Genomic DNA, 56,298 nt, shown 5'->3' with positions numbered 1-56,298 from the left:
GCCGCCGGGCCGGTCAAGCCAGCAGGCGCTTAGTAGTAGAACCGGCGGCCGTAATACGGGCGGCGCCAGTAGGGACGCGGGCCATAGAACCGGCGGCCGTAGTACGGACGGCGCCAGTAGGGGCGCGGGCCGTAGAAGCGACGGCGGTAGTAGTACTGGGCCTTCTCGGTGACAGCGGGTGCGGCGCCGGCCGGCAGGGCAAGCCCAGGACCGATGGGGGCGGCGGACGCTCCCTGCGGTGCCGCGGCCGCGAAGCCCAGCACCAGCAGGGCCGCGAGCAGGAATTTCCTCAGCACGGTCTCGACTCCCTTCGTGTGACTGCGTCTCGGACGACGAACCGCACGGGACGCGAGGACCTCCGCGCGGTTCGAACCGCTGCAACGCACGGGCGAGCTGAAGCGTTGCAGCTTAACTGCTGCGACGTTTCGGACAGGGTTGATCGTGGGTTGAGGCTTGGCTCGTATTGAGACTCGGCCGATCCCCGCAGATCAGGCGATCTTGGTCGTCATGTCCTCAATGCGGGCCTCTGCGCTCTGGCGCACGAGCGCGATGCCGTGCTCGCAATCCTCGCGGCGGACATAGCCCTCGCCCGATTCCGCGATCACCTCGCCGTTGCGGGCCCGCAGGCGCCAGCGCCATTCGCCCTTCGCGTCCCGGTAGAGTTCGAACCGCATGGTGCAGGCTCCCTGTGAAATCCGGGAGGAGATGGGTCGACCGGCCTGCCGTGAAAAGAGAGCGGGCAGCTTCCGGCCGGAACACGGGATGCCCTTCGAGGCGGGTTGCCTCATGGGAGCTCTCGAGCGACCCACAAAGAGAAAGCCGCCCGGGACGGCCTCGTCCCGGGCGGCTTCGTGATCGCGTGCGGTGTCGTCAGCCCTCAGGAGCGGGGCGCCCGCTCCAGCCAGCCGATGCTGCGGCCCTCGCTGCCGCCGCTGCGTGGACGGGCATCCGCGCGCTGGGGCCGGCCGTCCCGGTTCGGACGGCCCTGGTTCGGGCGCTCACCCTGCGGCCGGGCGGGCCGGTCCGCGCGGGTCTCACGTCCCTGCGGGGCGTGCTGCGGAGCGTGGCCGCGGCCATCGGCCCGACCCTCCTGGGGGCGGCCCTGACGGGGCGCGCCCTGGCCGCCGAATCCGCGGCCGCCACCGGGCTGGCCCTGCTGGGGACGGCCCTGCTGCTGACGGGGCCGCTGGCCCTGGCGACCGCCGCCGGGGCGCTGCTGCCGCTCGGGGCGGCGCTCCTCCTCGCGGGCGATCTCGGCGGCTTCCTGGCGCGACGGCGGGTTGAAGCCCTCGGGGAAGCCCGCGACCGGCACCTTCTGCCGGGTCACGCGCTCGATGTCGCGCAGGTAGGCCTTTTCCTCGTCGTTGCAGAACGAGATGGCGAGGCCGTCCGCGCCGGCGCGGGCGGTGCGGCCGATCCGGTGGACGTAGCTCTCGGGAATGTTCGGCAGGTCGAAATTGACCACGTGGCTCACGCCCTCGACGTCGATGCCGCGGGCGGCGATGTCGGTGGCGACCAGAACCCGGCAGGTGCCGTCCTTGAAGGCGGCGAGCGCCCGCTCGCGCTGCGGCTGGCTCTTGTTGCCGTGGATCGCCGCCGCCGCGATGCCGACCTTGTCGAGGCCGCGCACGACCCGGTCCGCCCCGTGCTTGGTGCGGGTGAAGACGAGGACGCGCTCGATCGCCGGATCGCGCAGGATATGGCCCAGCAGCGCCTGCTTGGCGCCGGTATGGACGAAGATCACCTGCTGCTCGACCCGCTCGGCCGTCGTGGCGACGGGCGTCACGGCGACCTGGACGGGGTCCTTGAGGTACTGCGCGGCGAGCCCCGCGATGTTCTTCGGCATCGTGGCCGAGAAGAACAGGCTCTGGCGCTTCTCCGGCAGCATCTTCACGATGCGCTTGAGCGCGTGGATGAAGCCGAGATCGAGCATCTGGTCGGCCTCGTCGAGGACCAAGATCTCGACGCCGTCGAGCGTCAGGGACCGACGCTCGATCAGGTCGATCAGGCGGCCCGGCGTGGCGACCAGGATGTCGACGCCCGGTGCGAGCGCCCGCTCCTGGCGGCTGATGGTGACGCCGCCGAACACCACCGTGGTGGTGTAAGACAGGTGACGGCCGTAATCCGAGAAGGATTCGGCGATCTGGTTGGCGAGCTCGCGGGTCGGCGAGAGCACCAGCACCCGGCAGCCGCGGCGCGGGGCGCGGCGGTCCGAGAGCGACAGGCGGTGCAGGATCGGCAGCGCGAAGGCCGCAGTCTTGCCGGTGCCGGTCTGGGCGATGCCGCAGAGGTCGCGGCCCGTCATGGCCGGCGGGATCGCCTGGGCCTGGATCGGCGTCGGTGCGACGTAGCCGGCTTCGCTGAGCGCCCGCAGCACGGGCTGGGCGAGGCCGAAATCGGTGAATTGGGTCAAGGATGTATCCGATGCAGCAGGGCCGGCCGGGCGCGTCGCGAGACTGCGAGCGATACCGCTTGGGGAGCCGGTCCGTTGGCAGGGGGCAGCCCGCGTGATGGGGCGGCCCGGGTGCATGCACGTTATGAAGAGGGGGGCCGGATCACGCCGGAAGGCGCCCGATCCGTCACGCAGCCCCCTCAAGCGGGCCATGACGGCCGCTGACGCTGCACCGCCGATATGACCGTGTGCGCCTGCGAAGTCAATGCAGAGCCGGGTTGCGGCGCCGTCAGGCCGAACGCCGCGCGTAGTGATACAGGGCCGCGCCTGACCCCGCGAACAGCAGCAGGCCGGCCGCGACCGCCGGGGCCGGATTCGCGCCGGCGGTCACCGCCAGGGGCGCCTCGTCGCCCGACAGGTAGACGATCAGCGCGAATGCGACGCCCCAGAGGCTCTCGCCGACGATGACCCCTCGCCGTGAGCGCGCCCATGCGCAGGGCCCGCCCGGGATCGGGCCGGCACCGGGCCCAGCGGTCGTAGACTGTGCCGATCACGGCGCCCGCCACCAGCGGCAGCACCAGCTTCATCGGCAGGTAGATCCCGAGCGCGACCGCGAGCGGCGGCAGGCGCAGGGCCTTCAGGCGGCCGAGTCCCGCATCCAGCGCGACGAGGCCCAGCCCCGCGGCCGCGCCCCAACCCAGCATGCGCCAGTTGGCGTCGCCGGTCAGCACGCCCCGCGCCAGGGCGGAGATCAGCCCGGCCTGCGGCGCCGCGAGCGCGTTCGGACCCGCCCCGGGCGCCCCCGCGAAGCCGAAGCTCGCCCCGAGGAGGTTCAGGACCGGCGGGATGATCACCGAGCCGAAGGCCACGCCGACGATCAGGGCAACCTGCTGCTTCCAGGGTGTCGCGCCGACGAGCTGGCCGGTCTTGAGATCCTGGAGGTTGTCGTTCGCGATGGTGGCGACGCCGAACACGATGCCGGTGACCGCCAGGGCGTAGGCGACCAGCGCCCGGGTGCTCTGCGGATCCGCCGTGCGGCCGAACAGACCCAGCAGCAGCGCCGCGCTCGCCAGGACGGCCAGGATTCCGACGCCCGACAGGGGGGAGTTCGACGCGCCGATCAGGCCGGCCATGTAGCCGGTCACCGACGCCACGCCGAGCCCGACCACGAGGATGAACAGCAGCGCGCCGGCGATCAGCGGCAGGGCCTGCCCCTCCAGCGGCGTTCCGGCCAGCACGCTCCACAGCAGCCAGCCGATCGGCGCGAGCAGGGCGAGGGCAACCGCGATGACCGCGGAGACCGGCAGGTCGCGCTCCTCGAGGGCGAGCACCTCACCCGCCCTTCGGGCGCGCCTGGCGGCGAGCGCCGAGCGGATGCCACCCAGGACCGGGCCGGCGATCCGGACCAGCGTCCAGATCGCCGCAACGCCCATCACGCCGGCACCGAAGAAGCGCACATCCTGGCGGAAGACCGTGCCGACCCACTCTTCCAGGCCCACGTCCGGCAGCGGCTGCTCGGCCGTGAGGAGCGGGATCAGCCCGCCCCAGGCGATCGCCAGCCCCAGGGCCATCGCGGCCCCGACCGAGGGCCCGACGAGGTGGCCGACGCCGATCAGCGCGAAGGATAGGTTGCCGGCGATCCCTGTGGCGCCGGCTCCGACCCGGAACCACGTGCCGGCACTGTCGAGGACGAGCCGGGTCTGCGCGAGCGCCGCGAAGCCCGCCGAGACCAGGCCGTTCCAGGCGAGGATCCGCAGCCTGGATCTGAAGAACATCGCGCGCCCGATCGGCGTCTTCGCCCTCTCCGCGCAGGCCGTCCAGACCTTGGCGCCGCCCGACGATGAGGAGGACGACGCGGACGAGCCGTCCGCCGCAACCGGCGGAGTTCCGCTTCCGACTCCTGCCGCGGCGACGCGGTCGCGCCGTGGTCTCGGTGTTGCCGCAGGGGCTTGCCTCGCGGGCGCCGCGATCCTCGTCGTCGCGGGCGGTACGGTCTGGTCTCTCTGGCCTCACGCCGCCCCGAGGCCGGAGCAGACGCTCGCCGTCCAGAACGGTCTGCCCCCGAAGCCGCTGCCGCCGCTCTCGATCGTGGTGCTGCCGTTCGCCAACCTGAGCAACGATCCGGAGCAGGATTTTTTCGCCGATGGATTGACCGAAGACCTGACCACAGACCTGTCGCACCTCGCCGGCAGCTTCGTGATCGCGCGCAACACGGCCTTCACCTACAAGGGCAAGGCTGTCGACGTGAAACAGCTCGGTCGTGATCTGGGTGTCCGGTACGCCCTGGAAGGGAGCGTTCGGCGCACCGGAGATCATGTGGATCTGAATGCGCAGCTCGTATCAACCGAGACGGGCGCGCACATCTGGGCCGACCGGTTCGACGGTGAGCGGAGCCGATTGGGAGAGCTTCAGGCCGAGTTCGTTGCGAGACTCGCGCGATCGCTGGATATCCAGCTCAGTCAAGCCGAAGGATTGAGGATCCTGAGGGAGGGCTCGCTCAATCCGACAGCCGCCGACCTGAATATGCTCGGCTGGGCGGCCATGAACAGGCCGCGAACGCCCGCCAATACGCTGGAGGCGCGCGACAAGTTCGAGCAGAGCTTGAAGATCGACAAAAACAATCCTCAAGCCAAGATCGGCCTCGCGCGAGCCATAGCGCAAGCCGTCAACACGCGGGTCAGCAAGAATGTTGCTGCCGATTCCCGGCTCGCCTTACAGCTCGCGGATGAAGGTCTCGCGGCGAATCCACAAAGCTTGATGGCCCATTACGTGAAGGCAGAGGTCCTTCGTGCGACGAAGGATTTCGCGCTGGGGCTGCGGGAGATCGCGGTCGCTGTCGAATACGATCCGAACATGGCGATCGCGCACGCGCTTGCCGGAATCATCAATCTCTGGGACGGAAACGCCGACAAGACGTTCGGGCATGTCGAGAAGGCAATCCGTCTGAGCCCGAAGGATCCGCTCCTGAACGCGTGGGAGTATTATATCTGTCATGCCCACACCCATTTGAAGCATTGGGAGGAGGCCATCAGGTGGTGCAACCGATCCGTCGGGCACACGCCGTACTTCTTTGCGTATATCGATCTGGCCGTGGCGCATGCGTGGCTGGGTCACAAGGAGCAGGCGAAGGACGCGATCGACAACGTCCTCAAGCTCATGCCCGGGTACACGGTGCATACGCTGGCCAATGCCGACTACTCACGAAATCCGACGTTCATGAAGGAATATGCGCATATCGTCGAAGGGGCGCGGATGGCCGGGCTGCCCGAGGGCTCGACGGATTGAACGAGCGCCCGATCCCGACGCGTCGCGCGCGGGTTCAGAAGAACCGGCCCGCGCCTTCATCATCGCGGTTGGGCCGCTCAGGCGCATCATTCCGAGAGATCATGGACGGGGCCGCTGCCTGGCAGCCGAGCGCATCCGTCACACCGTTTCGCCCCGACCTCTTCTGAATGTTCAAGAAAAGGTTGGTGCGGCCAAGAGGACTCGACCCTACACCTACTATCAATCAGAAGCTAAAACGACGAAGAGACGGACAACCAGGGACCCGTGTTGTGTGAGAGTCTTGTGTGATCGTCAAGGGAAACCTACGTCTATCATTCAAATGGAAGCCACGGAGGCCGATAATAGTTATTTCAAGGGTATGTCGCCTCTCTTGGATGCCACCGGAACAGTTGCGGTCGTAAGCTTGTCTGAGACATTCGAGGCACATTGCCGGAGCACCGTTGGCCAAAATCGGTAGCATGATAGCAATAGAAGCCGCTTATCTCAGGAAACTTAGGATATCAACGTTTCGATCGACCAATACCGACAATTGTTATACCCTTAGAGACGACGCAGAGGGGCGATCCTGCCATCGCCCGCGACGGCAACCAAATAACCGCGACGATATTTGACCAGAATGACGGCGCAAGATTTCTGATTGACTCAGTATATAACAGTTATTCAAAACAGAAATCTCAAGTTGATCAATATACAACTTCAAATATATACTTGACAACCACCTAATATCAGTGTATAACAACGGTATGCCTGACAAACGATAGCAGGTAAATTCGCGGCTCGAGCGATTGCTTGAGCCTATTCCCGCATTGCCGCTCATTATCAACGCTCCGACAAAGGCGGGGCCGTCATGTTGCGTGCATACTTAGTAAGTAACGATATGATTTTGAAATTTGTGTCTGGACCAACATCCAGCAATAAGACCGGCGTGATACTAGAAGAAGCCGGAAGACGATTTCTCGAAGGACTAAAGTCACTAATAGTCGGCCCATCCACGGACGCTTGTGACGAATACCAGAGCCGCTTAGCCTCGCTGTTTCCCGGGGTACCTCTAGAAGTCTACCATTCGAAACGAGAGCGGCTTGGAAGCAAGGGATCTATCCGCGTCGACGTTGAAAGAGCGTTGCTGGATACATCGCTAGGCTCTGGCCGGGTCGTCGCTATCTGTCATGCCACCCTTTGCAACTTGTCGGCTGATTTGGATCTTGACGAATGGCATTGTTACATTGACGAGACGTTAGATGTTTTTCATCCGGCCGAACTAAACCTTCACGACAGCCATCAGTTGTTCACCGATCATCTAAAGGCAACGGTTGATGGTACAGCATACGCACGTCTAATGCCGATCAATGATACGGCGCTGACTGCAATCGTTGAGAATCGAAACAAGGATGCCTACAGAGAGCTTATCAAGTCCACTGCGGAGAAGATCATTAATCCTTATTACGATTGCTTCACGCCTAAAAGGGAGTACGACCGACTTGTAGGAGGTAAAGGAAAGAAAAGGAAACTATATTGCATTTCAGTTCTACATCCCCGTCTGGTCTCGGCCTTTGGTGGCGCAACTGTTTTCTCGGCACGCTTCCAAGAGAGCTTGCACTATCATCTGTGGAAGTCTGAGGGAGTGACTTGGGAAGAAGATACCGCTCTCACGACCCGACTTAGGTTCAGCAAACATACCGGATATGAACAGACCAAAATTTATTGGGGTTTAGAGCGTAATTTCTCCAAGGCATCTCGCAACAAGAACATGGCTTGGTACGATGGATTTATAGCCTCTGCAAAGAAGGTTATGGATGATCGCCAACACATCAGTTTGGAGAACAATGACATTAAAGACGCAAGCGCACTATCGAAGTCGAATAACAGTTGTATGATTTCGGGACGATCACACGGGTTGAACAAGTACCGGCATATCGACCACGCAATTGTCGTTCCAGCAATGAACTACTCCCCTGCGGCTGGTAAGTTTCTCGCAGACAGATACAAGTTCTCACGCGACAAGCAGGTGATCTCATTCGCTTGTCACAATATCTATCAAGCAATCAGCCGAACTTCGATGCGGGACGGTGATATGAGCCGTGAACGCATATGGGTGGTTCCGTCTCGGAGTCATGCGGAGTGGTTGTCTCGCATATTTGAGGGGTCATCATGTATTTCGCTGGCGCTCAATCAGCCTCCGGCCGGCAACAGTGGAAGGCCCGGGCTGTTCAAATGTGACAATGATCGGAAGAACCAATCGCGGAATAACAGTAAAAACAAAGCACGACAGATCAGTGAGTTTATAGATCGAATCGGCGTGGACATGATGGAGAGCGTCGCTTTCTTTCATGACTCAGATGGCGACGATAGTACCTTATATATAGATCATTTCGTCATCCACTATCGATCCACTTGGTTCGAGGCACTGAAAAGAAGCAGCGGAGAGGTAATAGCCAAGAAGGAGAACTCTTATATCGGTTGGTTGAAGAAGGAAAGCAAGAAGTCATATCCGAAGAAAGACGACGTTCCACTGGTGTCCCCGGCGTTCTATAATCCGCTATGGGTCGGCAAGGGAAAGCGAGGCAAGCTCAACGTCGTCTTCGCTTCCGGTATCGTGCTGGACTTCGACAAGAGTGAACTAAGACCCGAGGATCTTGCAGAAATATTCAAAGACTTACAAATGGTCACATACTCAACCTATAGCAACTCTCATTCTGAAATTCGTTATCGGGCTTACTTTCCAACCACCCGGCCCATGCTGATTCCTGAGTATACCGCGATCATCCAGGCTCTTATCCAGGCCATTGAGGATGCGGGATATCGAGGGGAGAACAAGGGACCGGCGAAGCCGAACGGGAGCGGAAGCGAAGGCGAAAGCGACCGTTTCAGCATAGGAGGCAACCGTAAGAGGCACGGCATCGATATGAGCAAGAGGGGCGCTTACTCCCTCTTTCATCTTCCATGTCGCTCACCATCCGGGCACAGCTTCTTCAACCATCACTCAGGCCCAGGAAGGACACCACTGGACGTGAATCAGTGGCTCCTATCCCTGCCGCCCATTGAGGAACCGGAACCGCAGAATGTCACATACAATAACAGTTATGCGGATGAGGCCCACACCATCACGGACCATCAGAGAAGCGGTATCGAAGAAGCGATGCGAGAACGGTTCTCTACCGGCACACTCCCGGGGAATGGTCATGATGCCATGTTCCGCATCTATGAGCGTCTACGGGACTTGCGCCTTCCTCTAGACCTGATGTGGGAACAGTTGAGCTTTGCTGCAAAGACGGCCAGTTCGCCGACGGATAGACTCAAACAGGCCGACCGACTGATGAATGACCTCAAAAATTACAGGAGTAGACATCTTACAAGCAGCGCCGCTTAGTTTTTCTGCACAATCTGCTCATCTGTTGAGAGGGCGCATGGAAAAAGTATTGACACTTTGGCCGGCACCATCTCACGTTTCACAAAAATCCCCATACTTACGGACATGATCCTAATGATAAATCCCAACTATAATCTCATCTCAGAAGATTTCCGCGACATACAATGGAACGCGAGTAGCGATATTACACATGTTTTGCGTATGATGCTGTTCAGAGCGGCGAATGAATCAGATCGTCGTTACTACCTTTATGCCGGCGAGAAAGCAAAAGAATACAGGCGTATCTCGTATGAGCTGGATGAGGTAGCTCGCGACATCGAACACTATCTCGATGATAATCGCCGGGTCAAGCCGAAACACATGGCGATGATCTTCGAAGCTCTCATCCTTGCACGCCATCTGATCCTGCTAGATCGAAGGGAAACGCGCGTCCAATATGAAGCCCTGATGGGAAACCTCTTTCAAACTCAGGAGGATGGCTGGTCGTACGATCTGGCAGCATGATCTAACAATGCTCCTGAGGGTGCCACCATCCACGATGCCCTCAGGATCGCTCAGGAGCGCCCGTAGTGCCTTATGGCCCTGTTTGTCCTCCGGGATCATACGCCGACCGCAGCGAAGCGAGTTCGGGGGCCGTCATGGGTCGGGGGTCACAACAGTTATCGCCATAGGCCCCGGCCACCATTGGATCGCCTTGTCATCCCTGAGGTAGCGTAGACTGATCCTAGGGCGTCAAGGTCCTGCTACGGTGTATCAGGCAGGCTAAATAGGAAGGGGATGACCCACAATGAGGATCATATGAGCGGTCCTGGCAGATTGTCTTGGTCGTCCCCAACCCCTCCCTCTTGATCGGCTTTGATCCGCAGCCTCAAGGGCGGTCACTCTCTCACGCTACCTTATCGCCATCGAACGTGATCAGAAGGTCGGAAAGCTAGCCATGCTGGAAGAACGGCTCAGGAACCCTCGTTGCCATGAGAGCCGGGCGACGTTGAGGGCCGCCTAACCGACAGTGGAAGCATCGGAACCGACCATTCCTTTTCGGTGCTCACCACGGCGCTTGTAACGGCACCTAACGCCTCCTGCGCCTTTCGTTGCCTTCTGCCCGCCTCAGGATCTTCCTTCGATCCATTGCCTCTCAACCTGATCGCTAAGACAGCTTTGCAGGGTGGCCTCATTCGGAGCCCCTGGTATGCGGTTAGCCACGGCAGCTTTGTAGCGTCCGTTTTCAGCTCAGAGCTTCTAGTCGCCCCCGAAACGGCAGCTCATAGCTTTCACCGCGTTCATTTGTTTTCGCAAAAAAGCTCTATGGTTGTCTGCTTTTGTTAGGCATAGCGCGATGCAGCATCATGCCAGACCAACTTTTTGGAAAGCTTTGATCATCATGATAGCCTTCGCAAAATAGGTGAGGGTCGGAATGTCGACAAAGAATACGTTAGCAGGAATGTTCTTCCTTGCTGGAATATGCATAAGCGCCCAAGCTCAAAGTGCAGCTACTGACATTTGCAGTGACGTCGCTTTCCGCAGAGGACTTATGACGAGTGCGAATAAAATAGAGGCGTATAAAAACGCTGGACTTTCGATGGTTGATCTCAGTGACCCCCGGACCATTGCAATGTCAAAGGAGCCGTTCAAAATATCATGCCGGTTCACCGTTCTGGACTCGGACGGCGAAAACACTCGCATAAGGATCGATCTTTCCAAGAACTCACTTGGCGATCCTATATTGTTGATTCAACCCATCGAGTGACAACGCCATTGCAACGATCCCTCCGTGCGAATGCAAGCCTCGAAACAATCAGCTGCAAGTAGCAGGTATGTCATGCTTATTGGGCGGGTAGGCAGCGATGGTGTTTGCGCCTCGGCGATTGCGACGTCGTGATCGTTAATAGTGCTATCCCTAAACTGCGACTGCATAGCACCAGATTCTGGGAAGGGTGCCGGACGTAAGGCCCATCAAACCAAATACGCCGACCTTCAAGTCAACCTGATGTTAAGCTCGTGGGCTTACATCATACTCTAGATATGGTCTGAGAGGAAAAAATGAAATATTATTTGAGAGCAATGTCTAACTACGCGACTTTCCAAGGTCGTGCGTCCCGATCTTGAATACTGGTGGTATATCTTAGTTTATGTTTGTCTGTGCTTTGCAGCGGGGTTTATCGACGGCTTTATCTCCGGCTTTATGCGCGGATTCAATGGGTCAAATAGTGGAAACCCTGGAATAGTCTTGGGGTTAGTCCAGCTATTGCACATCCTGCCATCTTTGTCCGTGTTTGTTAGGAGGCTGCACGACACTGATAGGTCAGGATGGTGGTATTTCGCCGCTTTCACGATCGTCGGATTAATCCCGCTTTTCGTGTTCTCTGTTTCGCGCGGCACTATCGGATCTAACCGCTTTGGGTCCGATCCGCTGGGTCAAACCGCCTCTCTCCGAGATGAGGGCTTTGGTGCCAGCTCGATGGCAGTAGATGGCATCGCACCACGGTTTGATGCCATCAAAGAGATAGAACGGCTATCCAGCTTGAAGGCGGCCGGACACCTTAACGATGCAGAGTTCGCGGCGATGAAGTCGCAAGTTTTTGGCCGAGCTTAATCATGTCAAATGAGAGCGCAGCATTTATATTCGTCGTATGTGTGGCTTGCGCTCTCATATTTGCTGTCTACGCCGCGCCGTCGATCGTCGCATTCGTCAAAAATCACCCAAATAGATGGCTGATACTTGTCTTGAATGTTATATTCGGCGTGACTTTGTTTGGATGGTTCCTGCTAATGCTATGGTCGTTGCGATCCTTCCATAGAACTAAGCAAGTCGGCGGCTCGCACGGCGGGGAATCGGGCCTAAATCTATTCGCGAACGACGTAAGACGTGTTGATGTTGCGGTCCGTAGTATGGCGCTTCCCTATTCGGCTGATGCTCCAAGCGACAGCTTGTTGAACAAAATATCGAAGCTTGAACGTTTGATGGCTCTCCACAAAGAAGGAATGTTATCAGAGGCTGAGTTTTTGAGGATGAAGAATAGCATTCTCTGACATTGCTTTACGTCGGCAGGATTAGAAGGCTCTAACCCCTTAGCAGCAATCACTCGAAAGGAACGAGATCTATGGCGTCAACAGCTCAGGTTGCCGGCGAGAAGTTTAAGTATGGTGCGGGCCCGATGTTTATGCTCGCTGGTCCGATTCTCGTAGTCGGTATGTTGTTCGCTTACAACGATATGACCTCCGGCCGGGTTGAATGGCATCTCTGGTCCACTCATCTTCCAGTCATCATCCCGACAGCGATCATGATCGGTCTGTGGTGGGCCGGACTTGTTCTATTCGCTAGCGCGGCGCTGATTGGGTTTCTGCCTGCGGCAAAACTAATCCTCACCGAGGAGGAACTTACGGTGCAAAGCCCTGTTACCCGTTCGTTCAGAACTATAGCTTATAGAGACATTCGTCACATTGACCAAGAACAGCAGGCGTTTTCAGTTCATGACCGTCAAGGCAAGAAAGTGCGCATCGTCCAGGCGTTCCTTTCAAAGCGGGATTACAACCGGGTAATGGAAGTCGTTCGGTCCCGCGCCCTGAATGCACTTTGAAATCGCCTTAAGAAGCGGCAAGGTGATCGGTCATTGTCTCAATGTGGCCGATCGCTTGTTCGTGCTTCTCCGCAGTGGGTTATCTGTGGCCTGACGCTTCGAACGTTCGTTTTTTGGGTGTTCTCAGCTCTACAGCCAACATCTTTCCCAACTTGTTTTGTGCTACAATCCCGATATGCACGTCCATACGGTCATCGTTCGGCTCAAAAACGGATCTCCGGACCTTACGGAGGATCCTGCATCCATCGTCCCTCCTGCTCTCACCCAATGCGTACAGCTATGGAAGGATCGGGGTAGGCGTAGATCTTGGCCGAAGGATCAATGGGCCTTCGTGAGGCGCGCTATCGAACCGTTGCTCTACGCTAGGATCGAACCTGAGTCGGAGCATCGCGAGAACGGGTTGCTGCATCCTGAGCGGGCGATCCACGCCCAGGCTATCGAGTTGTCGTCAGTCAGTTTCGATAATGGCCCCCTTCCCACCATATCGGCCTATGCGGAGTTCCAGCTAACGTTCGACCGGGTGTTCACGGATACGACTCAGTTTTACGATTGGATGGAAGCGACCGATTGGCTGGATTGGGCCCTGTGCTTAGGCTTCCGTTTTGAGGATGGCGGGGAATGGGACGCCACGTGGGAGCATAGCGGCGTAGATTTCGAAATCGTCGCTCTGTAGGCCCCTTGCGTGATCCTACAGCCCTATGCGTCCCGGTAGTCCAGCGCCCGTCAGTGAGCTTCCTATTGCGGGGTTGAAGGCGAGGAACCGTTCAGTAGGCGATAGACAGATGCCCGGGCGACGTTCAGTTCGCGCGCTATGGCTGTGGCTCCCATTCCCTGTGCCGCCAACGCCTTGATCCGTTCAACGTCGATGGTGGGTTTGCGGCCCTTGTAGACACCCTCGGCCTTGGCCTTAGCTACGCCTTCCATCTGCCGTTCGCGTCGGATGGCTGTCTCAAACTCGGCGAAAACACCAAGCATCTGCAAAAAACACCGCCCTGCCGCACTGGATGTGTCCACGGGCTGTTCAAGGACCCTCAGGGAAACGCCCTTCGCCTCTAGCCGAGACACGATAGAGGCAAGGTCTCCCACCGATCTGGCAAGGCGGTCGATCCGTGTAACAGTTATTGAGTCCCCGGCCCGCACGAACTGTATGATTGTTTCCAGTTCGGTCCGACCTTCCAGCTTCGTGCCCGTTGCCTTTTCAGATCGGATGACATCGCAACCTGAGGCTTTCAACGCCTCTTGCTGAATGACCAAACTCTGAGATGATGCACTCACGCGAGCGTAGCCATAGGTAGCCATCAGTGCGCCGACTGTCTCATTGCGCCGTTCTCGAGGATGGAGAGATAATAGCGAGTGCATCCGAACACGATCCCCGACGGCTACGGCGCGGCTTCGGATCATTGGATGGTGCTACCGCCTACAATCTGCCCGTTGCTATCCGTATTCTCTCGGGAGCGCCGGATCAGGCTTTCGCTATGGTCTGTCCGCCAAGATGGTCTCGACACGGTAGCGGGGGAAGCGGCCCATAGCGCCCGATAGCATCGCAGTCGTCGGCGTCTCGTATCGTCGCCCTACAGATGCAACACGATGGCCGGTGATCGCGTCCCGTAGGCGTTCTTCGATGCCGGCTCCAAGTGCGCGCGTCTTCCAAGTATGCCGCCAACCGTGATTGGGATCGACTCCCGGATCTAGCTTGACGGTGGCTCGGACCCACTTGCCGACCTTGTGCCCTCTCAGTTCACCCGGAGAAGTCAGGGACCGCTTCCCGTGTCTGGTTGGATCGAAGAATAGCGGACCGGGGCCGCACGATTTCACGAACGCGAGGAAGCCCTGTTCGAGGAGATGGGAATGGATGGGTACGGTTCGGAGTTCGCCCGTCTTCGTGACCCTCAGAACCATCACCGTGATCCCGGCCTCCGTCCGAATATCCCGCTGTTCCAAATGAGTCAGTTCGGCGATACGCGCCCCGGAGTAGGCTGCCAGCCAAGGGCACCAACGTTTGGCATGGGATAAGGTCGGATTCCGAGGATCAGGCTGAACGGCGAGGGCAGCCGACAGGATGGCCGCTATCTCATCCTCACGGAACGTTCGCTCCCGCTGTGGGGCAATCCTAGGCTCATCCAGGGATATGCCGGCCGCCGGGTTGGACGATAGGATCCGACCGGAGGCGCGACCGGCACCCCACCGGAGCACCGAACTGACGGCTACCAGATCGTTCTTGTTGATCGCCCGTGGGCTGATGCCTTCCACGTCACGTCGGCGCACAGCCCATGCGAACACATCATCCTCGGTAAGAGCCCGAATGTCGCGCCCTCCAATGAAGGCGTCGAATGAACGGATGCTCCCACGATAACGCTTGATCGTGTTAGGTGCCCGCTTGTCCGCGCGATCCGAGGCCCATCGTTCGAACAGCTCCCCCACAGTCAGGGTGCGGTCGGTGATCGTGGCGGGGGAGGGGGCTACGGTTGGATTGCGGTACGGATCAGGGGAGGGGACAGCTACCACACACACTTCAATCGGTGTGCTGGATTGGTCACACCCGCGTTCGATGTTCCAGATCCGTTTAAGAGCACCATCGGCTATCGAATGCCTGAGCCGTGCTTCACGTGGCTCCTTGGTCCTGAGCGACGCCTGGACGATAGAGCCTACGGTAACGGACGCCCAAACCTCGCCAATAGGAAGCGAGACGGTCTGACCCTTTAACCGTGCGACAAGATCGGCGGGTGTTCGTTGGCGTAGATGGTAGACCCCTGTCTTAGGGTCCTTCCATGGCCGGGCGATTCTGAGGGACAATAGTGTGGGACCGCTGTGTGAGAGTCGGTCGCCTTCACCCTATCGTTCAGCTTCTAACCTCTTCTCGTCAGTCAAGAAAAGGTTGGTGCGGCCAAGAGGACTCGAACCTCCACCCCTCGCGGGACTAGCACCTCAAGCTAGCGCGTCTACCAATTCCGCCATGGCCGCATCGGACGCGAAGACCGGTCCGCTTGCCCGACCGTCGCGCCCCGCGGGAGAACCCGGGGCCGCTTTCGTGTCGCGCGGCGCAGCGGATAACAGATCGATCCGCCGCCGACAAGCGCTCCGCTCACGGGGAATCGTAGCCGCCGTCCAGGAAAGGGGTCGCGCCGTCGCCGATGCTGATGCCGGGCTCCACGATCGAGGCTGCCTTGCGGATCAGTTCCGTCACCTCGACGGAGATGCGGTCGCCGGTCACCACGATCTGGCCGCGGGCGATCGGGTGATCGTTGGCCAGGATCTCGACCATGTCGCTGTCGCTGGCCTCCAGCTCGATCACGGCGCCGCGGCCCATGCGCAGCAGCATGTGCAGCGGCATGCGCGCGCGGCCCAGCACCACCGTCAGATCGACCTTGAGGGTCTCGAAGACCGCCACCGCGCGCCATCCCGTCTCGCGGCCGGTCCTTGCCAGCGCCGGCCGCGAATGTTGAAGGCTTCGATCATCGACGCAGGATGGTGAACCCTTGGTAAACGCGCCCCGCCTCACGGTCAGTCCGCACGCCTTCCCGAAGCGGCCCGGCTCCGATCCGGTCGCCGGGCCGGTGGGCTGGCGCGTGAGTGACGCGCCGGTGGACTACGCGCCCGCGCTCGCCTGGATGGAGGCGCGGGCGGAGGCGATCGCCCGCGGCGCGGTGTCGGAATGCGTCTGGCTGCTGGAGCACCCACCGCTCTACACGGCCGGGACCTCGGCCCGGTCCGAGGATCTCGTGGCGACGGATCGATTTCCGGTTCACGCCACCGGGCGCGGCGGGCAGTACACCTATCACGGCCCGGGTCAGCGGGTCGCCTACGTGATGCTCGACCTCGACCGGCGCAGCCGCGACCTGCGCGCCTATGTGGCGAGCCTGGAGGCGTGGCTGATCGAGACGCTCGCCGCCTTCAATGTCCGCGCCGAGCGTCGGGAGGACCGGGTCGGCGTCTGGGTGCGCCGCCCCGAGAAGGGCCCCGGCGTCGAGGACAAGATCGCGGCGATCGGCATCCGGGTCCGCCGCTGGGTCAGCTTCCACGGCATCAGCCTGAACGTCGAGCCCGATCTCACGCATTTCGACGGGATCGTGCCCTGCGGCGTGCGGGAGCACGGGGTGACAAGCTTGGTGGACCTCGGCCTGCCGGTGAGCATGGCCGAGGTCGACATGCAACTCCGGGCCGCCTTCGAGGATATCTTCGGATCGACGGTGATCGAGGCGGCGGACTGACCGGGCCGCGATCAGAAATCCGCGTGGAGCCGCGAGGCGAAGAAATGCGCCGGCCCGCGGTCGCGGTTGTAGCCGGGATTGTCGATGAACTGGTAGTCGAAGGTCAGGGTCACGAACTTGGTCAGGTTCAGAGCGTAGTAGGTCTCCAGCGCCCGCTCGGTGCCGTAGTTCAGCCGGCCGTCGCCGATCAGCAGCCCGTAATAGCCCGCCGCGAAGGCGGCCCGGTGCGAGGGCGAGAGCCCGTTCATCGCCGCGCCGATCCCGACCGTGTCGTCCGGCCGGTCCCAGGCCTTGCCCTTCAGCGACAGGCCACCGGAAAAGCTCTGGTCGATGTCGGTGAAGGAGATGTTCTCGGTGCGCCCGTCGTTCAGGCTCGCCCGGGCGAACAGCCCGAGTTCGGGCGTCAGCGCCTGCTCCAGGTTGATGTAGCCGCCGGTCTTGCGGCGCGGGCGCCGTGTCGCCGCGACCGCGTCGTTGATGTCGTCGAACGCGCCGAGCTGCGTCAGGGTGACGACCTCCCGGTTGTTGGCCGAGACGCCGACATTCGAGAACAGTCCGAAGCGCAGCTTGCCCGGCTGCTCCAGCCAGGGGAGCACGTAGCGCTGCTCGAACTCGGCGTTCAGGCCGGCGCGCCGGAACACGCGCGGGTCGAGCACGTCGCTCGACGGCTCCTTGGGCACCTGCGTGTAGGCGGCGCGGATCGCGAATTCCGGCCGGTTGTACTCGGCGTAGACGCCTTGCGTGAAGCCCGGAAGGTTGGCCGGGAAGTCCCAGGCCGAGGAGCCCCAGAGCGACCAGTTGAAGAAGTCGACGCGGGGATCGTGTGCGTAGACGTTGCCGTCGAAGAAGTCGCCGAGGGCGAACTTGCCGGCGATGAGCGTGATCCGCTCGGCATCGTAGCGGGTGGCGACCTGGTTCGGGCCGTCCGGCACCTCCACGGTCTCGCCGCCGAGACCGAAGGTCTGCTTCACGTAGTAGCGGTTCGAGCGCAGCTTCGGAAACGGGGCGCCGGCCTTCTGCGCCTCGCCGTTGACGAAGCCGGCGACGCCCAGGGTCCGGGACAGGCCGAAGCCCTGGCTGAATTCGGGGTTGTAGTAGACCTCGGTGCTGTCGGTGAGCTTCAGCCCGAGGAAGATCGTGGCCGTGGTCGTCTGCCGGGCCTGATGCGGGACCAGGCTCTGCGCGCCCGCGTAGGGTGAGCGGAAGCCCGGCACGCCCTGCGCGATCAGAGTGGTCTGTCCGTGCAGAGAGAAGCGGCCGGTATCGCCGTTGTCGGGATCGTGCGGCGCGGTCTCGTCGGGGTCCGGCGGCACCTTCAGCCCGTCCGGGAACCACATCAGCCGCGCGAACATCTGGTTCGAGGTGAAGCTCGCCCGGGTCGTTACCGGTCCGCCCGCGTCGCCGGGCACCGTGCCCAGCGGGAAGCGCCGGCTGCCGCCGAGGTCGATGTAGCGGTAGTCGATGCCCAGGGCGAGAGTGTCGGAGATGGCGTATTGCACGCCCGCGCCCAGGGTGAAGCCGACATAGCCGAGGTTCCGCCGGGCCGTGTTCTGGCCACCCGTGTCGAGATCCGGGTAGTTCGCCAGGATGCGGGCGTTGGCGCCCGTGAGCCCGAAGCTTCCGTAGATCAGGTAGCGGTCGAAGCTGTAGCCGATCCGCGCCCGCAGGCTCCCGTACAGATCGGTCTTGGCGCGCACGATGTTGAAGGCCGGATCCACGTCCCCGTAGCCGAAGCCCGCGATGGTCGACGGGACGGGACGCTTCAGGTTCGCCACATCGAGGCTGGCCTCGACGCCGTAGACCCACGGTCCGGTCTGCCAGTTCCAGCCGCCGAAGGCGCCACCGACCGCGGTGGTGGCATCCCGCCCCTGATCGCTGCGGCCGGTGGAGTCGCCGCTCTTGAAGGGCGGGATGGAACGGCCGCCGATGGTGGTCGGGCCGAAGCTGTAGGCCCCGTAGGAGCCGCCCGCGCTGCCCTCAAGACCGAGATAGCCGCCCGACCAATCGGCGTAGCGGGCCGCCTCCGCGGGCGGGCGCGGTGCGGCGAGGTCCGCCGCCGCCGCCTCGCGTGCGAGGAGGGACAGGGTCAGCACGAGCGCTGCGGCGCTGGCCAGGGGCACGAAAGAGATGGTCATGGGATTCGCAGCAGGAATATAGCACTTGCTAAATCGGCGTGCGGCCCCGTGCAAGCCGTGATCCGCGGTCGCACCCTGGCCGCTCGCGATTTTCCTGCGCCGGGATGCATTCTCGGTTCCCCGCATGGCAGTGCGATGACGATCCCCGGTTCCGTCTCTTGGTCAAGATCCGAGTGGCTGTGGAACGTCGAATTTCTTCGTGAGGATCGCCGATAATTCCTATGATCCCGGCGAAAGACCACGCAATACATCATAATGCGGCGGCGGTGTCTTCAGATTAGAATTGTTATTATTTGATGCGGCGCGATTCCTGTTTGAACTTCGCGCGCGAGGGCTTATGTGCGGGAGCATGCGCGCTTCGAACGTCGTCCTGGCCCTCCGCGGATTCGCCGCGGCCTCCCTTCTCGCGGTCACGGGCGCCGCTGTGGCCAAGGAGGTGCCGATCGGACCGCACGTGACCCGGAACGGCCTGGAGGTCGCCGCGGTCTATCTGCAGCCGATCGAGATGGATCCGCCCGGCATGATGCGCGAGGCCGCGCAGTCGGACATCCACCTCGAGACGGATATCCGGGCCGCGAAGGACAATCGCAACGGCTTCGCGGAGGGCGATTGGGTGCCGGCGCTCGAAGTGCGCTTCGAGGCGGTGAAGCTCGACGGCGACAAGCCCACGGACCAGAAGGTCTCCGGCATGCTGATGCCGATGGTGGCCAATGACGGGCCGCATTACGGCGACAACGTCAAGCTGTTCGGCCCCGGCCGCTACCGTCTCAAGGTCACGGTGGCGCCGCCCGGCAAGGACAGCCATTTCGGGCGTCACGTCGATAAGGAGACCGGTGTCGGTCCCTGGTTCGAGCCCTTCGACGTGACTCAGGACTTCACGTTCGCCGGTGTCGGCAAGAAGGGCGCCTACTGAGAATCCGGAGCTGCCTGTGCCGTCCCGTCTGTTCCGTCACGTCCGATTCGCCGGCCTGCTGCTCGCCGCTGCCGCGGCGACGTCCGCGCGCGCGGACGACATGCCGGTGATCAAGGTCGAGATGCGCGACGGGGTGATCCTGCCGACGGTCATCGAGGTGCCGGCCAACACACGGTTCAAGCTGGAGATCTCGAACACCGGCCAGTCGCCGGTGGAGTTCGAGAGCACGGAGCTCAAGCGCGAGAAGGCGCTGGCCGCCGGATCGACCTCGGCGATCGTGTTCCGCACCCTCGACGCCGGGACCTACCAGGTGTTCGACGACTTCCACCCGGAGGCGAAGGCGACCCTGGTGGCCAAATGAGCGCGTCGACGACAGCGCCAGGCTCCCTCACGCTGCCCCGCGTCTCGTCGCGCCGGGCGGTGCTCGACGCGCGGCTCGCCCGGTTCGGCGACGGGCTGCGCCGTCACGGCTGGATCATCCGGGCCATCCAGTGGCTGATCGTCGGCGTCTACGCGGTGCTGGTGATCGTCCCGGCGCTTCTGCCGCTGCCCGGCAACGCCGCCCACATCTGGACCAACCTGACGCTCGCCGCGCAGTTCGCCTTCTGGGGGATCTGGTGGCCCTTCGTGCTGGTCAGCATGGTGCTGGTCGGCCGGGCGTGGTGCGGCGTGCTCTGCCCCGAGGGGGCGCTGAGCGAGTTCGCGAGCCGCTGGAGCCGCGGCTACGCGGTGCCGCGCTGGATCACTTGGCAGGGTTGGCCGTTCCTGGCATTCGCCGGCACCACGGTCTACGGGCAGATGACCAGCGTGTACGGCTATCCGAAGCCGGTCCTCGCGGTGCTCGGCGGCTCGACCCTCGCGGCAATCGCGGTCGGCCTGCTCTACGGGCGCAACAAGCGGGTCTGGTGCCGCTATCTGTGCCCGGTGAACGGCGTGTTCGCGGTGCTGTCGAAGCTCGCCCCGGTGAGCTTCCAGGTCGACCGCGCCGCCTGGGCGGCCTCGCCGAAGCCCGCCCGGGGCACGGAAGCCTTCAACTGTGCGCCGCTCGTGCCGGTCAAGGCGATGCGCGGGGCCGGTGCCTGCCACATGTGCGGCCGCTGCAGCAATCATCGCGGCGCGGTGCACCTCGCTTTGCGCTCGCCGAACCATGAGATCGTCCACGTGGCCGGCGAGGAGCCCAGCCTCGACCAGACGATGCTGATCCTGTTCGGCATGCTGGCGCTGGCGGTGGGCGCGTTCCAGTGGTCATCGAGCCCCTGGTACGTCGATGCCAAGCAATGGGCGGCCACGTGGCTGATCGAGCACGGGACGACGTGGCCTCTGGAGCATTCCGCGCCCTGGTTCGTGCTCACGAACTATCCCGACCGCAACGACGTGATGACCCTGCTCGATGGCGCGCTGCTCCTGGCCTATATCAGCGCAGCGACGGTGATTCTCGGGCTCGTCCTGTCGGCGATCGTGGCGCTCGCCACGCGCCTCCTCGGCGGCTGGTCGCTCCGGCGCTTCCACCACCTGACCCAGACGCTGATCCCGGTCGCGGGCTGCGGCGTCTTCCTGGGGCTCTCCGCGCTCACCGTCACGTTCCTGCGCGGCGACGGCATCGTGATCCCGTACGTGGCGGAGATCCGTGCCGGCCTGCTCGCCGGTGCGAGCCTCTGGAGCGTCTGGCTCGCCTGGCGGGTGGCCGGCCTCAGCGCCGGCGGGTTCCGCCGGATCGCGGCCTCGGCCTGCATCGCCGGTGCGGCCGCGCTGTCGGTGGCGAACTGGGTGCTGCTGTTCTGGGTCTGGTAGCGCGGCCGGCGCACCCCCGAATCCTCTAACCCCTGGAGACCGCCATGATCGGCGCCTTCGTCATCGCCTTCCGCGAAGTCATCGAGGCGGGCCTCATCATCTCCATCGTGCTGGCGGCGACCCGGGGCATCCCCGGACGGATGCGCTGGGTGCTGCTCGGGGTCGCCGGCGGGCTCGCGGGCGCCGGCCTCGTCGCCTTGTTCGCCGAGAAGATCTCCGACGCGTTCGAGGGCAACGGCCAGGACATCCTCAACGCCGCGGTGCTGATCGTCGCGGTGCTGCTGCTGATCTGGCACAACACCTGGATGAGCAAGCACGGCAAGGAGCTGGCGGGCGAGCTGCGCGCGGCCGGTGAGGCGGTGCGCTCGGGCGAGCGCGAGGCTGCCGCCCTCTCCATCGTGATCGGCGCCGCGATCCTGCGCGAGGGCGCCGAGCTGGTCCTGTTCCTGTACGGCCTCGTGGCGTCCGGCACCTCCGGGGCAGACATCCAGTTCGGCGCCGTTGCGGGCATCGGGGCGGGCGTGCTCCTTTCGGCGGTGACCTATCTCGGCCTCGCCTCGATCCCGAGCCGCTACGTGTTCTCGGTGACGAGCGTGCTGATCATCTTCCTGGCTGCCGGGCTCGCCGCGCAGGCCGCCCAGTTCCTGTCCAACGCGGGCGTGGTCGACGTCCTCGGCCACACCCTGTGGAACAGCTCCGGGCTGATTGCCGAGAATTCCTGGCCGGGCCGCGTCCTGCACGCCCTCGTGGGCTACACCGACCGGCCGACCGCCCTGCAGGGGCTCGTCTACGTCGCCACGATCGTGGTCATGGTCGGCCTGATGCAGTGGAGCGCCGCCGACAAGCGCCGCGCCGTGCGGACGGCCTAGGGCGCCGGGATTCCGGGCCGCCGACACGCGGCCCGGGTCCACGTCTCAAGGAATTTCCGGCCCGGTCCCGCCGCACCGCTGACCCATACCGTGGAGCGCGGTGCCAAGGCGGTCTCCGGCAGCGGCCCTCAGGCCAGCGTGGCCCATTTCGCCGGTTCGGCCGGCTTCTCCTTGTAGATCGTCCCGGAGAAGTCGACGTGCAGCTCCGTTGCCGCCGCCTCGCCCCGGCGCGCCAGGAGCTCGAAGTGCCTCGGCTTGCGGCGCGGCGCCTCCGCCACCGTCCAACCGGCCGCGGCGGCCGCCGCGAGGGCATGCGCGGGATCGGCTGGCCCGTCGGGCCGCGTGTCCGCCCGCTTGGGTCCGGGCGCGTGATGGGGCTTCTTGTGATGGATCTCCACCGGATCCCGGCCCGCCGCCGAAATCCGCGTGACCTTGATCTCCGAGGGGCGACGCTCGCCCTCGAGGGTCACGTGCAGACCGCTGGCGAGCGCGAACGCGTCCGCGCCTTTGGGGCCGAGATCGGCCAGATGCGTCCGGCCATCCGCCTCGATGGTGAAGCGATGGGCGAAGACGTGCCGGATGGTGCCCGAGAGGGCGGTGGTGTCGTGAAGCGGCATGATTTTCTCCGTAGAGCGCCCAACCGCAGGCGCTTCCGATATATCGGAATTGACACGGAGCGTTCAAGACGACGTCGGCATACCCGCAACCCTGTGGCGGCGGGATCCGTACGTCCGGGTTTCAGCGCCTGGGCCGAAGCTCAGGCGCCCGTCGCCACAGGGCGAGTCAGATCGGCGCCCCATTCCGACCAGGAGCCGTCGTAGAGGCTCCGGGCCGGGCGGCCCATGGTTTCCAGGGCCAGAGCGATGATGGCCGCGGTCACGCCAGAGCCGCAGGTGGTCACGATCGGCCGGCTCGGGTCGACGCCGTTCTCGGCGAAGACCGCCGCCAGTTCCTCCGGGCTCTTCATGCGGCCGTCGCGCTGGAGCGCCGCGTAGTGCAGGTTGCAGGCGCCGGGCATGTGTCCGGGCCGGACGCCGGGCCGCGGCTCCGGCTCCTCGCCACGGAAGCGTGTGCCTGAGCGGGCATCCACCACCTGGGCCGAGCCGGTCTCCAGGGCGCGGGCGACGTCAGTCGCATCCGCCACCGCGCCGTGATCGAGGCGGGCGGTGAAGTGCCGGCGCTCGGCCTGGCGCGGCTCGCCGTCCTCGGTGGGGTAGCCCGCGGCGATCCAGGCGGGGAGGCCACCATCCAGCACCAGGGCGTCGCGCACCCCGAAGGTCTTCAGCATCCACCAGACCCGCGGGGCCGAGAACAGGCCTTGGCCGTCATAGATGACGATCTGCTGGCCATCGCCGACGCCGAGCGCGCGCATCCGCGCGGCGAAGACCTCGGGGCGGGGCAGCATGTGCGGCAGGCTCGACTCGGTGTCGCTCATCGCGTCGAGGTCGAAGCGCCGGGCGCCGGGGATATGCGCCGCGCGGAACTCGGCCTCGGGGTCACGGCCGGCCGCCGGCAGGTACCAGGAGGCGTCGAGGACCACGATATCGGGGGCGGCGAGACGGTCGTGCAGCCAGTCGGGGGACACGAGGGGCGCATGGGCCATGGGGCGGGTCCGGCTCTGTTCGCGAGAGCGCGCACCAAATCACAGAGCGCACCGGGTTGCACGTCCGGGCCTTCGCCGAACCGCGGCGGTGAGGCGGTTTCGTCAGGCCCACGAATGGCAGTTCAGCGGCCCGCGATACGACGAGCTACGCATCCTGCACCGTGGTCCGATGCAGCCAATGCAGGCTGGTCTTGTTTTAAAAAGCCCAAACCCCAGTTACGACAGCACGATGACGCCGTTCGCGTCGGTCCCCGCGGCCGGCATCGAGCCGATCGCCCCGCAGGCCGGTCCGATGGACGCGAGCCGGGGCACGGCTGAGCGAACGGTGTTCCACCTTCCCTGACTGCCGGGGCGCCCGTACCCACCGCGCAGGATGCTTATTGAGCCGATCGATCCCATGAATCAACTCGTCCGCATGTCCCAGATCGGCGATGCCGAGACCGTCAAGGAGCCGTCCGCCGACCTGCGCGTGCCGTTCGCGCAGTCGGGCGCCTTCGTGTGCAAGTACATCATCGGCGAGCCGAACGACCGCGCGATCTGCTGCGGCGCGCCCGTCGCCGACGGCAAGAGCTGGTGCGCCTATCACCGCCGGATCGTGTTCGAGCCGACCCGCCCCGGCCGTATCCGCTGAAGCGCGGCGCCGTCCGTCACTGGGTCCGCATGATCTGAATGACGGCCGGCGTGATGATGACCACGAACAGCACCGGCAGGAAGAACAGGATCATCGGCACCGTGAGCTTGGGCGGCAGCCCAGCCGCCTTCTTCTCCGCCTCGGTCATGCGCTGGTCGCGGCTCTCCTGGCTCAGCACCCGCAGCGCCTGGCCGACCGGCGTGCCGTAGCGCTCGGCCTGGATCAGGGCGGTCGCCACGGCCTTCACGGCGTCGAGCCCGGTGCGCAGGACCAGGTTCTCGTAGGCCTGCCGGCGGTCAGGTAGGAACGACATCTCGGCCGTCATCAGGGCCAATTCCTCGGCCAGCACCACCGAGGAGCCGGCGATCTCGGTGCTCACTTTCCGGAACGCGTGCTCGATCGCCATGCCGGACTCGACGCAGATCAGCGTCAGGTCGAGGGCGTCGGGCCAGGCCTTCCGGATCTCGGTCTGGCGCTTCTTGGCGGCGTTGACCAGGAACAGCTCCGGCGCCTTGATGCCGCCGTAGGCCGCCCCGATCACCAGCCCGAACCGGACGAGGTAGGAGGTGTCGATCGCCTCCAGGACGAACAGGTAGAACAGGGCGCCGACCACGCTGGCGCACGGGACGACCAGCCGGAAGAACAGGAACGCCGTCTCCGCCCCCTGGCCGCGGTAGCCGGCCTGCATCAGCTTCCGCTTGGCCGTGTCGGTGCCGAGCCAGCGGTGGAGCTGGTACCGCTCGACGATGGACTTCATGTAGGCCTTCGGCTCCACGCGCAGCGTGGCCCGGTTCTGCGCGCGGTCGCCCAGCAGCCGCTCGCGCCGCCGGATCTGCTCGCGCTCGTCGCTGACGAGCTTCATCCGCTTGGCGAGCTTGTCGGTCTCGAAGAAGGGCTGCGCCACGGCAAAGGCGGTCGCGGCGGCCGCGACCGAGGTCAGCACCGTGCCCATGAAGCGGGGATCGAACAGCTTCTCCGCGATGGCGTCGATCATGGAGCGAAATCCGGGAACGGGAGCACGAGCGCCTCAGAACTCGAAGGCGATCATCTTCTTGATCGTGAAGATGCCGATCGACATCCAGATGGCCGCGGCCACCAGGGCGATCTTGCCGGTATCGGTCGTCCAGAGCAGCGAGATGTAGTCCGGGCTCGTCAGGGACGTGATGCCCGCGACACCGAAGGGCAGGCAGGCGATGATCGAGGCGGAGGCCTTGGCCTCCATGCTCATCGCCTGGATCTTGCCGCGCATCTTGGCGCGGTCGCGCAGCACCGTGGAGAGGTTGTTCAGCGCCTCCGACAGGTTGCCGCCGGATTGCTGCTGGATGTTGATCACGATCGCGAAGAAGTTCACCTCGGCCGTGGGCACGCGCTCGACCAGGCGGGTGACCGCGTCGCCGAGCGACAGGCCGAGCGCCTGGGTCTCCACGACGGTCCTGAACTCGCTGCGGACCGGTTCCTCGGCCTCGCGCGAGACCATTCGGAAGCAGTCGCCGACCGGGATGCCGGTGCGGATGCCGCGCACGACCACGTCGACGGCGTTGGGCAATTCCTTGTTGAACCGCGCGATGCGCTTGAGCCGCATGTGGCGCAGCAGGAAGGCCGGCAAGCCGAAGCCCCCCGCGAAGGCGGCGCCGACCGCGGCGATCGGGCTGTCGGTGATGATGTAGAGCAGGAAGCCGAGGAATCCGGCGCTGCCGGCCGAGATCATGTAGAAGGTCTGCTTGGTCCAGGCGAGGCCGGCGCGGGCGAGCTTCAGCTCCAGGGTGGCCTTCGAGGCACCCTTGGCCTTCGCCTCGATCTCGCTCAGCGTCTTGGCCACCTGCTCGCGGCGGTTGACCGTCACCCCCCGGATCGCGGCTCCGGAGGCGGAGACGCCGATCGACTTCAGGCGCTTGCTCGCCCGGCGCTCGTCGCCGAACAGGGGCAGGATCGCCACGTAGGCCACAGCCGCCACGGCGATGCCGATCAGGCCGGCGGCGATCGGCAGGTTGGACCCGCCCGCAGCGGCGATGGACAGATCGGGCATGTGCTCAGTTCCGATCGACGACCTCGGCGGCGTCGAGCGCCTCGCCGAGCCGGCGTTCCAGGCCGTAGTAGCGGGCCCGCTCCCAGAATTTCGGCCGGCCGATGCCGGTGGACCGGTGACGCCCGACCAGCTTGCCGTTCGCGTCCTCACCGACGATGTCGTAGAGGAACACGTCCTGCGTGGTGATGACGTCGCCCTCCATGCCGAGAACCTCGGTGATGTGGGTGATGCGCCGGGAGCCGTCGCGCAGGCGCGTGGCCTGGATCACCACGTCGATCGAGCCGCAGATCATCTCGCGCAGCGTCTTCGAGGGCAGGGTGAAGCCGCCCATCGAGATCATCGACTCGATACGCGACAGGCATTCGCGCGGGCTGTTGGCGTGGAGCGTGCCCATCGAGCCGTCGTGGCCGGTGTTCATCGCCTGCAGCAGGTCGAAGGCCTCCGGTCCGCGCACCTCGCCGACGATGATCCGCTCGGGGCGCATGCGCAGGCAGTTCTTGACGAGGTCGCGCATGGTGACCTGGCCCTGGCCCTCCATGTTGGGCGGCCGCGTCTCCAGGCGCACGACATGGGGCTGCTGGAGCTGGAGCTCGGCCGCGTCCTCGCAGGTGATCACCCGCTCGTCGTGCTCGATGAAGGCGGTCAGGCAGTTGAGCAGCGTGGTCTTGCCCGAGCCCGTGCCGCCCGAGATCACGACATTGCAGCGCGACTGGCCGATGATCTTGAGGACCTCGGCGCCCTCGGGCGAGATCGCCCCGAAGCGCACGAGCTGCTCCAGGGTGAGCTTGTCCTTCTTGAACTTACGGATGGTGAGCGCCGGGCCGTCGATGGCGAGCGGCGGCGCGATGACGTTGACGCGGGAGCCGTCCGGCAGGCGGGCGTCGCAGATCGGCGACGCGTCGTCGACCCGGCGGCCGACCTGGCTGACGATGCGCTGGCAGATGTTCATCAGCTGCTGGTTGTCGCGGAACCGGACGCTGGTCAGTTGGATCTTGCCGTTGACTTCGATGAAGGTCCGGTTGGCGCCGTTGACCATGATGTCGGCGATGTCGTCGCGGGCGAGCAGCGGCTCCAGCGGGCCGTAGCCGAGCACGTCGTTGCAGATGTCGTCGAGCAGTTCCTCCTGCTCGGCGATCGACAGGACGATGTTCTTGAGTCCGATGATCTCCGTGACGATGTCGCGGATCTCCTCCCGCGCGGTCTCGGCGTCGAGGCGCGAGAGCTGCGTCAGGTCGATCGCCTCGATCAGGGCGCCGAAGATCAGGCTCTTGGTGCGGTAGTAATCCTCGGACCGGGCGTTCTCGACGACCACCGGGCTCGTCGGCGCCGCCGGCTTGACCGGTGCCGCGGGCCTCGCGCGGAACGGCCATGGCCGGCGCCGCGGTCCGCGCCTGCGGGATCGGCGGGGCCGCTGCCGGCGCGCCGCCCGTCTGTCGCCTACCGAACATGGGCCAGAGCCTCGGCGCTGTCCTGAGGGACCTGTCGGGGGAGCGGCCGCATCACGAAGCCTTGCGGCCGGGCAGCACGGCGCTGGCGAACTTGGCGCTGGCGAACTTGGCGAGCAGCGGCTCGAGAAGGCTCGAACGCCCGCGCCGGTTCTCCGGGCGGCCGAGGGTCATGGCCGCGAGGTCGTTGAACAGCTCGGCCACCTTCGAGCCGGCTTGAATCTCGGCGATCATCTGGCCGTTGTTGGCGGCGGTCCCGAACAGGGCCGGCTCGAACGGGATCGTCAGCGCGACGGGGGCCTCCAGGGCCTTGGCGAACTCGGCGGCCCCGATCTCCGGACGCTTGGGCACGCCGACGCCGTTGAGCAGGATGCGGGGCGCGTGGTCGTTTGGGCGCCCGTGCTTCAGCGCGCCGAGCAGGTTCTTGGTGTTGCGCAGGCAGGCGAGGTCGGGGCCGGCCACGATCAGGATCTCGTCGGCCGCCGTGAGGACGCGCCGCGACCACGCGCTCCACTGGTGCGGAACGTCGAGGACCACGCAGGGCACGCTCGCCCGCATGTACTCGATCAGGGCATCGAAGGACGGCTCGGACAGGTCGATGGTCCGGTCGAGACTCGCGGGGGCCGAGAGCAGGCTCAGGTTGTCGCTGCACTTGGACAGCAGCCGCTCGACCAGCGCCGAATCCAGGCGCTCCGGGGCGAACACCGCCTCGGCGATGCCCTGCGGCGGATCCTGGTTGAAGTTGAGCGAGGCCGTCCCGAAGGCGATGTCGAGATCGGCGATCACCGTCTGGATACCCTGGCTGCGGGCCACCGACCACGCGAAATTATGCGCCACCGTCGAGGCGCCGATGCCACCCTTCACGCCGACGACCGCCACCGTGCGCCCCACCGGCTTGACGCCCGGCGCCGTGAACAGGTCGGAGATCGCCGCGATCAGGGTCAACGGCTCGACGGGGGCCATCAGATAGTCGGACACCCCGCGCTGGATCAGCTGCCGGTAGAGCGTGACGTCGTTGAGGTGGCCGATCACGAGGACGCGGGTGCCCTCGTCGCAGACCTCGGCCAGGGCATCGAGGCATTCGACCGGCTTGGAGCGCACGCCCTGCGTCTCGATGACGATGACGTTGGGCGTCGGCGCGTGCCGATACGCCTCGATCGCGGCGGCGCCGCCGCCCATCCGGACCTTGACCTGCGCCTTCTGCATCCGCCGGTCGAGGGCGGCGCCCTCGATCATGGCGGCCGTCTCGCTGGTCTCGCAGAACGCCTGGATGGTGATCCGGGGCACCGGGGCGATCGTGCGCTCGGTTGTCTCGGACAGGTCTGCCATGACGGCGCTTTCAGGTTCGGGTGCGGATCGCGGCTTTGGAAGGGGGCGCGGTGGATGTCGCGGTCGGCGTTAGTTGCCGCCGACCTGAGACTTGACGGCGTTCTGTCCATCCTGACGCCATGCGGTTGACGGATCCTTGCCGTCCCGCAACTGGCCGATGTCCCGCACCCGCTTCACCGAGTCGATCCGGCCCTCGGGGCGCCCGCGCACCAGGTCGACCGGATCCGCGACCTGCGCGGCCACGTTCGCCTGCATGGCGCAGCCCAGATTCCAGCTCGGCCTGTTGCTGTAGTCGAACGCGAAGCTGCTGGTCCCGACATCCTGGGGCCACAGCCCGCACTGGTCCGCCACCTTGGCCTGCATGCGCTGGAAGCTCAGCCGGATCGGCGCGGCGAGGCTGGGGGCCGCCACCGCGTAGCCGTTGACCGTGATCGCGCGGGCGCCGACGCCGTTCTGGCCGCCGAGCCGGCTCAGCGCCGCGGCCGTCCGCTCGACGGCGGCCGCCTGGGCCGGCGGAACGCCCTGGGGCACCTCCATCAGCAGGACGCCGCGGCCGAAGCGGCGGTATTCCAGCATGAAGGCATCGACATCGGCGGCCTGGCGCGGGTCGAGATGACCGATCCCCGTCGGGAAGACGTCGAGACTGCGGGTCCCGTCGGCCAGGACGATCGGGTGGCGTGCGCGGTAATCCGACAGGTCGATTCCGCCGGTGGTCGCGGGATCGCTCTTGCAGGCGGCCGCGAGGGCCCCGAGCGCGCAGGCGGCGAGCAGGCTCGCGGCGCGGCGGGACCGGGCGGTCGAAGGGCGTCCGGACATGGGTCGGGTGGCGGGTCCGGTTGTGGGTCGGGTCATGGCGTGCGGTCCCCAGCCTTACTCGACGATGAAGCCGACGCGGCCGCGATACGTGCGCCCGAGCGGCGCCGCGGCGGACGGGCCGACCGTGCCGTAGAGGCGGTTGATCTGGCCGAGCAGCACGGCCTGGCCGTCGGTGGAATCGACGAAGTTGTCGTCGGGCCGGCTGACCTGCTTCGGCTCCATCGCCCGGGCGATGTAGGGGGTGCACATGATCATCAGCTCGGTCTCCTGGCGCTGGTAGTCGCGGGAGCGAAACAGCGCGCCGAGGACCGGCAGGTTGATCAGGCCGGGCAGGCCGGAGATCGCCTGCTTGCTCACCTGCTGGATCAGGCCGGCGGTCATCATCACGCCGCCCGAGGGCAGCTCGACCGTTGTCTCGGAGCGGCGCACCCGGGTGCCCGGCACCGCCACGGTCGAGTTGCCGACCACGAAGTTGAAGCTTTGTTGAGGATCGATCTCGGTGACATCCGTGGCGACGCGGATGGAGATGCGGTTGTCGGCGAGCACCACCGGGGTGAACGACAGGGAGACGCCGTAGGGCTTGAAGGTGATCCCAGGGGTGCAGAGGCCGCCGATCGCGCAGGAGGCCGAACTCGGCACCGGGAACTCTCCGCCGGCCAGGAACTTCGCGGCCTCGCCGGAGATTGCGGTCAGCGTCGGCTCGGCGAGAACGCGCGAGACGCCGGCCTGCTCGAAGGCCTTCAGGGTCGCCTGGAGCGAGAAGCCGCCGGCCTTGACGGAGGCCTGGATCTGGTTGCCCCCCGGCGTGCTTCCCCCCGTGATCGGGAACGGAAGGCTGTTGACCAGGGCCGGCGACGTGGCGAGCCCGGTGGTCGGGTCGACCGCGCTGAGCGGGTTCAACGCCGCCCAGTTGCCGGTCATGTTGACCCCGAACTGCTTCAGGACATTGCGCGACACCTCGACCACGGTGACGCGCAGCATCACCTGGTCCTTGTTGCGGATGGTGAGGTTGTTGATCACCGCACCCCGTGCGCCCGCCGAGACGCCGCCGCTCGGCGCCCCCGAGCCGGCGCCCGCGCTGCCGAGCCCCACGAAGGCATTGGCGATGTCGATCGCCTGCTGGGCATCGGCGGAGGAATTGACGGAGCCCGACAGGAGCACCGAGGCGCCCGAGGAGCGCACGTCGAAGCGCCCGCCCGGGATGCTCTGGTTGAGCAGTTCGCGCAGGGTCCCGAGGTTGAGGTCCCGGGCCACCGTCACGTCGAGGGCGGCGATCTGGCGCCCCTCGGCATCCATCATGAAGATCGAGGTGGCGCCGTCGGCCATGCCGATCACGAACACCTTGCGGGTCGAGCGGACGACGGCGTTGGCCACCGCCGGGTTGGCGACGAAGACCTCCTTGGCGTCCCGCGGCAGGTCGATGATTACGGAACGGCCGGCGGTCAGCTCAACCCGGCGGGTCGAGGCAGCTTCCGCGGAGCCGACCGTGAGCACCGGTGCGGGACCCAGGGCCGGGCGCTCCTGCGCGGCGGCCGGCCCGTTCAGCGCGGCGATGAGGGCGAGGATGAAGGCCGCAGGGCGGGTCGGGCGGGGACGGGGCAGCGGGGGATGCATGGCGCTCACGGCGGTCACGGCGTTTGCTGCCGCGCGACGCCGAAGCGCACCACGGTCAGGGCGGGTTCGGGCGTCTGCGACGGGGGCGCGTCGGCCAGCGAGGCGTCGGACACCCGGCCCGCATCGGCGAGGCTGCGCAGCGACAGCGACAGGGCGCCCACCTTCTGGGCGAGCGCCAGGGTTTCGGCCTGCGCGGGCGTCACCGCGAGCGTCGCGGTCTCGCCGGTCACGACGTTGGTGCCGTTCTTCTCCTGGATCAGCTGACCGATCGCCAGGACACGGATGTCGGTCAGGAGTGTCTGGGACAGCTGCGCGTCGCTGTTGTTGCCCCGGGCGTTTGTCTCGTCGCGGAAGGTCCGGATCACGTCGACCCGGTCGTTGGGCAGGATGAAGCCGCCGGCCGAGTTGGTCCCGCGGCTGTCGGTGACGATGGCGACCGCCCGCATCCCGGACGGCAGGATCGCGGCCATGAAGCCGCTCTCCGGGCGCACCAGCTTCTGCGCGCGGATCGGCTCGCCGGCGAGGAATCCCGAGCGGACGGAAGCCCCTACGGTCTCATCCAGGGCCTTCGGATTGTTCGTGCGCGTGAGATAGCCGACGGTCACGGCGCCGTCCGGCCAGGCCTGCCAGCGCAGGTCGGCGGCCCGCAGCACCTGACCCATGGGCATGTCGGCGGCGGCCACGAGGACGTCGGTCATCGGCGCCGGCGGCGCCTCGGCCTTCGGGGCCGGCGGAGGCGGCGGAGGCGGATCGCCGCCGCTCATCAGGAAGGCCGCACCACCGCCCGCCGCGAGGGCGATGCCGAGGACGGCCAAACGGGCTGGTTTCATCGCATGACCACGCGCCGGAGACGGCCGAATTGCCGCCCATGACCGGAACCTGCGCGGGGAATCGTGTAAACATGGTTAAGCTATTATAACTTCGCGACTTGCGGCTGGTCCGGAAAAGGGGCGCCTCCCGGGCCCGCATCACAATCCGCACGATCCTTCAGCATCCGGCCGAGCGTGGCCGTGGCGCGTCACGCGTTCGTGACCTATTCTGCCGCCGCAACCGCCTCAGAAGCGGACACTCGGACCAACCCGGGGGGAGACATGATCAGGACAATTGGCGGCGCGGTGCTGGCGGCCGCCCTCGCGGGGACGGCGCTCGGCTCGGTCCCGGCCGCCGCGCAAGGCGGCGGCTTCTCGGGCAACGCCGTGCGCATCGGCATCCTCAACGACCAGTCGGGCCTCTACGCCGAATTCGGCGGCCAGGGCTCGGTCGAGGCCGCCCGGATGGCGGTCGAGGATATCGGCGGCACGGTCGGCGGCGTGCCGATCGAGATCCTGACGGCCGACCACCAGAACAAGCCCGACATCGCCTCGGCGATCGCCCGGCAATGGTACGACCGCGACGGCGTCGACGCGATCATGGAGCTGACCACCTCCTCGGTGGCCCTGGCGGTCCAGGGCCTGTCGAAGGAGAAGAAGAAGATCACCATCACCACCGGGGCGGCGAGCAGCGACCTCACCGGCAAGGCCTGCACGCCCTACGGATACCATTGGGCCTACGACACGCGGGCGCTGGCGGTCGGCACCGGCGGCGCGCTGACCCGGGCGGGCGGCGACACGTGGTTCTTCCTCACCGCCGACTACGCGTTCGGCTCGGCGCTGGAGGCCGATACCAGCCGGGTGGTGACCGCCAACGGCGGCAAGATGCTGGGGAGCGTGCGGCACCCGCTCTCCAACCAAGACTTCTCGTCGTTCCTGCTCCAGGCGCAGGGATCGAAGGCCAAGGTGATCGGGCTCGCCAATGCCGGGCTCGACACCTCGAACTCGATCAAGCAGGCGGCCGAGTACGGCATCGTCGAAGGCGGCCAGAAGCTCGCGGCCCTGCTGTTCACCCTCTCGGAGGTGCACGGGCTCGGCCTGAAGGTCGCGCAGGGCCTCACGCTGACCGAGGGCTGGTACTGGGACGCCAACGACGAGACCCGCGCCTTCGGCCAGCGCTACATGAAGCGCACCGGCCGGATGCCCAACATGATCCAGGCCGGCACCTACTCGGCGGTCCTGTCCTACCTGAAGGCCGTGAAGGCCGCCGGCACCGACGAGACCGACGCGGTCAACGCCAAGCTCAAGGCGCTGCCGGTCGACGACGTCTTCGCCCATGGCGGGGTCGTGCAGCCGAACGGCCGCATGGTCCACGACATGTACCTGTTCGAGGTGAAGAAGCCGGCCGAGTCGAAGGGCCCGTGGGACCTCTACCGGCAGCTCGCCACCATCCCCGGCAAGGAGGCCTACGCCTCTCCGGCTGAGAGCGGCTGCCCGCTGACGGCGGCGGCGAAGTAGGGCTCACCCGGTCATCGCGCGCGCAGCGAAGCGACCCAGGGCAGCGCCACCTCGGTGAGCGTGGCGCCGCTGGATTGCCTCGCTGACGCTCGCAAGGACGGGGGTGCGTCGGATCCTCGGACCGAAGACGCGGATCACCCCGCCCACACGCGCCGGTACAGCGCGACGATCTCGTCGGCACTGGGCTCCAGCGGGTTGTTGGCCGGGGAGCCGGAGGCGAGGGCCTGGGCCGCCATGGTGGGGAGCAGCGCCTCCCAGCGAGCCGGGTCGATTCCGTATTCCCGGGGGCCCGGCACGTCGAGGTCGTCGTTCAGCGCCTCAAGTTCCGCCACGAGCGCCGAGACCGCGCTCCTGTCGTCGGTGTCGGGCTTGGCGATCCCCATGGCGCGGGCGCAGGCCGCGTAGCGATCGATGGCGGCCTGCGCCGAGAAGGCCGTGACCGCCGGCAGCAGCATCGCGTTCGAGAGCCCGTGGGCCACGTGGAAATGCGCGCCGATCGGCCGGCTCATCCCGTGCACCAGCGCCACGGAGGCGTTCGAGAAGGCGATGCCGGCCTGGGTGGCGCCGAGCATCATCGCCTCCCGGGCCGCCCGGTCGCCGGGATCGGTCCAGACCCGGCGCAGGTTCGGGGCGATCAGCTTCATCGCCTGCAGCGCCAGCCCATCCGAGAACAGGTTCGACTTGCGCGACACGTAGGCCTCGATCGCGTGGGTGAGCGCGTCGATGCCGGTATCGGCGGTGAGCCGCTTGGGTTTCGAGAGCGTCAGCTCGTAATCAACCAGAGCCGCCACCGGCAGGTAGGCGAGACCGATGCACAGCATCTTCTCGTCCGAGGTCTCGTCGGTGACGATGGTGAAGCGGGTCGCCTCGGAGCCGGTGCCCGCGGTGGTGGGGATCGCCACGATCGGCAGGCCCGGCTCGTCCTGCTGGCGCGGCGCCTTGTAGTCGCGCATGTGGCCACCGTGGCGGGCGAGCACCGCCACCGCCTTGGCGGTGTCCATCGGGCTGCCGCCGCCGAAGCCGACCACGCAGTCGAAATCACCGGCCTGAAGGGCGGCCAGCGCCGCCTCCACGGAGGCGACGGTCGGGTCCGGAACGGTCTCGGAGAAGATCGTCGCCTGCGCACCCGCAGCGGTCAGGCGCTCAAGCAGCGTGTCGGTGCGACCGCTGCCGGCGAGATAGGGGTCGGTGACCACGAAGGGGCGCGACAGGCCGAGCTGGCCGAGCACCTCCGGCAGGAGCCGCGAGGCGCCGGGGCCGACGCGCATCAGCCGGGGCAGGGCGATCGAGGCGACCATTGTCTTGCGTCTCCCACCCGGCGCCTGGGCTGGCCCGCCGGGACGGCTGATCTTAGGCCCAGTGGCCGCGGGGCGAAACGGCTACCGCTGACAACCCGGGGTAAGGTGGTGGTTCGTTTCCGGCCATCAGCGGGCTGCAGATGTCGCTCCGTCGTTCCGGGACTGCGCAGCAGGGCCCGGAATCCAGAACCTCAGCGCGTCCGGCATGGCGCCGACAGCGGTTCTGGTTTCCGGGCTCGCCTGCGGCGCCCCGGAAGGACGGCACGCGATGCTTGACCGGTGGCATCTTCGTCAGGGAGGCCATCACCTCCGGGTCAGTGACCCTTCATAAGTCCCCGGCCCGGCGAACAGCGCGCCTGCCGCCTCGACCTCGCCGGCAATGAACCCCGCCACCGCGCGGATATGGGCCGCCTTCCGGTGATCCTCGTGAATGTGCATGTGGAATGAGCGGGTCAGGGACACCGCCCCGGGCAGCACCGGCACGAGCCCCGGATGGGCGGCCGCGATGAAGGCCGGCAGCACGCACAAGCCGGCGCCGCCGAGCGTCGCGTGGACCTGCGCCAAGAGGTTGGTGGAGCGCAGCCGCGCGGAGACCGGCGGGCCCAGGGCGCCGAGATAGTTCAGCTCGCGCGTGAACAGCATGTCCTCGATGTAGCCGACGAAGGGATGCCCCGAGAGGTCCGCCACCTCCGCGATTGGCCTGGCTCCCGCGAGGTAGGATTCGGCCGCGTAGACGAACAGCCGGTAATCGGTGAGCCGGCGCGCCACCACCCGGGCCTGCTGCGGGCCGGAGAGGCTGATCACGATGTCGGCCTCGCGCTTCGACAGGCTGAAGATCCGGGCGGTTGCCATGATCTCCACCTCCAGGCCCGGGTGGCGGGCGGTCAGCCGGTGCATGCGGGGCGCGAGGAAGACGCTGCCGAACCCGTCCGGCGCGCCGATCCGCACCGTGCCGGAGACCGCCTGGGCCGCCTCCGTGGCGGCGCTCGCCGACAGGAACGCGCTCTCCATCGTCTCGGCGACACCCAGCAGGTTCGCGCCGTCCTCGGTGAGCGCGTAGCCGAGGTTGCTGCGGTGGAACAGGCGGGCGCCGAGGCCCTCTTCCAGGGCCCGGATCCGACGGCCCACTGTGGTGTGCTCGGTGCCGGTGCGGGCGCCGGCGGCGCTCAAGGTCCCGGTCCGCGCCACAGCAAGGAAGAAGCGCAGGTCGTCCCAGTTGGGCCCCGCCCTGGCCATGACCGCACTCCCACTGTGCATCGATGCACGACGGCTGTAAGCGCATCCGGCTTTATCGTTCAAGGGATCCTGTTAGGGTGCGCCAAAATCGAACGCCACATCACAGGGAGGCGCGCATGCGCACGATCGGGCATTACATCGGCGGCCGGAACGTCGGCGGCGAGAGCGGTCGGTTCGCCGACGTGTTTCATCCCTCGACCGGCGAGGTCCAGGCCAAGGTCGCGCTCGCCAGCAAGGCGGAACTCCGCGCCGCTGTGGAGAACGCCAGGGAGGCCCAGCCGGCCTGGGCGGCGACCAACCCGCAGAAGCGCGCCCGTGTGATGATGCGCTTCCTGGAGCTGATCCGCGGCGAGCACGACGCGCTGGCCGAGCTGCTCGCCTCCGAGCACGGCAAGACCGTGCCGGACGCCAAGGGCGACATCCAGCGCGGCGTCGAGGTGGTCGAGTTCGCCTGCGGCATCCCGCACCTGCTCAAGGGCGAGTACACGGAAGGCGCCGGCCCCGGCATCGACGTCTACTCCCTGCGCCAGCCGCTCGGCGTCGTCGCCGGCATCACGCCGTTCAACTTCCCCGCCATGATCCCGCTGTGGAAATGCGCCCCGGCGATCGCCTGCGGCAACGCCTTCATCCTGAAGCCGTCCGAGCGCGACCCGAGCGTGCCGATCCGCATCGCCGAGATCTTCCTGGAGGCGGGCCTGCCGCCGGGCATCCTCAACGTGGTCAACGGCGACAAGGAAGCCGTCGACGCGATCCTCGACGACGAGGACATCAAGGCGGTGGGCTTCGTCGGCTCCTCGCACATCGCCGAGTATATCTATGTGCGCTCCGCCCAGACGGGGAAGCGCGCCCAGTGCTTCGGCGGCGCCAAGAACCACATGATCATCATGCCGGACGCCGATATGGGCCAGGCCGTCGACGCGCTGATCGGCGCCGGCTACGGCTCGGCCGGCGAGCGCTGCATGGCGATCTCGGTGGCGGTGCCGGTGGGCGAGAAGACCGCCGACCGGCTGATGGAGCGTCTCATCCCGCGGGTGGAATCCCTCAAGATCGGCCCGTCCCATGACGGCTCGGCCGATTACGGCCCGCTGGTCACGGCGGAAGCGGTGCAGAAGGTCGCGAGCTACATCGACAAGGGTGTCGCCGAGGGCGCCCAGCTCGCCGTCGACGGCCGCGGCTTCAAGCTCCAGGGCTACGAGAACGGCTTCTACATGGGCGGCTCGCTGTTCGACCGCGTGACGCCCGACATGACGATCTACAAGGAGGAGATCTTCGGCCCCGTGCTCTCGGTGGTGCGGGCCAAGGATTACGAGGAGGCGCTGGCGCTGCCTTCGACCCACCAGTACGGCAACGGGGTCGCGATCTTCACCCAGGACGGCGACGCGGCCCGCGACTTCACCGCCCGGGTGAACGTCGGCATGGTCGGCGTGAACGTGCCGATCCCGGTCCCGATCGCCTATCACACCTTCGGCGGCTGGAAGCGCTCGGGTTTCGGCGATCTGAACCAGCACGGGCCGGACTCGATCCGCTTCTACACCAAGACCAAGACCGTGACGCAGCGCTGGCCGAGCGGCATCAAGAGCGGGGCGGAGTTCTCCATCCCGACGATGCGGTAGGCCGACGCTTCCTGAGCAGGCACCACGTCATTCCGGGGCGCCGCAGGCGAGCCCGGAATCCAGAACCGCCAGCGGAGCCCTGTCTTGAGGTCTCGGCGGATCTGGATCCCGGGCTCCGCTTCGCGGCCCCGGGATGACGGACTTGATGCATGAACGCCCGTGCCGCGTTCTCGCGCTCGCGGTTGATCCCCGTTCCGCGGGCGAAACAGAGCGACCCGTCTGACCTTCGGAGTACCGCCCAATGAGTTTCGGGCTCGACGAGGACCGGACCGCGATCCGTGAGATGGCCCTCGGCTTCGCGGCCGAGCACATCGCGCCGCACGCCCTCGACTGGGACCGGGACAAGACCTTCCCGGTCGAGACCCTGCGCGAAGCGGCCGCCCTCGGCATGGCGGGCATCTACGTCCGCGAGGATGTCGGCGGTTCGGGGCTCTCACGCCTCGACGCGACGCTGATCTTCGAGGCGCTCAGCACTGGCTGCCCGACTGTGGCGGCGTTCCTGTCGATCCACAACATGTGCGCCTGGATGATCGACGCCTACGGCGACGCCGATCAGCGCCAGCGCTGGCTGCCGTCGCTCATGGGCATGGAGCGGATCGCCAGCTACTGCCTGACCGAGCCGGGCTCCGGCTCCGACGCCGCGGCGCTCCGCACCCGCGCCGAGCGCGACGGCGACCATTACGTACTCACCGGCGAGAAGCAGTTCATCTCGGGCGCCGGCGCCAGCGACCTCTACGTCTGCATGGTCCGCACCGGCGAGGCCGGGCCTTCGGGCATCTCGGCGATCGTGGTCGAGAAGGGCACCCCCGGCCTCTCCTTCGGCGCAGACGAGCGCAAGATGGGCTGGAACGCCCAGCCGACCCGCGCGGTGCGCTTTGACGGCTGCCGTGTGCCGGTGGCCAATCGCCTGGGCGCGGAGGGGCAGGGCTTCCGCATCGCCATGAGCGGCCTCGACGGCGGCCGGCTCAACATCGCCGCCTGTTCCCTCGGCGGCGCGCAGGCGGCCCTCGACAAGGCGCTGGCCTATATGGGCGACCGGCGTGCCTTCGGGGCAAAGCTCACCGACTTCCAGGCGCTGCAGTTCCGGCTCGCCGACATGGCGACCAGCCTGGAGGTCTCGCGCACCTTCCTGCGCCACGCGGCCGCTGCCCTCGATGCCAAGGACCCGGCCGCGACGCAGCTCTGCGCCATGGCCAAGCGCCACGTCACCGATGCGGCCTTCGACGTGGCCAACCAGGCGCTCCAGCTGCACGGCGGCTACGGCTACCTCGCCGAGTACGGCGTGGAAAAAATCGTCCGGGACCTGCGCGTGCACCAGATCCTCGAAGGCACGAACGAGATCATGCGGGTGATCATCGCCCGCGGCCTGGCCGGGGGCCGCCGATGACCGACGTGATCGTCGAGCGGGTCGGCGCCCTCGGGCGCCTGCGCCTCGACCGGCCGAAGGCCCTGAACGCCCTGACCCACGGCATGGTCCTGGCGATCGACCAGGCCCTTGACCAGTTCTCCGCCGATCCCGGCATCGCCGCGGTGCTGCTCACCGGCGAGGGGGAGCGCGGCCTGTGTGCGGGCGGCGATCTGCGTGGCCTGTACGACAGCCAGGGCACCGCGTTCGCCGAAGCCTTCTGGCGCGACGAGTACCGGCTCGATGCCCGGATCGCCGATTACGAGAAGCCGTTCGTGGCGGTGATGGACGGCATCACCATGGGTGGCGGCGTCGGGCTCGCCGGCCATGCCGCCCACCGCATCGTCACCGAGCGCTCCCGCGTCGCCATGCCGGAGACCGGCATCGGCTACCTGCCGGATGTCGGCGGCACGTGGCTGCTGCCCCGGGCTCCCGGCGAGATCGGCACCTATCTCGGCCTGACCGGCGAGCCGGTCGGCGCCGCCGACGCGATGTTCTGCCGGCTGGCCGACGCCCTGGTGCCGTCCGCGGGGCTGCCTGACCTGATCGACGCCCTCGTGGCGCTCGATCCGGATGCCGGGCACGAGGGTGTGCGGGACGTGATCGCCCGGTTCACGCAGGACCCCGGTCCGCCGCCGCTGGCAGCGCACCGGGCCCTGATCGACCGCTGCTTCGCCTTTGACATGGTGGACGAGATCCTGGCCGCCCTCGACGCGGACGGCTCGGACTTCGCGGCCGCGACCCGGAAGACCCTGCTGACCAAGGCGCCGTCGAGCCTCGTCCTGACGCTGTGCCTGCTGCGGCTCGGTCGCGGTGCCCCGAATCTGGAGGCCTGCCTGGAGCGCGAGTACCACGCGTCGCTGGCTCTGCTGGCGGAGGGCGATTTCCGCGAGGGGATTCGCGCCGCGGTGATCGACAAGGACAAGCATCCGCGCTGGAACCCGCCGACCCTCGACGCGGTCGATCCGGCCCGGATCGCGCGCTGGCTGGAGAAGCGGGCGGAGCCGGTTTTTTCGGACGCGCGCACGGGGCCGGTGTGATGACGCGTCGCTCGTTCCCACCCACACCCTCATCCTGAGGTGCCGAAGCGTAGCGTAGGCCTCGAAGGAGGGCTCCAGAAGCCGCCGTGATCCCTGGAGCCCTCCTTCGAGGCCCGCTTCGCGGTCACCTCAGGATGAGGGCGCGGGTGGGCGACGCGAGCGACAACAATCAAGGGAGAAGCAGGATGGCGCAGACCATCGGGTTCATCGGTCTCGGCAACATGGGCGGGCCCATGGCGGCCAACCTCGTGAAGGCCGGCCACACGGTACGTGGCTTCGATCTCGTACCGGCCTCGCTGGAGGCGGCGCGCGCCGAGGGGATCGCGGTCGCGGGCTCGGCCCTCGAAGCGGCCGAAGGGGCGGATGTCGTGATCACCATGCTGCCCGCCGGGCGGCACGTGGTCGAGGTCTGGACACAGCTCGCCGAGGCGCTGCCCGCCGGCACGCTGCTGATCGATTCCTCGACGGTCGACGTCGAGAGCGCCCGCAGGGCCCACGCCCTCGCGGAGGCGCGGGGCTGCCTGTCTGTCGACGCGCCGGTCTCCGGCGGGACCGGCGGCGCCAAGGCCGGGACGCTGACCTTCATGGCAGGCGGCGCCGCGGCGGCGTTCTCGCGGGCCGAGCCGTTGCTCAAGGCAATGGGCAAGAACGTGTTCCATTGCGGCGATGTCGGTGCCGGGCAGGCGGCCAAGATCTGCAACAACATGATCCTCGGCATCTCGATGATCGGCGTCAGCGAGGCCTTCGCGCTGGGCGAGAAGCTCGGCCTGTCGCACCAGGCGCTCTACGACGTGGCCTCGGTCTCCTCAGGCCAGTGCTGGTCGCTGACAACCTACTGCCCGGTGCCCGGCCCGGTGCCGACCTCGCCGGCCAACAATGGCTACAAGCCGGGCTTCGCCGCCGCGCTGATGCTCAAGGATCTCCGGCTCGCCCAGGCTGCCGCCCTGGCCTCGGGCGCCGCGACACCGCTCGGCGCGGAGGCCGCGCAGATCTACGGTCTGTTCGAGAGCGCGGGCCACGGGGGAGAGGACTTTTCCGCGATCATCCGTATGCTCCGCGGGCAGGGAGGCGAGTCGTGAGCGAGGCGTACGAGACGATCCTGACGGAGACGCGCGGGCGCGTCCTGCTGATCACCCTCAACCGGCCGAAGGCGCTGAACGCCATCAACGCGCAGCTCACCCGGGAGGTGATCCGGGCGGCCACCGAGGCCGATGCCGATCCGGGGATCGGCTGCATCGTCCTCACCGGCTCGGCCAAGGCCTTCGCGGCCGGCGCCGACATCAAGGAGATGCAGCACGCCACCTACGCGGAGATGTACGCGGGCGACCGGTTCGCCGACTGGGACCGGTTCGTCGCCGTGCGCAAGCCGATCATCGCCGCCGTGGCGGGCTACGCGCTCGGCGGCGGCTGCGAGCTCGCCATGATGTGCGACATCATCCTGGCGGCCGACACGGCGCAGTTCGGCCAGCCCGAGATCAAGCTCGGGGTGATGCCGGGGATCGGCGGCAGCCAGCGGCTGACCCGCTTCGTCGGCAAGGCCAAGGCCATGGAGATGTGCCTGACCGGCCGGATGATGGACGCCGCCGAGGCGGAGCGGTCGGGCCTCGTCTCGCGGGTGATCGCCGCCGACCGGCTTCTCGACGAGGCGTTGAAGGCGGCCGAGACGATCGCGTCGATGTCGCTGCCGATCGTCATGATGACCAAGGAGGCGGTCAACCGGTCCTACGAGACCACGCTGACCGAGGGCATCCGCTTCGAGCGGCGGGTGTTCCATGCCATGTTCGCCACCAAGGACCAGAAGGAGGGCATGGCCGCCTTCGTGGAGAAGCGGCCGCCGCGGTTCGAGAACACCTGAGCGGAGCCCGTCTCTCTGGGGGAGGGACGCGGCCAAAGAACGAGGGGGAACGACCATGCCGAGCTTCCGGGAGGCCCGCGACTGTCTGCTGGCCCATCGCACCGATTACGCCGCCGCGGTCGCGGCCTTCGCGTGGCCGGATCCGGTGCCGTTCAACTGGGCGCTCGACTGGTTCGACGCGGTCCTCGCCGGTCCCGAGAGCCGCGATCGCGCCGCGCTCCGCATCGTCGAGGTGGGCAGCGGCGCCGAGCAGAGCTTCACCTTCGGCGAGCTCGCCGCACGTTCCAACCGCGTCGCCAATCATCTGCGGCAGCTCGGCCTGAAGCGCGGCGACCACCTGCTCCTGCTGCTCGGCAACGTCCCGGCCCTGTGGGAGACCATGCTGGCGGCGATGAAGCTCGGCGCCGTGGTGATCCCGGCGACCACGCTGCTGACCGCCGACGAGCTCGCCGACCGCCTCGCCCGCGGGCGCCCGCGAGCGATCGTGGCCGGGCCGGAGCAGATCGCGCGGTTCGCGGGCCTCGACACCGGCGGCGCCATCCGCCTCGTCACCGGGCCCGCGACGGAGGGCTGGGCCGCCTACGACGACGCGGTCGAGGCGCCGGAGCGTTTCGCGCCGGACGCTCCGACCGGGGCCGACGACCCGCTGCTCCTCTACTTCACCTCGGGCACCACGGCGAAGCCGAAGCTCGTGCGCCACAGCCACCGCTCGTACCCGGTGGGGGCGCTCTCGACCATGTACTGGCTCGGGCTCCAGCCCGGGGACGTGCATTGCAACGTCTCCTCGCCGGGCTGGGCCAAGCACGCGTGGTCCTCGTTCTTCGCGCCCTGGAACGCCGGGGCTACCATCCTGGTGATCAACCAGGCGCCGTTCAACGCCGCCGCCCTGCTGGCGCAGCTGGAGCGCACCGGCGCCACCACGCTCTGCGCGCCGCCGACCGTCTGGCGGATGATCATCCAGGAGGACCTGACCGGGAAACGCCTCGCCCTGCGCGAGGTCTGCGCCGCGGGCGAGCCCCTCAACCCGGAGGTGATCGAGCGGGTGAAGAACGCCTGGGGCCTCACGATCCGCGACGGCTACGGCCAGACTGAGACCACGGCGCTGATGGCCAACACGCCGGGCCAGCCGGTCGTGCCCGGTGCCCTCGGCCGGCCCCTGCCGGGCTACAGGGTCCGCGTCCTCGACATCGACGGCCAGCCAGCCTCCGAGGGGGAGGTCTGCCTCGAACTCGGGGCGCACCGGCCCGCCGGTCTGATGCAGGGCTACGACGACGGCCAGGGCAACCTGTCGGGTGCCGAGGGCGACCTCTATCACACCGGCGATGTCGCCTTCGTGGACGACCAGGGCTGCTACACCTTCGTCGGCCGGGCCGACGACGTGTTCAAGTCTTCGGGCTACCGCATCAGCCCATTCGAGCTGGAGAGCGTGCTGATCGAGCATCCGGCGGTGGCCGAGGCCGCGGTGGTCCCTGTCCCCGACCCGATGCGCCACACGATCCCGAAGGCCTACGTGTCCCTGGTGGCGGGCGCGACGGCCGGGCCGGAGACGGCGCTCGACATCTTCCGCTTCACCAATGCCCGGCTCGCGACCTTCAAGCGCCTGCGCGGGTTGGAATTCGTCACCGACCTGCCCAAGACCATCTCGGGCAAGATCCGTCGCGTGCAGCTGCGTCGCCTGGAGCACGACGGCGTCACCGACGATCCGCACCGGGGCAAGGCCTACACGCAGGCGGATTTTCCCGAGCTGAAGAGCGAGGCGGAGCGCAAGCTCGACCAGACCGCGGGCTGACCGTTGCGGGGTGATCGCGCGGCTCGCGAAACGATGTTGGCGTTCCCGAGGCGTCACGGATGCGGGTGACGAACGCTCAAGGTTTCCGTTTCCCGAAGCCGAAGCCACGGATTTGCCGGGCTGATCAAGCGACCCGTCGACGCTGTCCTGCGTCACCCGGCTCCGGCCGGCGAATCGATAAAATTGCGCGCATCGGCTTCAGCGCCGCGGAGGCTCTGCGGCGCAATTCTGTCCTCAACAACGGGGACGGGTTCGATGGGCGCGAGGCTTCTCAGGACGGTTCGGGGGATGCTGGTCGGTGCGGCGACGCTGCTCGGCCTTGCCGCCACCGCGCAGGCGCAGACGCTGGCGAGCTTGCCGTCCGAGGTGGGCGCCAAGATCCTCGGCGATGCCCGTCCGATCGCCGCGTGGGTGACGTTCTGCCAGAGCTACGCGGCGGAATGCGCGGTGGACCGGACCGAGCCGTCGCGGATCAGCCTGACGCCGGCGACCTGGGCGACGATCGTGTCGGTGAACCGTCGGGTGAACAAGGCGGTCGAGCCGATGACCGACCAGGACCACCTGCACGTGGCCGACCGCTGGGACCTGGCCGAGGACGGCATCGGCGATTGCGAAGACTTCCAGCTGCTCAAGCGCCACCTCCTGGCCGAGGCGGGCCTGCCGCGGCGGGCAATGCGCATGACCGTGGTGATCGACGAGAAGGGTGAGGGCCACGCGGTGCTGACGCTGGTCACCGACCGGGGCGACCTCGTCTTGGACAACAAGACCAACGCGATCCTGCCCTGGCACCGGACCGGCTACGTGTTCATCAAGCGCGAGAGCCAGGACGCCGTCGCCTGGGTGTCGCTCGGCGGCGTCACCTCGCCCGTCACAACCGCCAATCGTTGAGGGGTCTCAGGCCGCCCGGCTCAGCGACGGCTGCGTGAGGCTCGCCACGTAGGACTCGACCCGCCCGATGAAGGCCGCGAGGTGGGGAGCGACGCCCCGGAGGCTCGCAAGGTCGCGGATCAGGATGTCCCGCGACAGCGCGCGATCGCCCTCGCTCGTCGCGCCGGCCAGATACGAATCGACCGCGTGCTCCGCGATATTGATCGCGCCGGCCCGACCATCCTCGGCGAGCGCTCTGATCACCTGCTGGATGGCGGGCTGCATCTCGAAATTCCTTTGCGGTTCGGCTCAGCCCAGCACCGGGCTGGCCGCTTTCTTGCGATCCGTTCGAGCGTAGGCCGAAACCTGCGCGTGCGGCTCTGAAAAGCCGGCAAAGCTGACGTGAATCAAGGCCTTCGGCGACCGCGCAGACCGGCCATTCGCCCATTGCATGCGTGCGGCTCGAGTTCTGCGGATGCAACACCCGCCTAAATCGGAACCGTCCGTCGTTTTGCGCGTTATCTACGCCGCTTCCGGCCATTGTGCGCTGCGTGCGAGCGTGTCACCTTTCCGTCATCATCGGGCGGCGGGGGCTTGAACCATGCGGCACGCGGATGGCGGGTTCTCGTGTCAGACGTTCGGCGGGCTGCGGTGGCGCGGCTGGACGGATCCGGTGCGCCGGGCGCGCCAGATGTTGAGCTTCGCTCTGGTCGGCACGATTCTCACGATGGGCGGCGCCACGACGCATGCCCATGCGCGCCTCGTCCTGCCCGATGAAGTCGCGGTCGCCGAGCCGACCGGACCGGTGCGTGCCATTGCGGGTTGGGCCGATTTCTGCGCGCGCATCCCCCAGGAATGCACGATCGACACCGCCGAGCCGTCCGCGATTCCTCTCACCGTCGCGGTGTGGCGGACGCTGCAGAGCGTCAACCGGCGGGTGAATGCGCGCATCCGGCCGATCACCGATCAGGCCCATTGGGGGCTCGTCGACCGCTGGGACTTCCCGGATGACGGGTTCGGGGATTGCGAGGATTACCAGCTTCTAAAGCGGCGCATGCTGGTGGAGCGCGGCCTGCCGCGGCGCGCCCTGCTGATGACCGTGGTGATCGACGAAACCAACGAGGGGCACGCGGTGCTCACCATCCGCACCGATCGCGGCGACTTCATCCTCGACAACAAGACCGACGCGATCCGCTCCTGGCGGCGCACCGGATACAGCTTCATCAAGCGGGCTGGCCAGGATGGACCGGCCTGGGTCTCCCTGGAAGGCAAGGACGGTACCGCACAGGTCGCGACCGCCGAGCCCTGACCGCGGCGACGCTCAGGCGCCGACCAGCATCGCCGCGAGATCGAGGGCGACGCGCCCCGAGAGCAGGCTCCAGCCGCAGGCGATCACCGTGGCCAGCATGACGAACGGCATCGGGCGTCTCTCGATCCGCCGACCGCGCACGGTGTTGCGCAGGATGATGAACGGGGCCGAGAAAGCCAGCATCGGCAGGGCCGCCACAGCCGGCAGACCGCCGCGCTCCAGCAGGCTGAAGCTCGCCCGCCGCGCCGCGAACAGCTCGAAGGCGCTGGCGATCAGGCCCGAGAGCGCAAGACCGATGCAGAGCGTCCGGATCGATTCGAGGGCGGCGGGCGTGAAGACCATTATTCGCGCTCCTGTACAGGTTGCGCGGAGTGTAGCCCTGCCATTTACCGGTTGTTAAGCACGACCCCGCGTTAGCGTTAACCCGTGCACAGGCCACCATGGGTGGAACCCGGAGCACTCGCATCGGAGCGGGCCTTTCCGGGACGAAGCGCGCGATCGCGGATTGTGCTGCCGCCGGAGATCGTGCCGGCAGACCGATCGAACGCGCGGTCATTCCGGGGCGCCGAAGGCGAGCCCGGAATTCCAAGACGCTGGTGCGCCAGGATCTTGCCCTGAGACAGTTCCGGATCCCAGGTTCCGCTGCGCGACCCCGGGATGACGGCGCGGATGCTTCAGCGTCATGGCGACGCCCACGCCCCTAGGGGAGACTGAGAGCCTCCGACGCGATCCCCCGGGATAGAATCCGCGTGGGGATCAGCTGGACCGGGCCGTCGAGCCTCAGGCGTCTTCCTCGAGGTCGATGTCGAGGATCGCCATCCGGAACACGAAGGAATCGTCGCCGTCCTCCTTGTCGTCGGCGATCACGCCGATCGACTCCTCGCCGATGAACACCTCGGCGGAATCGCCGGTCTTCATCGCCGTCAGGCGGATGTTGTTGTTCGCGAACTTGCGGCGCAGGTAGTCCTGGAGCTTCGCGGTTTCGGCTTTGGTCACGCTGTCTGATCTCCCTGGCGGCGCCGGCGCCGCTGATGGGCGGTGGGCTTGCCACGCCTGCGACGGAGCGGCAAGCGCGGCCATTCGCACCGCGCGACCGCCTCAGATGCCGTCGCCGAGATGGATGAACTGATCGAGGGCGACGAGCTGATCCATCGCCCGAGCCGGATCGTCGCAACCCGCGGTGCCAACCACCCGGGCCGGCACACCGACCACCGTGGTGTTGGGCGGCACCGGGCGCAGCACCACGGAGCCGGCTGCCACCCGGGCGCAGGCCCCGACCTCGATGTTGCCGAGGATCTTGGCGCCGGCCCCGATCATCACGCCGCGGCGGATCTTCGGGTGGCGGTCGCCGCGCTGCTTGCCGGTCCCACCCAGAGTCACGGCGTGGAGGATCGACACGTCATCCTCGATCACCGCGGTCGAGCCGACCACGAGCCCCGTGGCATGATCGAGAAACACGCCCCGTCCGATCCGCGCGGCCGGATGGATGTCGCACTGGAACACCTCCGAGACCCGGCTCTGGAGGTAGAGGGCGAGATCGCGCCGGCCCCGATTCCAGACGTGATGGGCGAGCCGGTAGGCCTGGAGGGCGTGGAAGCCCTTGAAGTAGAGCACCGGTTCGAGGGCTCTGAGCGTCGCCGGATCGCGGTCGATCACCGCACCGATATCGGCGCGGAACGCCTGCCCGATGCTCGGATCGGCGGTGATCGCCTCGTGGAATGCGTGCGCGACGAGGTCGGCCGTCAGGGACGGGTGGCCGAGCCGGGCGGCGACCCGGTGTGACACCGCCCCCTCCAGGGTGGCGTGGTTCAGGATCGTCGCGACGATGAAGGATGCGAGCTGCGGCTCGCTGCGCAGCACGTCCTCGGCCTCGGCGCGAAGCCGCGACCAGACCGGGTCCAAGACCGCGAGATCATGGCCCGCGGGATCGTGGGATTCGCGGTTGAAGGCTGGGCTGGCGCTCATGGTCGGATGCTCATGTCCGAGACTCCGGGCTTGCTCGCCGCCGCTCTGCCGTGCAGCGCCGGGTCAGGGCAGGGTGATGGACCCCGCTCCGCAGGGTCGATGATCTGAGCCTAGCGTGGTGTGTTGCGCCGTACTGATCAAGGGCCGACGCGCCGGAAGGGCTGCGTCGGCGGCATGGCTGTCACCGGACCCTGCGGGAGCGGCTCAGTCCGCGGTCGGCACCGGGTGCTTGAACCGGGCCTCGATCGCCGCCGTCAGCCGGTCCAGCATCGTCTGGACCGGAATGTTGGAGGTGTCGACCGTGGCCGGCGCCCGCGCGTAGAGCGGCTCCCGGCTCGCCAGCACGGCGCGCAGTTCCTGCATCGCCGAGGCATGGTCGCCCGTCGTGGCGAGATGGCCCTGCTCGCGGACCCGGCTCATGTGCTCCTCGGGCCGGGCGCGCAGCCAGATCGTGTAGAAGGCCTGGAGCAGCAGGTCGTAGGTCAGCGGCTCGGCGACGATCCCGCCGCTGGTCGCCAGGATCAGCGGCCCGGGGTGCTCGGTCAGCCGGCGCAGGGCCGCCTGCTCCAGGCGCCGGTAGCCCTCCTGGCCGTAGATCGCGAAGATCTCCTGCACCGAGAGGGCGTTCTCGCGCTCGATCTCGGCGTTCAGCTCCACGAAGGTCCAGCCGAGGCGCTCGGCCGCAAGCTTGCCGAGGGTCGATTTGCCGGCGCCGCGCAGGCCGATCAGCGCCACCCGCGGGCGGTTGCTCGCCTCGGGCCGGTTGCCGCCGGACAGCGCCTCCTTGGCGGCGGCGATCTGGGCCGGGCTGGCCTGGCTGAGAAGGTCGCGTACCAGAGGCCAGTCGGGCAGGGCGTCGTTGCCGGTGATCAGGTCGTCCAGGCGCACGCCCATGGCGTTCGCCACCCGCCGCAGCAGGATGATCGAGACGTTGCCCTGGCCGCCTTCCAGCTGCGCGATGTAGCGCTCGGACAGGCCCGAGGTCTGCGATAGGACCTTGCGCGACAGCCCGCGCACGGTGCGCGCGTGCCGAACGCGGCGCCCGAGGTCCGTGAGAAAGAGAGATTCCTGTTCCAACACGCCGCTCATGGCGCAGTCCGCTTTCCTGCCAGCTCGAAAGCAGAGTCCGTGCCCTGCATACCTGCCGCTTCGCGATCCACCGCTTTCCACGATCCCGCAGGGCAGCAAGCTGCCCGAGCATCTGCGCGGAGACTGACGTATCCTGCCCTGAGGTCTGTGTTGCGCCGCCTGTGTCCGGCCGCTGCAACCGGGCGCCGATGCATACCGGGCCGGTCCAACCACGCTGCTGGCGTGTCGCCTATGTGTTGCGGAACGCCCCGATGGTCAAGCCTTGGGCATGATCCTTGTGTGGGCAGACGTCCGGCCAAGGCTGACTGCGGCCGGTCGAAGGCGGCTCCGCACCTCTGTCACTCGACCGGCAGGGCCACGGCCTCGCGCACGGCCACGCTGGCCGGCGCGCGCCGCGGCGTGGCGGCGGCCAGCGTCTGAAGCGACGGACGACGCGGCGGCAGCGGCACTTCGACCGCCTCGGTGGCCGGGGCGGCCTCCGCCTGCGGCTGCGGAGACAGGCGTAACTCCGCGATCTCGGCGGAACGCGCATCCGCCACGGCGACGGCGCTGGCGAGGCCCGCGGGCCGGCGCGGCGGGAGCGGGACCTCCACGGCCTGGACTGCGCCGCTCTGGTCCGCCGTTGCCGGGGACGGGGCCGCGGCGGCCGCGGACGGCTCGACGGACAGGCTCGCGAGCTGGACCGTCGCCCCGTCGAGACCGGCCGGGCGGCGCGGCGGCAGGGGCACCTCGACCCGCTCGCTCGGCACCTCCGCCACCATGGCGGCGCTCGGCGCGTAGGCCAGGGCGGACGCGGCCGGGCCGGCGGTGCGGTCGGCCGCGCCGCCGCCGAACAGGCTCGCCAGGGCGCTGGCCGAAGCCGCCACGGGGGCGACCACCGAGGCGACCTCGGTGGAGATGCCCTGGCGCTTGGCGGCGTAATAATAGCCGCGGTTGTAGTACTGGTAGGCTTGGCTGACGTTCCCTTGGGCGGTGCGGTAGGCGCCCGCCAGATAGGCCACGCCGTAGCGCAGGTTGGTCGCCGGATCGAAGAGCCCGGCGGCGTCGCCCGTGTAGCCGAGGCTGCGCGCGGTCGCGTGCTTGATCTGCATGAGCCCGAGCGCGCTGCCGCCCTTGGCTTTCGGGTTGTAGTTGCTCTCGCGCTTCACCACCGCGTGGACGAAGCTCGCCGGAACCCCGTTCGCCTTGGCCTGCTGCTCGATCAGCGCGTCGATGTTGTCGCGCGCGCCCTGCCCGAAGGCGACGGCGGGCACGACCGCGATGGCGGCGGCCAAGAGAAGGCGATGCATGCCGAGACCCGGATCTGCTTGTTCTGTGGCTAAGCTAGGTCGCGGGCAAATGAGGCCGGAAAGCGGCCTCGGTTCGGCAGCCTGTGGGCGACGGCTGCGTCGGGCGCGGTCGCGCCCGGATCTGTGCTTCGCCGGCAACAGCCGCACGGCCTTCCGGCTGCCGGCGGCGTTATCCACAGATTGGTGCGGACGGGTTCGGGCGCCGACCAAGCCGGCGCGCGTCAGGGCAGGATGAAACGCGCCACGCCGTGGGCGAAGCCGTCCGCGTCGTTGCTGTCCGTGACGGCCTGCGCGGCCGCCTGCACGGCCGCCTCGGCGTTGCCCATCGCCACCGAGAAGCCGCTGCGGGCGAACATCGGCCGATCGTTGCCGGCGTCCCCGAAGGTGGCGATCCGTTCGGGCGGAATGCCGAGATGCGCGCTCATCCAGGTCACGAACCGGCCCTTGTCGAGGTGGGGCGGCGTGACGTCGAGATAATAGGCCTGCGAGCGATGCACCGTGGCCCGGTCGGCCAGGGCCGCCCCGATCTGCGCCTCGCAGGCAGCGAGGTGGGCGTGGTCGCGGCTCACGCCGACGATCTTGGAGGCGGCGCCCATGAGCATGCCGAGGTCGGCCACGACGCGCGGCTCCGCGCCGATCGTGCGGCGTTCCAGATCCGTATAGGGGCCGTCCGGATCGCGCAGGCACCAGGCGCCTTCGGCGAAGACCCAGACATCGAGCCCGGCGGCCAGGAGCTGATCGAGCGCGGCCCGGGCAGCGGGTTCCGGAATGAGGCGCTCCTCGATGGACGACAGGTCGGGCCGCACCACGCTTGCGCCGTTGAACGCCCCCATCGGAAGGTCGAGACCGAGCTGGGCGACCAGATCCCGGAGCCCGATCGGTGGCCGCGCCGAGGCGATGCTGAAGCCGATCCCGGCCGCGCGCAGCCGGCCCACGGCCGCGACCGTGGCGGCGGTCAGGCGCTTGTCGCCGGTCACCAGCGTGCCGTCGACGTCCGAGATCACCAGGGCGATCCCGGCGGCTTTGGCGGGCTCCGATCCCATCGATTCACTCTGCTCCGGTCTCGGCGCGCGCTTCGGCCGCGAGCTGTGCCACGACGCGGTCCGCGATCCGCTCGGGCGGCTCGGTGATCCCGACCGTGATCGGGTGCTCGTCCGGACCCGGAGGCTCGAGCGTGGCGAACTGGCTGTCCAGAAGGCGGGGCGACATGAAATGCCCCTGGCGCGCGACGAGGCGGCCGGCGATCAGGGCCTTGTCGCCGTCGAGGAAGACGACACGCACCCGAGGGTTCCCGCCGGTGAGAACGTCCCGGTAGGCCCGCCGCAGGGCGGAGCAGACCACAACGCCCGATTCCCCTGCCTCCAGCCGATGCCGGATCCAGACCGCGATCCGGGCGAGCCAGGGCGCGCGATCCTCGTCGTCCAGGGCGTGCCCCGCGCGCATCTTCGCCACGTGCTCGGGGGTGTGGAAGCTGTCGCCATCGACAAAGATCCAGCCGAGCTTCTCGGCAATCAGGACGGCGACGGTGCTCTTGCCCGAACCCGAGACGCCCATGAGCACGAGGACCTGCGCGGCGGAGGTCGCCATCGCCGCATCATGCGTCGTCCTCGTCTGCGGATTCATCAGGACCACCGCGGCTCCAAGGCGCTCTGGGCACCGTGAGGTTCATCAATAGGACGAGGAGCGGGGAAGGAAAGATCGCCGCATCGATCCGAGCATCGTGCGGTGGGCCTGGAACCACCCGACAGACCATGCGTTCCCATCTGCGAAGACGGAACATTTCAGGAACATAGATCCATGGCCAACACTGCCGGGAAGTCAGCGTCGAAGTCCGATCAGAAGGCCGCAGCGGCTTCGGACAATCCCAAAACCGATCCCAAGGACAGCTCGAACCAGATCAAGGATCCGGACCAGTGGACCACTGGCGGCGAGCCGATGACCGGCGCTCAGGCGTCCTATCTCAAGACGCTGTCGGAGGAGGCCAAGGCGCCCGAGGCGTTCGACCCGGAGCTCGATAAGGCTGAGGCCTCCAAGCGGATCGATGATCTCCGCCACAAGGCCGGTCACGCCTGACCAGCCGGCGGGCGCGTCCGCGTGATCGGGCGCGCCCTGGCGGAAGCCAAGTCCTGTTTAAGCCTGTTTGATAACGCTGTGTCGCGCATTCCATTAAGTCGGCGGCAAGTGCAGGAACGCTAGACATGATACCGGGCTGAGCGGTCGCCTCCGTGGCACCGCTCAGCGAGAGGGCGTTTCGACCATGGACGAGCCGAGTTGCGGCAGGACGGGGGCGGGCACCCCGCTGGTCCGTATCCTAGCCGGCCTCGCAGGTCGGACGATCGCCGAAGGAACACGATTCAGGCGGGATGCTCGCGGATCGACGGCGCTGGAATATGCGCTGATCGGCTTCTTGGTGTTCGTCGTCGCAGTCGGAAGCATCCGATTTTACGTGTCGCGACTGAATACGGTCTACGACCGGATCAACACGGCCGTCACGCAGGGCAACTGAGCGCTGCCGCGCGCGGGGTCGAGCCGGGCGACGCCGATCCGCCCGGTTTGCAGGCGGCTATTTTCAGAACCCGATAGTGCTGTCACGCCGCCGCAAGCGGTGTTTTCCCCTGCTTGCCCTGAAAAAGCTGTGCTTAGCGAGGATGAATCCGCGGGCTCGACCGTCGCGGGTGCAGTGTGGCCCACCCGCTACGGACACCCAGGCCGCCTTGGGCTAGGCACGGGCTCGGCAATACCGATGGGCAACATCTGGATGCGCACACTTCCCCTCGCCCTGCTCGCCGCGACGGCGATGTCGGGCTGCACGTACCTGCCCGCGGCGGGTCCGACGGCGAGCGCGATCCAGGCGGGAGCGGAGGTGGCGACCGCCGACGGCGGGCTGCTGGCGCGCTACGAGATCATCGACGTCACGCCGAGCGTGGTCGAGGCTCTGCGCGGCCGGCCGCTGGACAGCCTGCTCGCCTCGTTCGGCGATCACCGCCCCTCGACCGAGCCGGTCATCGGCATTGGCGACATGGTCTCGGTCTCAGTCTGGGAAGCCGGCTCCGGCGGCCTGTTCTCCGGGCCGCTGGTCGCCGACCGGTTCTCGGCCGGCTCCAAGTCCGCCCTGATCCCCGAGCAGCCGGTCGGGCGCGACGGCGCCATCTCGGTGCCCTATGCCGGCCGCATCAAGGTCGCCGGCCGCCGCACCCAGGACGTGCAGGCGCTGATCGAGACCGAACTCGCCGGCAAAGCCATCCAGCCGCAGGTGCTGGTCTCGGTCACCCGGCCGATCAGCCAGGCCGTGACCGTCACCGGCGAGGGCGCGTCCGGCGCCCGCCTGCCGCTCTCGGGCCACGGCGACCGCATCCTCGACGTCATCGCCGCCGCCGGCGGCAACCGCGCGCCGGTCAACGAGACCTTCGTGCGGCTGTCGCGCGGGCCGGTCACCGCCACGGTGCCGCTGACCACGGTGGTGTCCAACCCCAAGGAGAACATCTACCTGCGGCCCAACGACGTGCTCACGCTGGTGCGCGATCCGCAGACCTTCATCGCGGTCGGCGCGCTCGGCAACAGCACCGAGCTGCCGTTCCAGGCCGACGGCATCACCCTGGCGCAGGCGCTCGCCAAGGCGCGCGGCCTGTCGGACTTCGCCGCCGACCCGGCCGGCACGTTCATCTTCCGCTTCGAACCCGCCAGCGTCGTGCGCCGGCTCAGCCCGGGCTCGCGGCTGCTCGGCACGCCGCTCGTGCCGGTGGTCTACCGGATCGACATGCGCGACCCCAACAGCCTGTTCGTCTCCCAGGCGTTCCGGATGCGCAACCGCGACCTCATCTACGTCTCGAACGCGCCGTTCACCGAGGTCTCCAAGGTGCTCTCCGCCTTCAGCAGCGCCACCGGGCCGCTCTCCTCGGTCGCGACCGCTTACTACTACGCGAAGTAACGCACGGCCCGCCCCCGGGGCGCGACGGAAAAAAATCGCGTTTCCCGCTATCCTCGCGTATGGGCTTCGGGTGCGGTGCGGGAAAGGTGTGGCCATTGCACTCCGCTTCGCCCGTGGCTGCCGCACGCAAGGATGCCTAGAAGAGGCCGATGAAGATCGGACGCGTCGTCCCCGCAGGTGGGCCGTTCCGGCCCGCGCTGATCTCCCTGAGCCTGTGTGTTGCGCTCCTGTCCGCCGCCCCGGCGGCGGCCGACATCGTGATCGGCGTGGCGGTTCCGCGCTCGGGACCCTACGTGGCGGTCGGAGAGCAGGTACTGCGCGGGGTCGAGGCCGCGGCCCGGGACGCGAACGCCATGGGCGGCCTCGACGGCCAGCCCGTGACCCTCGACGTCCAGGACGACGCCTGCGACTCGAACACCGCGACGGCGGTGGCCAACCATTTCGTGCGCTCCGACGTGCGCCTCGTCGTGGGCCATGTCTGCTCCAACGCCTCGATCGCGGCCTCCGACATCTACGCCCAGAACGGCGTCGTGATGATCACCGCCGCCTCGGTGGCGGCGCGGCTCACCGACCGGGGATTGCCGACCGTCTTCCGCGTCTGCGGGCGCGATGACGACCAAGCCCGGCTGTCGGCGGCCGTCCTGGCCGAGCGCTTTCGGGACCGGAAGATCGCGCTGATCCAGGACCCGACCCCGGCATCCCGCACCCTCGCGGCCGCCACCAAGGACAATCTCAACCGCATCGGCGTCAACGAGGCGCTGTCGCTGTCCTTCTCCCCCAGCGACGCCGACGATGCCGCCTTGGCGGATCGCCTCAAGGCTGCGGGGATCGAGGTGGTCTATTACGGCGGCGATGCCACCGAGATGGGCCGCTTGGTGAAGGTTGCCGCCGACCGGGGCTTTCGCCCGCAATGGTTCGGCACCTCAGCGATCGCCACGCCGGACTTCGCCAAGATCGCCGGGCCGGCCAGCAACGGCGTGCTGATGACCTTCTACCTCGACCCGAGCCGGCAGCCTGCCGCGGCGAGCGTGGTGAAGGCGTTCAAGGCCGAGGGCGTCGATCCGACCGGCTCGACGATCTACGGCTACGCGGCCATGCAGGCGCTGGTCGCGGCCGGCAACTTCGCCCATTCCGCCACGCCGCGGGCCGTCGCCCAGGCCCTCCACACGGAGCGCTTCGACCTCGTGCTCGGGACGGTTGGCTTCGACGCCAAGGGCGACGTCACCGCGCAGGGCTACGTGCTCTACGTCTGGAAGGACGGAAGCTTCACGCCGGCCGGGAAGTGA

General features: G+C 67.0%; 52 protein-coding genes, 1 tRNA gene and 1 pseudogene. 26 read left to right on the top strand and 28 right to left on the bottom strand.

Going from position 1 to position 56,298, the window contains the following annotated elements; genetic code table 11:
- Positions 1–29: 29 nt before the first annotated feature.
- The 4 genes from ABIE45_RS01390 to ABIE45_RS01375 form a co-directional block, all read right to left on the bottom strand.
- Positions 30–296 carry a hypothetical protein gene (locus ABIE45_RS01390; RefSeq protein WP_192710141.1) on the bottom strand — a complete coding sequence of 89 codons (267 nt, stop codon included), beginning with the start codon at positions 294–296 and terminating at the stop codon, positions 30–32.
- Between the two features lie 192 nt (positions 297–488).
- Entirely contained in the window at positions 489–674 is a 186-nt protein-coding gene (locus ABIE45_RS01385; RefSeq protein ID WP_012320748.1) for a DUF1508 domain-containing protein, read from the bottom strand.
- Between the two features lie 203 nt (positions 675–877).
- Positions 878–2,413 carry a DEAD/DEAH box helicase gene (locus tag ABIE45_RS01380; RefSeq protein WP_192710140.1) on the bottom strand — a complete coding sequence of 512 codons (1,536 nt, stop codon included), beginning with the start codon at positions 2,411–2,413 and terminating at the stop codon, positions 878–880.
- A 179-nt stretch (positions 2,414–2,592) separates the two neighbouring features.
- Entirely contained in the window at positions 2,593–4,167 is a 1,575-nt protein-coding gene (locus ABIE45_RS01375; protein ID WP_373622084.1) for an OPT family oligopeptide transporter, read from the bottom strand.
- On the opposite strand from ABIE45_RS01375, the gene ABIE45_RS01370 reads away from it, so the two are divergent.
- From ABIE45_RS01370 to ABIE45_RS01340, 7 genes are all read left to right on the top strand, one after another.
- A complete protein-coding gene (locus ABIE45_RS01370) occupies positions 4,064–5,677 on the top strand; it encodes a guanylate cyclase (RefSeq protein ID WP_192710139.1) in 1,614 nt (537 codons plus the stop codon). The two genes, ABIE45_RS01375 and ABIE45_RS01370, sit on opposite strands and share 104 nt — an antisense overlap.
- Positions 5,678–6,524: 847 nt before the next feature.
- On the top strand, positions 6,525–9,044 hold the full coding sequence (locus ABIE45_RS01365) for a hypothetical protein (RefSeq protein ID WP_192710138.1): 2,520 nt from the start codon (positions 6,525–6,527) through the stop codon (positions 9,042–9,044).
- Between the two features lie 114 nt (positions 9,045–9,158).
- Positions 9,159–9,548, top strand: a complete 390-nt coding sequence (locus tag ABIE45_RS01360; protein ID WP_192710137.1) for a hypothetical protein — start codon at positions 9,159–9,161, stop codon at positions 9,546–9,548.
- 1,585 nt (positions 9,549–11,133) lie between these two features.
- Positions 11,134–11,637: a DUF805 domain-containing protein gene (locus tag ABIE45_RS01355; protein WP_373622083.1), complete on the top strand. Its 504-nt coding sequence runs from the start codon at positions 11,134–11,136 to the stop codon at positions 11,635–11,637.
- 2 nt (positions 11,638–11,639) lie between these two features.
- Positions 11,640–12,074, top strand: a complete 435-nt coding sequence (locus ABIE45_RS01350; protein ID WP_192710135.1) for a superinfection immunity protein — start codon at positions 11,640–11,642, stop codon at positions 12,072–12,074.
- Between the two features lie 71 nt (positions 12,075–12,145).
- Positions 12,146–12,622 carry a hypothetical protein gene (locus tag ABIE45_RS01345; RefSeq protein ID WP_192710134.1) on the top strand — a complete coding sequence of 159 codons (477 nt, stop codon included), beginning with the start codon at positions 12,146–12,148 and terminating at the stop codon, positions 12,620–12,622.
- 331 nt (positions 12,623–12,953) lie between these two features.
- Positions 12,954–13,295, top strand: a complete 342-nt coding sequence (locus ABIE45_RS01340) for a hypothetical protein (RefSeq protein WP_192710133.1) — start codon at positions 12,954–12,956, stop codon at positions 13,293–13,295.
- A gap of 62 nt (positions 13,296–13,357) precedes the next feature.
- On the opposite strand, the gene ABIE45_RS01335 is transcribed toward ABIE45_RS01340, so the two are convergent.
- The 4 genes from ABIE45_RS01335 to ABIE45_RS01320 form a co-directional block, all read right to left on the bottom strand.
- The gene (locus ABIE45_RS01335) at positions 13,358–13,921 is read right to left on the bottom strand and encodes a recombinase family protein (protein WP_192710132.1); all 564 of its coding nucleotides are present in this window, start codon (positions 13,919–13,921) and stop codon (positions 13,358–13,360) included.
- 174 nt (positions 13,922–14,095) lie between these two features.
- The gene (locus ABIE45_RS01330; protein ID WP_373622082.1) at positions 14,096–15,415 is read right to left on the bottom strand and encodes a DUF6538 domain-containing protein; all 1,320 of its coding nucleotides are present in this window, start codon (positions 15,413–15,415) and stop codon (positions 14,096–14,098) included.
- A gap of 83 nt (positions 15,416–15,498) precedes the next feature.
- A tRNA-Leu gene (locus ABIE45_RS01325) sits at positions 15,499–15,583 on the bottom strand.
- Between the two features lie 121 nt (positions 15,584–15,704).
- On the bottom strand, positions 15,705–16,010 hold the full coding sequence (locus tag ABIE45_RS01320; RefSeq protein ID WP_192710131.1) for a FliM/FliN family flagellar motor switch protein: 306 nt from the start codon (positions 16,008–16,010) through the stop codon (positions 15,705–15,707).
- An 88-nt stretch (positions 16,011–16,098) separates the two neighbouring features.
- Between ABIE45_RS01320 and lipB the strand changes: the two genes are divergently transcribed.
- The gene (lipB, locus tag ABIE45_RS01315; protein WP_192710130.1) at positions 16,099–16,830 is read left to right on the top strand and encodes a lipoyl(octanoyl) transferase LipB; all 732 of its coding nucleotides are present in this window, start codon (positions 16,099–16,101) and stop codon (positions 16,828–16,830) included.
- 11 nt (positions 16,831–16,841) lie between these two features.
- Here the strand turns inward: lipB and ABIE45_RS01310 are convergent, their stop codons facing one another.
- Complete coding sequence (locus ABIE45_RS01310) at positions 16,842–18,965, bottom strand: carbohydrate porin (protein WP_192710129.1); 2,124 nt, start codon at positions 18,963–18,965, stop codon at positions 16,842–16,844.
- 349 nt (positions 18,966–19,314) lie between these two features.
- Here ABIE45_RS01310 and ABIE45_RS01305 point away from each other — a divergent pair, with 349 nt between their 5' ends.
- Genes ABIE45_RS01305 through ABIE45_RS01290 form a run of 4 tightly spaced genes read left to right on the top strand, consistent with a single transcriptional unit; the run spans position 19,315 to position 22,538 of the window.
- Positions 19,315–19,878: an iron transporter gene (locus ABIE45_RS01305; protein WP_373622081.1), complete on the top strand. Its 564-nt coding sequence runs from the start codon at positions 19,315–19,317 to the stop codon at positions 19,876–19,878.
- A gap of 16 nt (positions 19,879–19,894) precedes the next feature.
- Positions 19,895–20,239 (top strand): cupredoxin domain-containing protein, encoded by a 345-nt coding sequence (locus tag ABIE45_RS01300; RefSeq protein WP_373622080.1) that lies wholly within the window; start codon positions 19,895–19,897, stop codon positions 20,237–20,239.
- Positions 20,236–21,669: a 4Fe-4S binding protein gene (locus ABIE45_RS01295; protein ID WP_192710127.1), complete on the top strand. Its 1,434-nt coding sequence runs from the start codon at positions 20,236–20,238 to the stop codon at positions 21,667–21,669. Before ABIE45_RS01300 ends, ABIE45_RS01295 begins: the two co-directional genes overlap by 4 nt.
- A gap of 44 nt (positions 21,670–21,713) precedes the next feature.
- Entirely contained in the window at positions 21,714–22,538 is an 825-nt protein-coding gene (locus ABIE45_RS01290; RefSeq protein ID WP_192710126.1) for an FTR1 family protein, read from the top strand.
- Between the two features lie 128 nt (positions 22,539–22,666).
- Here ABIE45_RS01290 and ABIE45_RS01285 read toward each other — a convergent pair whose 3' ends face one another.
- Together ABIE45_RS01285 and sseA are read right to left on the bottom strand one after the other, a co-directional pair.
- Positions 22,667–23,155 carry a hypothetical protein gene (locus ABIE45_RS01285; protein WP_192710125.1) on the bottom strand — a complete coding sequence of 163 codons (489 nt, stop codon included), beginning with the start codon at positions 23,153–23,155 and terminating at the stop codon, positions 22,667–22,669.
- 140 nt (positions 23,156–23,295) lie between these two features.
- Positions 23,296–24,141 (bottom strand): 3-mercaptopyruvate sulfurtransferase, encoded by an 846-nt coding sequence (gene sseA, locus ABIE45_RS01280; RefSeq protein WP_192710124.1) that lies wholly within the window; start codon positions 24,139–24,141, stop codon positions 23,296–23,298.
- A 397-nt stretch (positions 24,142–24,538) separates the two neighbouring features.
- Here sseA and ABIE45_RS01275 point away from each other — a divergent pair, with 397 nt between their 5' ends.
- Positions 24,539–24,772: a GcrA family cell cycle regulator gene (locus ABIE45_RS01275; protein WP_192710123.1), complete on the top strand. Its 234-nt coding sequence runs from the start codon at positions 24,539–24,541 to the stop codon at positions 24,770–24,772.
- A gap of 16 nt (positions 24,773–24,788) precedes the next feature.
- On the opposite strand, the gene ABIE45_RS01270 is transcribed toward ABIE45_RS01275, so the two are convergent.
- The 7 genes and pseudogenes from ABIE45_RS01270 to cpaB all read right to left on the bottom strand — a co-directional run bounded on the left by ABIE45_RS01270 (position 24,789) and on the right by cpaB (position 32,832).
- Positions 24,789–25,766, bottom strand: coding sequence for a type II secretion system F family protein (locus ABIE45_RS01270; RefSeq protein ID WP_192710122.1), 978 nt, complete (start codon positions 25,764–25,766; stop codon positions 24,789–24,791).
- A gap of 33 nt (positions 25,767–25,799) precedes the next feature.
- On the bottom strand, positions 25,800–26,798 hold the full coding sequence (locus ABIE45_RS01265) for a type II secretion system F family protein (protein WP_192710121.1): 999 nt from the start codon (positions 26,796–26,798) through the stop codon (positions 25,800–25,802).
- Positions 26,799–26,802: 4 nt separating this feature from the next.
- Positions 26,803–28,246: pseudogene (locus ABIE45_RS01260) on the bottom strand (CpaF family protein).
- A 51-nt stretch (positions 28,247–28,297) separates the two neighbouring features.
- On the bottom strand, positions 28,298–29,572 hold the full coding sequence (locus ABIE45_RS01255) for an AAA family ATPase (protein WP_192710119.1): 1,275 nt from the start codon (positions 29,570–29,572) through the stop codon (positions 28,298–28,300).
- Positions 29,573–29,641: 69 nt separating this feature from the next.
- A complete protein-coding gene (locus tag ABIE45_RS01250; protein WP_192710118.1) occupies positions 29,642–30,388 on the bottom strand; it encodes a CpaD family pilus assembly protein in 747 nt (248 codons plus the stop codon).
- Positions 30,389–30,442: 54 nt separating this feature from the next.
- On the bottom strand, positions 30,443–32,002 hold the full coding sequence (locus tag ABIE45_RS01245) for a type II and III secretion system protein family protein (RefSeq protein ID WP_192710227.1): 1,560 nt from the start codon (positions 32,000–32,002) through the stop codon (positions 30,443–30,445).
- Between the two features lie 14 nt (positions 32,003–32,016).
- Positions 32,017–32,832, bottom strand: a complete 816-nt coding sequence (cpaB, locus tag ABIE45_RS01240; RefSeq protein ID WP_192710117.1) for a Flp pilus assembly protein CpaB — start codon at positions 32,830–32,832, stop codon at positions 32,017–32,019.
- Positions 32,833–33,093: 261 nt separating this feature from the next.
- Here cpaB and ABIE45_RS01235 point away from each other — a divergent pair, with 261 nt between their 5' ends.
- The gene (locus tag ABIE45_RS01235) at positions 33,094–34,329 is read left to right on the top strand and encodes an ABC transporter substrate-binding protein (protein ID WP_192710116.1); all 1,236 of its coding nucleotides are present in this window, start codon (positions 33,094–33,096) and stop codon (positions 34,327–34,329) included.
- Positions 34,330–34,463: 134 nt separating this feature from the next.
- Here ABIE45_RS01235 and ABIE45_RS01230 read toward each other — a convergent pair whose 3' ends face one another.
- Together ABIE45_RS01230 and ABIE45_RS01225 are read right to left on the bottom strand one after the other, a co-directional pair.
- Positions 34,464–35,627: an iron-containing alcohol dehydrogenase gene (locus ABIE45_RS01230; protein ID WP_192710115.1), complete on the bottom strand. Its 1,164-nt coding sequence runs from the start codon at positions 35,625–35,627 to the stop codon at positions 34,464–34,466.
- A gap of 303 nt (positions 35,628–35,930) precedes the next feature.
- Complete coding sequence (locus tag ABIE45_RS01225; protein ID WP_373622079.1) at positions 35,931–36,863, bottom strand: LysR family transcriptional regulator; 933 nt, start codon at positions 36,861–36,863, stop codon at positions 35,931–35,933.
- 116 nt (positions 36,864–36,979) lie between these two features.
- Between ABIE45_RS01225 and ABIE45_RS01220 the strand changes: the two genes are divergently transcribed.
- The 7 genes from ABIE45_RS01220 (at position 36,980) to ABIE45_RS01190 (ending at position 45,453) form a co-directional block, all read left to right on the top strand.
- Positions 36,980–38,476: a CoA-acylating methylmalonate-semialdehyde dehydrogenase gene (locus ABIE45_RS01220; RefSeq protein ID WP_192710113.1), complete on the top strand. Its 1,497-nt coding sequence runs from the start codon at positions 36,980–36,982 to the stop codon at positions 38,474–38,476.
- A gap of 241 nt (positions 38,477–38,717) precedes the next feature.
- Positions 38,718–39,863, top strand: coding sequence for an isobutyryl-CoA dehydrogenase (locus tag ABIE45_RS01215; RefSeq protein ID WP_192710112.1), 1,146 nt, complete (start codon positions 38,718–38,720; stop codon positions 39,861–39,863).
- Positions 39,860–40,921 carry an enoyl-CoA hydratase/isomerase family protein gene (locus ABIE45_RS01210; protein WP_192710111.1) on the top strand — a complete coding sequence of 354 codons (1,062 nt, stop codon included), beginning with the start codon at positions 39,860–39,862 and terminating at the stop codon, positions 40,919–40,921. The genes ABIE45_RS01215 and ABIE45_RS01210 overlap by 4 nt, the downstream gene beginning before the upstream one ends.
- A 134-nt stretch (positions 40,922–41,055) precedes the next feature.
- Positions 41,056–42,000: a 3-hydroxyisobutyrate dehydrogenase gene (mmsB, locus tag ABIE45_RS01205; RefSeq protein WP_373622078.1), complete on the top strand. Its 945-nt coding sequence runs from the start codon at positions 41,056–41,058 to the stop codon at positions 41,998–42,000.
- Complete coding sequence (locus tag ABIE45_RS01200; protein ID WP_192710109.1) at positions 41,997–42,776, top strand: enoyl-CoA hydratase; 780 nt, start codon at positions 41,997–41,999, stop codon at positions 42,774–42,776. The genes mmsB and ABIE45_RS01200 overlap by 4 nt, the downstream gene beginning before the upstream one ends.
- A gap of 55 nt (positions 42,777–42,831) precedes the next feature.
- Complete coding sequence (locus ABIE45_RS01195; protein ID WP_192710108.1) at positions 42,832–44,565, top strand: AMP-binding protein; 1,734 nt, start codon at positions 42,832–42,834, stop codon at positions 44,563–44,565.
- A 288-nt stretch (positions 44,566–44,853) separates the two neighbouring features.
- A complete protein-coding gene (locus ABIE45_RS01190; protein ID WP_373622076.1) occupies positions 44,854–45,453 on the top strand; it encodes a transglutaminase-like cysteine peptidase in 600 nt (199 codons plus the stop codon).
- Between the two features lie 6 nt (positions 45,454–45,459).
- Here the strand turns inward: ABIE45_RS01190 and ABIE45_RS01185 are convergent, their stop codons facing one another.
- Positions 45,460–45,717 carry a hypothetical protein gene (locus ABIE45_RS01185; protein WP_192711734.1) on the bottom strand — a complete coding sequence of 86 codons (258 nt, stop codon included), beginning with the start codon at positions 45,715–45,717 and terminating at the stop codon, positions 45,460–45,462.
- 316 nt (positions 45,718–46,033) lie between these two features.
- Between ABIE45_RS01185 and ABIE45_RS01180 the strand changes: the two genes are divergently transcribed.
- Complete coding sequence (locus tag ABIE45_RS01180) at positions 46,034–46,741, top strand: transglutaminase-like cysteine peptidase (RefSeq protein WP_192711735.1); 708 nt, start codon at positions 46,034–46,036, stop codon at positions 46,739–46,741.
- 12 nt (positions 46,742–46,753) lie between these two features.
- Here ABIE45_RS01180 and ABIE45_RS01175 read toward each other — a convergent pair whose 3' ends face one another.
- The 7 genes from ABIE45_RS01175 to ABIE45_RS01145 form a co-directional block, all read right to left on the bottom strand.
- Complete coding sequence (locus tag ABIE45_RS01175; protein ID WP_192711736.1) at positions 46,754–47,083, bottom strand: hypothetical protein; 330 nt, start codon at positions 47,081–47,083, stop codon at positions 46,754–46,756.
- A 438-nt stretch (positions 47,084–47,521) separates the two neighbouring features.
- Positions 47,522–47,737 carry a DUF3126 family protein gene (locus ABIE45_RS01170; RefSeq protein WP_091721446.1) on the bottom strand — a complete coding sequence of 72 codons (216 nt, stop codon included), beginning with the start codon at positions 47,735–47,737 and terminating at the stop codon, positions 47,522–47,524.
- A gap of 102 nt (positions 47,738–47,839) precedes the next feature.
- The gene (gene cysE, locus ABIE45_RS01165; protein ID WP_192711737.1) at positions 47,840–48,706 is read right to left on the bottom strand and encodes a serine O-acetyltransferase; all 867 of its coding nucleotides are present in this window, start codon (positions 48,704–48,706) and stop codon (positions 47,840–47,842) included.
- Positions 48,707–48,910: 204 nt separating this feature from the next.
- Positions 48,911–49,795 carry a helix-turn-helix transcriptional regulator gene (locus tag ABIE45_RS01160; protein WP_192711738.1) on the bottom strand — a complete coding sequence of 295 codons (885 nt, stop codon included), beginning with the start codon at positions 49,793–49,795 and terminating at the stop codon, positions 48,911–48,913.
- A 338-nt stretch (positions 49,796–50,133) separates the two neighbouring features.
- Positions 50,134–51,084 (bottom strand): transglycosylase SLT domain-containing protein, encoded by a 951-nt coding sequence (locus ABIE45_RS01155; protein ID WP_192711739.1) that lies wholly within the window; start codon positions 51,082–51,084, stop codon positions 50,134–50,136.
- A gap of 221 nt (positions 51,085–51,305) precedes the next feature.
- The gene (locus tag ABIE45_RS01150; protein ID WP_192711740.1) at positions 51,306–52,127 is read right to left on the bottom strand and encodes a Cof-type HAD-IIB family hydrolase; all 822 of its coding nucleotides are present in this window, start codon (positions 52,125–52,127) and stop codon (positions 51,306–51,308) included.
- Between the two features lie 4 nt (positions 52,128–52,131).
- A complete protein-coding gene (locus tag ABIE45_RS01145) occupies positions 52,132–52,671 on the bottom strand; it encodes a gluconokinase (protein ID WP_373622074.1) in 540 nt (179 codons plus the stop codon).
- A 210-nt stretch (positions 52,672–52,881) separates the two neighbouring features.
- On the opposite strand from ABIE45_RS01145, the gene ABIE45_RS01140 reads away from it, so the two are divergent.
- The 4 genes from ABIE45_RS01140 to ABIE45_RS01125 all read left to right on the top strand — a co-directional run bounded on the left by ABIE45_RS01140 (position 52,882) and on the right by ABIE45_RS01125 (position 56,298).
- The gene (locus ABIE45_RS01140; protein ID WP_192711742.1) at positions 52,882–53,157 is read left to right on the top strand and encodes a DUF3072 domain-containing protein; all 276 of its coding nucleotides are present in this window, start codon (positions 52,882–52,884) and stop codon (positions 53,155–53,157) included.
- Positions 53,158–53,341: 184 nt separating this feature from the next.
- Complete coding sequence (locus tag ABIE45_RS01135) at positions 53,342–53,590, top strand: hypothetical protein (protein ID WP_192711743.1); 249 nt, start codon at positions 53,342–53,344, stop codon at positions 53,588–53,590.
- Between the two features lie 252 nt (positions 53,591–53,842).
- Positions 53,843–55,012, top strand: coding sequence for a polysaccharide biosynthesis/export family protein (locus ABIE45_RS01130; protein WP_373622072.1), 1,170 nt, complete (start codon positions 53,843–53,845; stop codon positions 55,010–55,012).
- Between the two features lie 149 nt (positions 55,013–55,161).
- Positions 55,162–56,298, top strand: a complete 1,137-nt coding sequence (locus tag ABIE45_RS01125) for a branched-chain amino acid ABC transporter substrate-binding protein (RefSeq protein WP_192709789.1) — start codon at positions 55,162–55,164, stop codon at positions 56,296–56,298.

It is taken from the genome of Methylobacterium sp. OAE515 (genome assembly GCF_041806315.1).
In the GTDB taxonomy this organism is placed as follows: Bacteria; Pseudomonadota; Alphaproteobacteria; order Rhizobiales; family Beijerinckiaceae; genus Methylobacterium; species Methylobacterium tardum.
This window is presented reverse-complemented; position numbering and strand designations above follow the sequence as displayed.

Excerpts from the sequence above, each read along its gene's own strand:
- ABIE45_RS01145 (WP_373622074.1), bottom strand. The coding sequence starts at position 52,671 with ATGGCGACCTCCGCCGCGCAGGTCCTCGTGCTCATGGGCGTCTCGGGT.
- ABIE45_RS01130 (WP_373622072.1), top strand. The coding sequence starts at position 53,843 with ATGCGCACACTTCCCCTCGCCCTGCTCGCCGCGACGGCGATGTCGGGC.
- ABIE45_RS01360 (WP_192710137.1), top strand. The coding sequence starts at position 9,159 with ATGATAAATCCCAACTATAATCTCATCTCAGAAGATTTCCGCGACATA.
- ABIE45_RS01285 (WP_192710125.1), bottom strand. The coding sequence starts at position 23,155 with ATGCCGCTTCACGACACCACCGCCCTCTCGGGCACCATCCGGCACGTC.
- ABIE45_RS01255 (WP_192710119.1), bottom strand. The coding sequence starts at position 29,572 with ATGGCAGACCTGTCCGAGACAACCGAGCGCACGATCGCCCCGGTGCCC.
- ABIE45_RS01375 (WP_373622084.1), bottom strand. The coding sequence starts at position 4,167 with ATGTTCTTCAGATCCAGGCTGCGGATCCTCGCCTGGAACGGCCTGGTC.
- ABIE45_RS01335 (WP_192710132.1), bottom strand. The coding sequence starts at position 13,921 with ATGGCTACCTATGGCTACGCTCGCGTGAGTGCATCATCTCAGAGTTTG.
- ABIE45_RS01140 (WP_192711742.1), top strand. The coding sequence starts at position 52,882 with ATGGCCAACACTGCCGGGAAGTCAGCGTCGAAGTCCGATCAGAAGGCC.
- ABIE45_RS01295 (WP_192710127.1), top strand. The coding sequence starts at position 20,236 with ATGAGCGCGTCGACGACAGCGCCAGGCTCCCTCACGCTGCCCCGCGTC.
- ABIE45_RS01290 (WP_192710126.1), top strand. The coding sequence starts at position 21,714 with ATGATCGGCGCCTTCGTCATCGCCTTCCGCGAAGTCATCGAGGCGGGC.
- ABIE45_RS01155 (WP_192711739.1), bottom strand. The coding sequence starts at position 51,084 with ATGCATCGCCTTCTCTTGGCCGCCGCCATCGCGGTCGTGCCCGCCGTC.
- ABIE45_RS01235 (WP_192710116.1), top strand. The coding sequence starts at position 33,094 with ATGATCAGGACAATTGGCGGCGCGGTGCTGGCGGCCGCCCTCGCGGGG.
- ABIE45_RS01305 (WP_373622081.1), top strand. The coding sequence starts at position 19,315 with ATGCGCGCTTCGAACGTCGTCCTGGCCCTCCGCGGATTCGCCGCGGCC.
- ABIE45_RS01245 (WP_192710227.1), bottom strand. The coding sequence starts at position 32,002 with ATGCATCCCCCGCTGCCCCGTCCCCGCCCGACCCGCCCTGCGGCCTTC.
- ABIE45_RS01365 (WP_192710138.1), top strand. The coding sequence starts at position 6,525 with ATGTTGCGTGCATACTTAGTAAGTAACGATATGATTTTGAAATTTGTG.
- ABIE45_RS01345 (WP_192710134.1), top strand. The coding sequence starts at position 12,146 with ATGGCGTCAACAGCTCAGGTTGCCGGCGAGAAGTTTAAGTATGGTGCG.
- ABIE45_RS01150 (WP_192711740.1), bottom strand. The coding sequence starts at position 52,127 with ATGGGATCGGAGCCCGCCAAAGCCGCCGGGATCGCCCTGGTGATCTCG.
- ABIE45_RS01230 (WP_192710115.1), bottom strand. The coding sequence starts at position 35,627 with ATGGTCGCCTCGATCGCCCTGCCCCGGCTGATGCGCGTCGGCCCCGGC.
- ABIE45_RS01185 (WP_192711734.1), bottom strand. The coding sequence starts at position 45,717 with ATGCAGCCCGCCATCCAGCAGGTGATCAGAGCGCTCGCCGAGGATGGT.
- mmsB (WP_373622078.1), top strand. The coding sequence starts at position 41,056 with ATGAGGGCGCGGGTGGGCGACGCGAGCGACAACAATCAAGGGAGAAGC.
- ABIE45_RS01270 (WP_192710122.1), bottom strand. The coding sequence starts at position 25,766 with ATGATCGACGCCATCGCGGAGAAGCTGTTCGATCCCCGCTTCATGGGC.
- ABIE45_RS01135 (WP_192711743.1), top strand. The coding sequence starts at position 53,342 with ATGGACGAGCCGAGTTGCGGCAGGACGGGGGCGGGCACCCCGCTGGTC.
- ABIE45_RS01175 (WP_192711736.1), bottom strand. The coding sequence starts at position 47,083 with ATGGTCTTCACGCCCGCCGCCCTCGAATCGATCCGGACGCTCTGCATC.
- ABIE45_RS01160 (WP_192711738.1), bottom strand. The coding sequence starts at position 49,795 with ATGAGCGGCGTGTTGGAACAGGAATCTCTCTTTCTCACGGACCTCGGG.
- ABIE45_RS01310 (WP_192710129.1), bottom strand. The coding sequence starts at position 18,965 with ATGACCATCTCTTTCGTGCCCCTGGCCAGCGCCGCAGCGCTCGTGCTG.
- sseA (WP_192710124.1), bottom strand. The coding sequence starts at position 24,141 with ATGGCCCATGCGCCCCTCGTGTCCCCCGACTGGCTGCACGACCGTCTC.
- ABIE45_RS01195 (WP_192710108.1), top strand. The coding sequence starts at position 42,832 with ATGCCGAGCTTCCGGGAGGCCCGCGACTGTCTGCTGGCCCATCGCACC.
- ABIE45_RS01180 (WP_192711735.1), top strand. The coding sequence starts at position 46,034 with ATGCGGCACGCGGATGGCGGGTTCTCGTGTCAGACGTTCGGCGGGCTG.
- ABIE45_RS01250 (WP_192710118.1), bottom strand. The coding sequence starts at position 30,388 with ATGTCCGGACGCCCTTCGACCGCCCGGTCCCGCCGCGCCGCGAGCCTG.
- ABIE45_RS01210 (WP_192710111.1), top strand. The coding sequence starts at position 39,860 with ATGACCGACGTGATCGTCGAGCGGGTCGGCGCCCTCGGGCGCCTGCGC.
- ABIE45_RS01385 (WP_012320748.1), bottom strand. The coding sequence starts at position 674 with ATGCGGTTCGAACTCTACCGGGACGCGAAGGGCGAATGGCGCTGGCGC.
- cysE (WP_192711737.1), bottom strand. The coding sequence starts at position 48,706 with ATGAGCGCCAGCCCAGCCTTCAACCGCGAATCCCACGATCCCGCGGGC.
- ABIE45_RS01220 (WP_192710113.1), top strand. The coding sequence starts at position 36,980 with ATGCGCACGATCGGGCATTACATCGGCGGCCGGAACGTCGGCGGCGAG.
- ABIE45_RS01275 (WP_192710123.1), top strand. The coding sequence starts at position 24,539 with ATGAATCAACTCGTCCGCATGTCCCAGATCGGCGATGCCGAGACCGTC.
- ABIE45_RS01225 (WP_373622079.1), bottom strand. The coding sequence starts at position 36,863 with ATGGCCAGGGCGGGGCCCAACTGGGACGACCTGCGCTTCTTCCTTGCT.
- ABIE45_RS01190 (WP_373622076.1), top strand. The coding sequence starts at position 44,854 with ATGCTGGTCGGTGCGGCGACGCTGCTCGGCCTTGCCGCCACCGCGCAG.
- cpaB (WP_192710117.1), bottom strand. The coding sequence starts at position 32,832 with ATGAAACCAGCCCGTTTGGCCGTCCTCGGCATCGCCCTCGCGGCGGGC.
- ABIE45_RS01350 (WP_192710135.1), top strand. The coding sequence starts at position 11,640 with ATGTCAAATGAGAGCGCAGCATTTATATTCGTCGTATGTGTGGCTTGC.
- ABIE45_RS01215 (WP_192710112.1), top strand. The coding sequence starts at position 38,718 with ATGAGTTTCGGGCTCGACGAGGACCGGACCGCGATCCGTGAGATGGCC.
- ABIE45_RS01265 (WP_192710121.1), bottom strand. The coding sequence starts at position 26,798 with ATGCCCGATCTGTCCATCGCCGCTGCGGGCGGGTCCAACCTGCCGATC.
- ABIE45_RS01125 (WP_192709789.1), top strand. The coding sequence starts at position 55,162 with ATGAAGATCGGACGCGTCGTCCCCGCAGGTGGGCCGTTCCGGCCCGCG.